Raw genomic sequence first — 57,024 nt, 5'->3', positions numbered from 1 at the left:
TTGGCCGAAGCGAGCAGTTCGGCCGACAGCCCGGCCTGGTGGGCGGCGGTGACCTGCAAGGCGCCGAACAACGCGTTGGCCGAGGTGTCCGAGCCCGAGACGGCGACGCCGAACCAGCCCAGCACGGGGGACAGGAACGCCAGGCCGGCGCCGGCGCCGGCGATGAAGTAGCCGATCGTCGTGGTCTGGCCCGACAGGTTCATCACATAGGCCAGCGCGAGGACACCCATGACGGTCAGGATCGCGAAGCGCAGTTCGTTGATCGTGGCGCCCCATTCCCGCACGGAGTCGCGTGCGGACACGCGGAGCGCGATCATCGTGAGGACACCGGCGACGAGCACGAGGGTGCCGCCGGTGTTGAGGAAGGGCAGCGAGAACGTGTTGCCGGAAACGGGTTTCCCGCTGGACGCGGCCACGTGCAGGCCCGGCCAGTGGAACTTCCAGGTGGCCGAGTCCAGCAGCTTCTTGACCGGCGGCACCTGGCCGAGCGAGAAGATCACGATGATGAGCAGGTAGGGCAGGTACGCGCGGGTGATCTCGCCGCGGTCCTCAGGCCGGTCGAGGGTTTCGGTCGCGACGCCGGTGAGGACGGAGGCGCGCACCTCCTCGCGGGCCGGTTTGCGGGTCATCGGCAGTGCGACCAGTGCCGCGGCGCCCGCGAGCGCGGCGCCGATGTCGGCCAGTTGCGGGGAGACGAAGTTCGAAGCACCGAACTGGACGGCACCGAACGCGAGCCCGCACACGAGCGCGGGCTGCCACGCTTCCCGCAGCCCGCGCCGGCCGTCGACGATGATCACGAGCAGCAGCGGCACGAACACCGCCAGGAGCGGGGTCTGCCTGCCGACGATCGAGGACACGGTGTCCAGCGGGATGCCGGAGACCTGCGCGAGGGTCACCACCGGCGTGCCCATCGCGCCGAACGCGACGGGCGCGGTGTTGGCGACCAGGGAGAGCACGGCGGCGCGGACCGGGGTGAACCCGAGCGCGACGAGCATGACCGAGCTGATCGCGACCGGCGCGCCGAAGCCGGCGAGTGCCTCCATCAGCGCGCCGAAGCAGAACGCGATGAGGAGGCCCTGGATGCGGGGGTCGTCGGAAACCCGGCCGAACGAGCGCCGCAGCACGTCGAAATGGCCCGTGCGGACGGTGATCCGGTAGATCCACAAGGCGTTGACGACGATCCACATGATCGGGAAGAGCCCGAACGCGGCGCCCTGGAACGCGCTGGAGATCGACTGCCCGATGGGCATCCGGTAGACCGCGATCGCGACCACGAGGGCGACCAGGAGACCGAGGAGCGCCGCGTGGTGAGCCCTCATCCGGACGCCGCCGAGCAGGACGAGCACCGTCGCGAGGGGAAGGACCGCGACAAGCGCCGACAGGCCGAGTGACCCGGCGAGCGGGGCGACCTCTTGCACGAACATGCCGACCTCAATTCCACCATGCGGAATCCGTTTTCCGCAGTGCGTGGCAGATCATCAAGAGGCCGTACCGGGGACGTCAAGCGTGGCGTTCCACTGATTGATACCGCGGGGGATTGCTGCTCTGAATGGCGCAGCGTCGTTCAGCGCAAGGTGGCGTGGGTGGGCCGCAGTGCGCCGATCGTGCGCACGCCCAGCAGCTGCATGGTCCGCACGATCTCCGTGCGCAGGATGTCCACGCATCGCTGCACGCCACGTTCGCCGCCGGCCATCAGGCCGTAGAGGTAGGCCCGCGCGACGAGGCAGGTCGTCGCGCCCTGAGCCAGCGCCGCGACGATGTCACCGCCCGACAGGATGCCCGTGTCGAGCCAGACCTCGGCGTCCCCGTTCAGCGCGTCCAGCGTGGGGGCCAGCAGCTCCAGCGGCGTCGGGGCGCGGTCGAGCTGGCGGCCGCCGTGGTTGGACAGCACCACCGCGTCCGCACCGTGCTTCACCACGTCGCGCGCGTCGTCGGCGTTCTGGATCCCTTTCACCACAAGCTTTCCCGGCCAGCTTTCGCGCACCCAGTCCAGATCGTCGAAGCTCAGCTCCGGGTCGAACAAGGTGTTGATCAGCTCGGCGACCGTCCCGCTCCACGACTCGAGCGAGGCGAACCGCAGCGGTTCGGTGGTGAGCAGGTTGAACCACCACGCCGGATGCGTTGCGCCGTCGAGGAAAGTGCGCAAGGTGAGCGTCGGCGGGATGGTCAGGCCGTTGCGCACGTCACGCATCCGCGCCCCGCCCACCGGCGTGTCCACGGTCAGCAGCAGCGTGTCGTAACCCGCTTCGTGCGCCCGCCGCATCAGGTCCTTGCCCGCGCCGTGGTCGCGCCAGACGTAGAGCTGGAACCATTTCCGCGCGTCGGGCGCGGTCGCGGCGACGTCCTCGATCGACGTCGTGCCCATCGTCGACAGCGCCATGGGGATGCCTTCGCGTTGCGCCACATGGGCGACCGCGCGCTCGCCCTCATGGTGCATCATCCGGGTGAACCCGGTGGGCGCGAACGCGAACGGCAGCGCCGAGCGCTGCCCGAGCACCGTCACGCTCGTGTCCACGTCCGCGACCCCGCGCAGCACGTTGGGATGGAACTCGACCCGGCGGAACGCCTGGCGCGCGCGGCGCAGGCTGTCTTCGAGTTCCGCGGCGCCGTCGGTGTAGTCGAACACCGCGCGCGGCGTGCGCAGCCGGGCGATCGTGCGCAGGTCGGCGATCGTGTGCGCGTTGCCGAGCCTGCGTTCGGCCGGGTTCAGCACGACCGGCTTCGGCCGCAGGATCTCGCGTAGCTGCGAGACCCGCGGCACCTGCCTCTTCGTCATGCGTTGCCCGAATCGGACAGCTGTGGCCCGGCGGCGGACACGTCGTCGATCCGGTACCTGCGCGTCGCGTCGGTGACCTTCGACTGGTCGAGCTTGCCCTGGCGGGCGAGCCCGGTCAGCGTCGCGACCACGATCGACTCGGCGTCCACCAGGAAGTGGCGCCGCGCCGCCGGCCTGGTGTCGGAGAAACCGAACCCGTCGGTGCCGAGCGTGATCATGTCGGCCGGCACCCACGGGCGGATCAGGTCCGGTACCGCGCGCATCCAGTCCGACACCGCCACGATCGGCCCCGGCGCGCCCTCGAGGGCCTGCGTCACGTACGGCACGCGCGGCTCGGCCTCCGGGTGCAGCAGGTTCTCCCGGTCGATCTCGACGGCCTCCCGGCGCAGCTCCGACCACGACGTGGCCGACCACACCGCGGCCCGCACGCCCCACTCTTCGGCGAGCAGCCGCTGCGCCTTGAGCGCGTCCGGCATCGTCACGCCGGAGACCAGGATCTGCGCCTGGAGACCGTCCCCGGCGGGCGCTTCGGCGTAGCGGTACAGGCCGCGCAGCAGCCCGTCCACGTCGAGGTTCTCCGGCTCGGCCGGCTGCTGGTAGGGCTCGTTGTAGATCGTCAGGTAGTAGAAGACGTTCTCGCCGTTTCCGTCCGGGCCCGTTTCGCCGTACATCCGGTGCAGGCCCGCCTTGACGATATGCGCGATCTCGAACGACCACGCCGGGTCGTAGGAGACCACCGCCGGGTTCCCGTGCGCCAGCAGCAGCGAATGCCCGTCCGCGTGCTGCAGCCCCTCACCGGTCAGCGTGGTGCGCCCGGCCGTCGCGCCGAGCACGAACCCGCGCGCCATCTGGTCCGCGGCCGCGTACAGGCCGTCGCCGGTGCGCTGGAACCCGAACATCGAGTAGAAGATGTAGATCGGGATCATCGGCTCGCCGTGCGTCGCGTAGGACGTGCCGACCGCGGTGAACGAGGCCGTCGAACCGGCCTCGTTGATGCCCTCGTGCAGCAGCTGGCCGTGCTCGGATTCCTTGTACGCCAGCATCAGGTTGGCGTCCACCGAGGTGTAGGTCTGGCCGTGCGGGTTGTAGATCTTTGCCGTGGGGAACATCGAGTCGAGGCCGAACGTGCGCGCCTCGTCCGGGATGATCGGCACGAGCCGCGAGCCGATCTCCTTGTCCTTGGCCAGTTCCCGGACCAGCCGGACGAACGCCATCGTGGTGGCGACCTCCTGCTTGCCCGAGCCCTTGCGGACGGCCTCGTACACCTTGTCGCCCGGCAGCACGAGCGCCTTCGCCCGGTTCGCCCGCCGCTCCGGCAGGAACCCGCCGAGCGCGCGCCGGCGGCCGATCATGTACTCGATCTCCGGCGAGTTCTTGCCGGGGTGGTAGTACGGCGGGAGCTTCGGGTCGCGCTCCAGGTCCTCGTCGCTGATCGGGATGCGTTGCGAGTCGCGGAAGAGCTTCAGGTCGTCGAGGGTGAGCTTCTTCATCTGGTGCGTGGCGTTGCGGCCCTCGAACGCCGGGCCGAGGCCGTAGCCCTTGATGGTGTGCGCCAGGATCACCGTCGGCTGGCCGTGGTGCTCCATCGCCGCCTTGTACGCCGCGTACACCTTGCGGTAGTCGTGGCCGCCGCGCTTGAGGTTCCAGATCTCGGCGTCGGTCAGGTCCTTGACCAGGTCCTTCGTGCGCGGGTCGCGGCCGAAGAAGTGCTCGCGGACATACGCGCCGTCGTTGGCCTTGTAGGTCTGGTAGTCGCCGTCGGGGGTGACGTTCATCAGGTTGACCAGGGCGCCGTCGCGGTCGGCGGACAGCAGCTTGTCCCACTCGCGGCCCCAGATCACCTTGATCACGTTCCAGCCCGCGCCCCGGAAGTAGGCCTCGAGCTCCTGGATGATCTTCCCGTTGCCGCGGACCGGGCCGTCGAGGCGCTGGAGGTTGCAGTTGACGACGAAGGTCAGGTTGTCCAGGCCCTCCCCGGCGGCCACGTGGATCAGGCCGCGCGACTCCGCCTCGTCCATCTCGCCGTCGCCGAGGAACGCCCATACGTGCTGGTCGTCGGTGTCGCGGAGACCGCGGTCACGCAGGTAGCGGTTGAACCGGGCCTGGTAGATGGCGTTCATCGGGCCGAGGCCCATGGACACCGTCGGGTACTCCCAGAACTCCCGCATCAGCCGCGGGTGCGGGTACGACGGCAGGCCGCCGCCCTCGCCCGCGTGCGAGTACTCCTGGCGGAACCCGTCGAGTTGCCGCTCGGACAGGCGGCCCTCGAGGAAGGCGCGGGCATACATGCCGGGGGAGGCGTGGCCCTGGAAGAAGACCTGGTCACCGCCGCCGGAGTGGTCCTTGCCGCGGAAGAAGTGGTTGAAGCCGACCTCGTAGAGAGCGGCCGACGACGCGTAGGTGGAGATGTGACCGCCGACGCCGACCCCCGGCCGCTGGGCCCGGTGCACCATGATCGCCGCGTTCCACCGGATGTACGCGCGGTAGCGGCGCTCGATCTCCTCGTCGCCGGGGAACCAGGGCTCGTTCTCGGTGGGGATCGTGTTCACGTAGTCCGTCGCGCTCAGCGGCGGCACGCCGACGTTGCGCTCACGGGCACGTTCCAGGATCCGCAACATCAGGTAGCGGGCGCGCTGCTGCCCGCCACGGGCGAGTGCCTCGTCGAAGGAATCCAGCCATTCGGCTGTCTCCTCCGGGTCGATGTCGGGCAGGTGGGCGGCCAATCCGTCGCGGATGACGCGTACGCGCGCCGGCGCCTGCGGGGTGCGGGCGCCACCGGGCGCGGCCTGGTCGTTTCGCGGGGCCAAGGGATCTCCTAGCCAGTCGTCACTTCGCATGTCAGGGCGCGGCCGCCGCCGGCCGTCCCTGCTGCCATCGTCGTCTCTTTCCGGGCCTCCGTCATCGCTACTCGGCGGTAACGTTTGCCTGTCCCGCGGCCGGATTCGCGAATACCGCACGCGCACGCGCGCGCGAGACATCTCCACCCTAGGTCACGCGGATCGACCGCGGCGAAATGCGGTGCGGAAGGGGCGTCCGGCGAGGTCAGCGGCCCCTGGGGCGGGGAACGAGTTGGCACAGATCCGGTGTGGACGGTTGCGCCGCGGGCCGCGGGCGTGTTCGCTAACCCCATCCCGTGTATCCGAGTGACCGGATCGTCCGGTCGCCCGTCGTAGTTGGAGGAGTGAAAGCAGTGGTCGCCGCTGGAGACGCTGACTACAACAGCGTCGCCGAGAGGCTTGGCATCAAGCCGGACATGGTGGTTCAGGAGATCGGATGGGACGAGGACGTCGATGACGACCTCCGCGTGGCGATCGAAGAACATATCGGTGGCGAGCTCCTCGACGAGGACGCCGACGAGGTCATCGACGTCGTGCTGCTGTGGTGGCGGCAGGACGACGGCGACCTGGTCGACGCGATCATGGACGCCCGCGCACCCCTCGACGAGAGCGGCGTCATCTGGGTGCTGACGCCCAAGACGGGACAACCCGGACATGTCGAGCCGAGCGATATCGCGGAGGCGGTGCCGACGGTCGGGCTCGCGCAGACGTCCAACATCAGCGTCGGGCCGAACTGGGCGGGTACGAAACTCGTCTCACCGAAGTCGAAGTCGAAGCGCTGACCGGTAAGGTTGGAGCTCGCAGGCAGGCGACGCGCGACGCGAGAGGTGTCCCAGATGGCGGTCGAGATCGGTTCGAAGGCCCCGGATTTCAGGCTCAACGACTACAACAAGCAATCCGTGACCCTGTCGTCGTTCCAGAACGACAAGCCCGTGCTGCTCGTGTTCTACCCGTTCGCGTTCAGCGGGATCTGCACCGGTGAGCTGTGCCAGCTGCGCGACGAGTTCGCCGAATACGACGGCAATGGCGTGCAGGTACTCGGTGTGTCGGTCGACACACCGTTCTCGCTCAAGGCTTGGGCCGAGCAGCAGGGTTACCAGTTCCCGCTGCTGTCGGACTTCTGGCCGCACGGCGAGGTCGCGAAGCTCTACGGTGTGTTCAACGAGGCCGCGGGGCTTGCCGTCCGCGGTACGTTCCTGATCGACAAGGCCGGGGTCGTCCGGTTCGCCGAGGTCAACCAGCCCGGTGAAGCGCGCGACCAGGAAGCCTGGAAGAAGGCCGTGGCCGAACTGGCCGGCTGAATTTCGCTTGCCCCGGCGGCGCGTGCCGCCGCCGGGACGAGGGGCGCATAGCTCAGCGGAAGAGCACCTCCCTTACAAGGAGGGGGTCGCAGGTTCGAACCCTGCTGCGCCCACAAGTGAATGGCTCGCAACATCGACTACCCCGCCGCGGGCATTCACAACTACCGGCGTGGCATGCCGTTCGGCCGGCTGCTGGTGCCAAGCTATGCCGGCACCGAGGGCGAAAGTGAACCGAGCCCGGCCTCGGCGCACGCGTCATCTTGGTCGGGCGAGGCTCCACTGACTGCAATTGCACCGGCAACGGCATCGCCGCGCCGTATCAGCCGCGAGCCCGCGCCCGCCATGATGGGCGTTCCGGCTATCTGATCTATCTGCGCGAACTGCGCGGGCCACGCCTGCTGGAAACTCATCAACTCCCGGCCGTCGCGGTGGAACAGCGCGACACTGGACGCCTTCACTGGGGCGACGCGCGCCGACAGCGGAGACGCGCCGTCCATGCGATCAAGAACCTGCAGGTGCCCGCCATCGTCAACAATCGCGACGGTGACCTGGGCGCCAATTCTGGCAGCGTGTGCACACACGCGTGCGCTGACGGCTCGCGCTTCGTCCAAAGTCAGCGACATCTGTCCACTCCTTCTTTCTTGGTCGCACCAAGCTTGGTGTGACCAAGAATAACACAAGCTTGGTGTGACCAAGGGATTGGCTAGACTGGGTGCATGGAGCTGGAGGAAACGCCCACCCGCCTGCGCAGCAAACCGAGCTGGCTGATCAACAAGGCGGCCGCGCGGGGGCACCGGCTCATCAACGACGCGATGACCGCTATCGGCGGGCGCGCCTACCACTTCGCGATACTCGCCGCGCTTGACGAGTTCGGCCCCGACAGTCAGGTACGGATCGGCCAGCGGTGCGGAATCGACCAGAGCGACATGCACACCATGCTCAGTGAGCTGACCAGTCAAGGCCACGTCGCGCGCGCTCCGGACCCCAGCGACCGCCGCCGCAACCTGATCACCATGACCCCATCAGGAAAACGACGGCTAACGGAACTGGACGCAACACTCTCCGCCGTTCAGGCTGACCTGCTCCGCGCCTTGCCGTCCACCGAACGCGATCGTCTCGCCGCTTTGCTCGTCCGTGTCCTCGGCTAGAACGTGCTACGTGGTGGGAGTGCGGCGTACGCCACGCTCGCGCAGCAGGGCGTTTCAAACAGGACATCAGAAGGTCCACCGTTTTCGGTGGCTGCCGCGTCAACCAGCTTGTGGTTCGACGATCTGGCCGCCGAATCGTTGCGCTGCCTCGGCGATACCGGTCACTAGCCGCTCCAGGATGGGGCGTGGGGTGGCGAAGTTCAACCGGGCGTAGCCGCGGCCCGGCTCACCGCAGGCCGGCCCGTCGACGAGTACGATGCCGGCCCGTTCGTGAAGGATCTCGCCCGGATTGTCGCCCAGACCGAGGGCGCGCAAGTCGAGCCAGGCGAGGTAGGTGCCTTCGGGAATCCGGTAACCCACCCCGGGTAGGTGCTCGGCCAGCAAGGAGGCCAGTGCGTACCGGTTCTGGTCGAGGTAGCCGATCACATCGTCGAGCCATTGCCCGCCGGAGGTGAACGCGGCGGTGTTGGCCACCACGCCAAGGTTGCTCGCGCCGTGTGTGGCGAACGGGCCGGCGTCCGCGAGAGTCCGCGCGTCGGCCTCGCTGGTGATGATCAGTTGCGCGCATTTCAGCCCGGGCAGGTTCCACGCCTTCGAGGCGGAGGTGGCGGTCACGGTGTGCGCGGCCGTGGTCTCCGACAGGGACGCGTACGGCACGTGGGTGTGCCCGGGATAGGTGAGCGGCGCGTGGATCTCGTCGGAGAACACGCGACCACCGTGCCGGTCGACGACCTCGGCCAGCGCCGTCAGCTCCGCCGCGGTGAACACCCGGCCGAGCGGGTTGTACGGGTTGCACAGGATGAGCAGGTCGCCGCCGGCGCGGTAGGCCGCGTCGATCCCGTCGAGGTCGAACACGTGACGCTGCCCATCCAGCGCCATGGGCACCTGGATGATCTCCCGGCCGAGCAGCCCGGGCACGGTCAGAAACGGCATGTACGCCGGGGTGGTCAGGATGACCGGGCTGCCCGGACGGGAGAAGTGCTCGATCGCGATTTCCAGCGCCTTGATCACGTCGGGGATCGGATGGACGTCCTCGGGCGGGACTCGCCAGCCGTACCGGCGCGATTGCCATTCCGCGCACGCCTGCGACATCGCGTCGGCCATAGCGGGGGGCAGGTACCCGAAGTTCATGGTGTCCACGGCCGCGTGCAGCGCCTGCAGGATCGGCGGTGCGGTCCCGAAATCCATCTCCGCGACGAAGGCGGCCAGCGAGTCCTCGCCGTACCTCGTCCACTTGAGACTGCCCCGGGCCCGGAGCAGGTCCGGGGTCAGCGCGTCGAACGCCGCCGCTTGGTTCACCTCAGCCGTCCTTCCGTCTTGCCGGCTTCCCAGCAGCGCCCCGGTCCGCGGAATCGGGAATCTGGCCGGCGATTTCGTTGAGGTAGTTGTAGATCGTGAACCGGGTGACCGACAATGCCGTCGCGACCATCTCGACGGCGTCCTTGAGCAGGAACATGCCGCGTTCGCGCAGCTGCTCCACCACCCGCATCTTGTGTTCCTTGCGCATCAGTTCGACGGGCAGCCCGACCTCGGCGATCGTCCGTTCGATCAGGATCGCGGCGAGCTCGTCCACGTCGTGCACGAACGCCTCAGTGCTCGCCTTCGGCCCCTGGTACCGCGGGGAAGCCACGCGTGGGGCGTCCGATGTGGACGCCTCGGCGCCGGGGGCCGATGTCGTCTCACCGGCCATGGACTCCGCGATGCGCCGTACCGTTTCCCAGGCCGAGACGTCTGTGTTGATGCACAGCGCGGCGGCCGGGGTGCCAGCCACATCCTTGATGATCATCGTCGAGGAGCGCAGTCGCCTGCCGTCCGGCAGCTTCGTCTCGTAGTCGACCAGATGGCCTTCCGCGCCGCGCATGAGGTGTTCCAGCAACAGGTCCGTCGCGGGATCGCCGACGCTGCGGCCCGTCACGTCGCCGTGCACGGCGACGATCGAGTTGGGCAACATGCTCAGGTCATGGAGCACGACTTCGCTGTTCGGTGGCAACGACCGGCCGATGGGCTCCACCAGGCTCGCGAAGACCGCGAGCAGCCGCTCGCCATCGACGCTCCGCGCGGGGATGCCGCCGGCCGCCTCGCGTCGTCGAGAGGTCGTGCGCCCTGCCGCTGCGCTCACTGATCGTCCTTCCTATCACCCGTCGGGATGGTGCTGAGCGTAGCGCTTGAATTCAACGGCAAGTTGAACCGGGTTCAGCGCGCTGCTTCGAACGGACCCTCGCGCGTACCGTCCGCTCCCAACGCTGACACCGAGATTGGCTTGAAGCAAGGGAAATCGCAATGTTGCGAGATCTTGTAACACTGGGGCCCCAGTATTTCGGCGATGTCAACTGTCTGTTGCAGGCTTCAACCATGCATTGACCATGTCAACGCAGGTTTTTAGCTTGACTCCATCAGGTGACACTGGAAAGGCACCCGGAATGAGACTGAACCCCCACGCCCTCACTCCACTCCGGCGCCGCACCCGCCGATGGCGAACCGCGCTCGCCTGCGGCCTGATCCCGATCATGGCCGCGGCCTGCAGCGGGGCGACCGGCGCGGCAGGCCCGGTCGGTCCACCCAAGCCCGGCGGCAGCCTTACCGTCGCCATCGACACCGGTATCACCGGGCTCGATCCGAACGTGGCCGCCTCGGCGCAGGAAGCACGCGTTCTGCGCCAGCTCTACGACAGCCTTGTGGCCACCACTCCCGACGGCACGAAACAGGTGCCGTGGCTGGCCAGTGCGTGGACGATCAGCCCGGACGGCAAGACCTACACCTTCACCCTGCGCGACGGCGTGACATTCCACGACGGGACGCCGTTCGACGCCGGCGCGGTCTGCTTCAACCTCGACCGGATCGCGGACCCGTCGACGGGCTCGGTGTTCGCGATCGGCGCCATCGGGCCCTACAAGTCGTGCGCCGCCACGGCGCCGAACACCGCGGTCGTCACGCTGTCCGCGCCCTACGCGCCGTTTCTCGCGAACCTGAGCTCGCCGTTCCTCGGCATGGTCTCGCCCACCGCCGTCCGCGCCGAGGGGGCGCAGGCTTTCCGGCTCAAACCCGTCGGCACCGGGCCGTACAAGTTCGTCTCCTACACGACCAATGACCGGATCGTGCTGGCGCGCAACGACTCCTACGCCTGGGGCCCGGCCGGCGCCGGCCACAGTGGACCGGCCTATTTGGACACGCTGACCTTCCAGATCATTCCCGACGCGACCGTGCGGATGGGGTCCCTGCGCAGCGGTGCGGTGCAGATGGTCGGCAACGTGCCGGAGACCCAGGTCTCCGCCGTCCAGAACGACAGCACACTGCACTTCTACAAGCAGAACCAGTCCGGCTCGCCGTTCCAGCTGCATTTCAACACGGCCAAGGCTCCTTGGGGCGATCCGGCGCTGCGGCGGGCGATCAGGTCGGGCTTCGACGTCGCCTCCGCCGTGAAGTCGCTCTACTTCGGGGTTTACGACCGCGCCTGGTCCCCGCTCTCACCGAGTACGTCCGGCTACGACCGGACCGTCGAGAACAGCTGGCAGTTCAACGCGAACGCCGCTCGCTCGGCACTCGACGCGCTCGGCTGGGTACCCGGTGCGGACGGGATACGCCAGCGGGACGGGCAGCGCCTGAGCATCACCTACCTCGAGGCCTCGCCGAACCGCGAGAAACGGCAGGACATCGCGGAGTTCTTCAAGCAGAACATGAAGGACATCGGGGTCGAGGTCACCGTCAAGCTCGTCCAGACGGCGCCGTTGCAGGCGGCGATCCAAGCCGGCGACTACGACATCGTCGGGCTGAGCCTGGTGAACATCGATCCGAACGTGCTCTACTCCGTCTACTCCTCGAAGTTCGTACCCAAGCCGCAGGCGCTGGGCTTCAACATGGCGCGGGTGTCGGATCCGGCGCTGGACGGCGAGCTGCTCGCCGCTCAGCAGGACCTCGACCGGACCTCCCGGATGGCCAAGTACTCGGCCTTGCAGAAGGAGATCACCCAGGATGCCTTCAGCATCCCCGTGTACGTCCCGACCTATACGGCGGCGACGGGCGCCGGCGTAGCGGGCCTTCGGTTCGACGCCGAGGGCTACCCGATCTTCTACGACACCTACCTGGCGAGTTAGCGAGTCTCCACATCGGAGGGACAAAGTGACCTACGCGCTCGTGAAACGGGTCCTGATCGCCATCCCCACCCTGATCGGGGTCACCGTCATCCTGTTCATCACACTGCGGCTGCTTCCTGGCGACCCGGTCTCGGTGCTGCTCGGCTCCTCGCCGAGCACACCGCAGGTCGCGGCGAGCCTGCGCCAGCAGTTCGGCCTCGACCAGCCGTTGTGGCAGCAGTACCTCAGCTTCGTCAAGGACGCGGTGACCTTGGACCTCGGCACCTCGTATTCGACCCGGCAACCCGTGACGCAGGTGATCGGGCAGCAGATCTGGCCCACGTTGCAGCTCGCACTGTGCGCGGCCGCGGTCTCGGCGGTCGCCGGGATCCTGCTCGGCTCGCTGTCCGCGATCTTCCGGAACTCCTGGCTGGACGGCATGATCCGGGTGCTGAGCCTGATCAGCACCGCGATGCCCTCGTTCTGGGTGGGGCTGTTGCTGATCATGCTGTTCTCGTTCACGCTGCACCTGTTCCCCGCGACCGGAAGCGCGGGCGCGGCGTCGCTGGTCCTGCCGAGCGTCACGCTGGGGCTGTCGGCGGCCGGCGTGGTGACCAGGCTGGTCCGCAACAGCATCATCGAAGTACTCGGCGAGAACTTCGTGACCGCCTTGCACGCCAAGGGTTTGCGTACCCGGGTCGTGGTCGGCAAGCACGTCCTGCGCAACGCGGTGATCCCCACCATCACGATCATCGGCTTCCAGCTCGGCGCGCTGCTCGCCGGTGCCGTGATCGTGGAGACCGTGTTCGCGCGGCGCGGCCTCGGCCAGACGCTCGTGCAAGCCATCCAGGGACAGGACTACCCGGTCATTCAGGGCGTCGTCCTGGTGATCGCGGCGATCTACCTGCTCATCAACATCGTCGTCGACGTCTCCTACGCCTATGTCGACCCGCGGGTCCGGGTGGCGATCGGCAAGAGCTGAGGTGCTGCCTCGGTGCCGGAAGGGAATCGATCATGAAGTTCTACACGGCGAACCGGGTGCTGACCGGTGAGCAGGGCGAGGTCCACGCCGGCGCGGGTGTGCTCGTCGACGGTGACACCATCGCCTGGGTCGGTCCGGCCGCCGAGCTGCCACCGGACTACGGGGCGGTCGAGCGGGTGGAGCTCGGTGATCTCACCCTGCTGCCCGGACTGATCGACAGCCACGTGCATCTCGGGTTCGACGGCGGGCCCGCGCCGGTCGAGCGGATGAAGGCCGAAAGCGACCCGCAGCAGCTCGTGCTCATGTTGCGCAGCGCGCGCGAGTTGCTCAGCGTGGGCGTCACGACCGCGCGCGACCTCGGTGCGCGGTCCTTTCTGGACGTGGTGGTGCGTGATGCCATCGACACGGGTATCGCCCGCGGCCCGCGCATGGTGACCGCCGGGCGGCCGCTCACCGTCACCGGCGGGCACTGCTGGTTCATGGGCGGCGAATGTGACACCGACGACGAGGTGCGGCGGATGGTCCGGCTGCACCACAAGATGGGCGTGGACCTGATCAAGGTCATGTCCACCGGCGGATTCATGACGGCCGGTTCGGCGCCGTGGTTCGCGCAGTTCACCGACGGCCAGCTCGCGGCGGCGGTCGGCGAGGCACATCGCCTCGGCAAGCGGGTCGCCGCGCACGCGCACGGGGTGGAAGGCATCCGCCGCGCGCTGGACGCGGGCGTGGACACCCTCGAACACTGCTCGTTCGTACTGCCGGACGGCCGGATGTCGGTCGACGACGAACTCGTGGCACGGATCGTCGCGAGCGGTGCCTACGTCTGCCCGACCGTGAACACGCGGTATGCGGAGTTCCTCGCCACCCGCGGCGAGGATTTCAAACCCTCGCTGCCGGTACTGCACGAACGTGGCGCGAAGATCATCGCGGGCACGGACGCCGGGATCGACAACGTGCCCCACTACGCCTACGTGGCGGGGCTCGAAGCGCTCGCGATGGTCGGCCTGCCGGCGGACCAGGTGCTGTACGCGGCGACCGCGCGGGCCGCCGAGGCGCTCGGGCTCGGCGAGGTCACCGGGCGGCTGCGTCCCGGGCTGTCGGCTGACCTGATCGCCGTCGAGGGTGACCCGCTCGCCGATATCTCGGCCCTGCACTCGCTGCGCCTTGTCGTCGCGCGGGGGACCCCGTTCCAGCCGGATCCGGTCGGCGAGGCCGCCCTCCCCGCACCGCCGGCGCCCACCGGTCTCGCCATGGCGAAGGCGGTCAGCCGATGACCGCCGTCACCGCGACGTTGCCGCGGCGCCGGGTACCGCCGTGGCTGTCGTCGAACCGGATCATGCTCTGCGTCGCCGGGGTGATCGTGCTGCTCACGCTTGCTGCGGCGCTGGTTCCCGGCGTGCTGGCACCGGGGGATCCCGCCGCGCTGCATCCGGACCAGGTGCTGCGGGGTCCCGGGCAGGGGACGCTGCTCGGCACGGACCAGTACGGCCGCAGCGTGCTGGCGCTCCTCGTGCACGGCGCCCGCACCGCCGTGGTGATCGGGTTGTCTTCGGTGGCGCTGGCCGCGACGGCCGGCACCGTACTGGGCCTGCTCGCCGGCTACCTCGGCGGCATCGTGGACTCCGCGCTCGGCAGGCTCGTCGACATTCTCATGTGCTTCCCCGGAGTCCTGCTCGCGCTGGTGATCACCGCCGGGCTCGGGGCGAGCAGGCTCAACCTGGTCCTGGGCGTCGCGGTCGCCACGATGCCGGTGTTCGCCCGTGTCATGCGGGGCCAGGTGATGGCGGTGCGCGGCCGCCTGTTCGTGCAGGCCGCGCGCGCGACCGGGCTGCGGCGCACCCGGGTGCTACTGCGGCATGTGCTGCCCAACGCGATCGCGCCGGTGGTCGTGCTGGCCACCGTGTCGGTGGGCACGTCGATCGTGCTCGCCGCGTCGTTGTCGTTCCTCGGGCTCGGACCGAGCAGCGACGTGCCGGACTGGGGACAGCTGCTGTCCTCGGGACAGCCGTACCTCGCGAACGCCTGGTGGGTCTCGACCTTTCCCGGGCTCGCGCTGACCTTGGTGGTGATCAGCGTCAGCCTGCTCGGCGACTGGCTGCGCGACCGGATGGACCGGGAGTGAACCGATGACGGCATCGACACAGGTGAGCGCCACGGAGCCGGCGCCGGACCGCGCCGGGCCATTGCTGACGCTAGACGGAGTGCGGGTCACCCTGCGCGGGTCCGGTGTCGACCTCGTGCGCGACGCGACCTTGGACGTCGGCGCGGGAGAGACGGTGTGCCTCGTCGGCGAGTCGGGCAGCGGCAAGAGCGTGACGGCGCGGACGATCCTGGGGCTGACCCGGCGCGACCCGGCTTTCGCCGTGCAGGGCCGCATCACCTTGGCAGGGCGGAACCTCGCCGAGGCCGGCGACGGCGAGCTGCGCCGGCTGCGCGGCCGGGAAATGGCGATGGTCTTCCAGGAGCCACTGTCCGCTTTGGATCCCGTGTTCACGGTGGCGGCCCAGCTGTCCGAGGCTCTGCGCCGCGAGGGCCGGAGCAGCAGGCGGGCCGAGCGCGCGCGGATGCGCGAACTGCTGGGCGAGGTCGGTATCTCCGACGCCGGCCGGGTGCTGCGCAGCTACCCGTACCAGCTCTCCGGCGGGATGTGCCAGCGGGTGATGATCGCCATGGCGCTGGCCTGCTCGCCGAAACTGCTGATCGCCGACGAACCGACCACGGCGCTCGACGTGACCGTGCAGGCCCAGATCCTCGACCTGATCGACCGGTTGCGGTCGGACACCGGCATGTCCGTCCTGCTGGTGACGCACGATCTCGGGGTCGCCGCCGAGGTCGCCGACCGAGTCGCGGTCATGTACGCGGGACGCGTCGTCGAGGTCGGCGAGCCCGCGCAGATCTTCGGCGGACCGCGGCATCCCTACACCGCCGGGCTGCTCGCGTGTATCCCGCCGCTGGAAGGTGAACGACCGGGCCGGTTGCCCGATATCCCCGGCGGGGTCCCGGAACCAGGGCGCCTGCCGGCGGGATGTGCGTTCCAGCCGCGTTGCGCCCGCGCACTCGACCGCTGCGGTACCGAGGACCCGCCGCTGGTGACCGCCGGCCCGGTGCCCACCGCCTGCTGGAACCCCCAGGACGGAGACCGGTCATGACCCTGCTGATGCGGCTGGACGGTGTGTCACGGCACTACAAGGTGCGCAGCAGCCCCAACCCGTTCCAGCGCCCCGCCGTGGTCCGCGCCGTCGACGGTGTGTCGCTCGGCCTGACCGCCGGTGAGACGTTCGGACTGGTCGGCGAGTCGGGCTCCGGCAAGTCGACGCTGGGCCGGCTGGCGTTGCGGCTGGAGGATCCGACGGCGGGACGCGTGTACTTCGACGGCCGCGACGTCACGGGCCTGCGCGGCGAACAGCTGCGCCGGCTGCGCGCGCAGATGCAGGCGGTGTTCCAGGATCCGCTCGGCTCGCTCAACGCGAGGATGCGCGTCGGGCAGATCGTGGCCGAGCCGTTGCGGGTCTTCCACCGGATGCGCGGCGACGAGTTGCGCGACCGGGTTGCGGAACTGCTCAGCGCGGTCGGGCTGGATGGCGCGAAGGCCACCGCGTTTCCCCGCTCGCTGTCCGGCGGGCAGCGGCAGCGCGTGGGGATCGCCCGCGCGATCGCGGTGAATCCGCGGCTCGTCCTGGCCGACGAACCCGTGTCCGCACTCGACGTCTCGGTGCAGGCGCAGGTGGTGAACCTGCTGGCCGACCTGCGAGAGCGGCTCGGGCTGACGTACCTGTTCATCGGGCACGGCCTCCCGGTGGTACGCCAGATCTCGCACCGCGTCGGGGTGATGTATCTCGGGCGGCTCGTGGAAGTCGCCGAGACCCGCGCCTTCTTCGAGCGGCCGCGGCACCCCTACTCGCGGGCCCTGCTGGCCGCCGCGCCGGTCCCGGACCCCGCCCGGCGCGGTAACCGGCAGCTGCTGACCGGTGAACCACCGTCACCGACCGATGTGCCGAGCGGATGCCGGTTCCGCAGCCGCTGCCCGGTCGCGAAGGACGTCTGCGCTCGTGTCCCGCCGCCGACGGTCGAGGTCGCGCGCGGACACCTGGTTGAATGTCATTTCCCGCTCGCCGCCTAGAAGGGCCACCCCGACCGTGTCGTCCGAACCCGCCCTCAGCCCGCGGCGCGCCGAAACCGCGGTCGTGCAGCGACGCACCGTCGCCGTGTTGTCCGCCGCCCAGATCCTCGGCGGTCTCGGTGTCGCGGTGGGCGTGGCCGTCGGCGCCCTGATCGCGGCGGATATCGCCGGAACCGACGGCGCCGGCGGGCTCGCGCAGACCTTCAGCGTGCTGGGGGCGGCCGTCGCGGCCGTTCCGCTGGGCCGGCTGTCCCGCCGTCGCGGCAGGCGGGCCGGTTTGGCGACCGGGATGGCGACGGGCGCGGCCGGGGCCGCGGTCGTCGTCCTGGCGTCCGTAGTGCGGTCCCTGCCACTGCTGCTGGGCGGGCTCCTGCTGTTCGGCGCGGCCACCGCGGCCGGACTGCAGGCACGCTACGGCGCGATGGACCTGGCCGCCCCGCGACGGGCGGCCCGCGCGCTGGCGACGGTCGTATGGGCGACCACCGTGGGGTCGGTGCTCGGGCCCAACCTCGCCGAACCCGCCGGCCGGTTCGGCGGTCTGATCGGCCTGCCGCCGCTGGCCGGCCCGTTCTTCATCGCCATGCTGTGCTTCGCGTGCGCGGCAACGGTGCTGGTCATCCTGTTGCGTCCCGATCCCTTGCTGCTGGCGCAGCGGGAGGCGACGCACGATGACCCGGAATCCGCGAAGGCCGGATTCCTCACGACCTTGCGTCTCATCGTGGCGCGTCCGCGGGCCCTGATCGGGTTGGTTGCCGTGGCGTCGTCTCACATGGCGATGGTGTCGGTCATGGTGATGACACCCGTGCACATGCACCACGTGGCGGTGACGCTGACCGTCATCGGGCTGGTGATCAGCGTGCATATCGTTGGGATGTACGGGCTTTCGCCGCTGACCGGATGGCTGGCCGACAGCGTGGGCCGGGTACCGGTCGTCCTCGGCGGAGCGGTGCTGACCGCCGTGGCGGCGGTGGTGAGCGGGGCGGCGCCGGGCGGCAGCGTGGTCCAGTTGGGGATCGGGCTGTTCCTCCTCGGCCTGGGCTGGTCGTGCGGGATCGTCGCGGGCTCCGCGCTGCTGTCGGAATCGATGCCGGCCGCGAGCCGCACGTCCGCGCAGGGGGTGTCGGATCTGGTGATGAACGGCGCCGCCGCGCTCGGTGGATCGGTCGCCGGGGTGGTTGTCGCCCAGGCGTCCTATGCCTCGCTGGGGTTCGGCACGGCGATCCTCATGGCCGCCATCGCGCTGCTGCAAGCCGCCGGGAGCCGAGCCCGTCCCGATCACCGTTGAGGGGTTCGCATCAGCTGGGATCGGCAGGGCACGGGGATACCAGCCGGCGAAGGTACCTGTCACCTCATCGGCACGTAGCCGTTGAACAGGCTCGCGCCGCGCGCGTCGTCCACCTGGACCGAGGTCTCGCCCCTGGCCGGGTCGACGGGTCGGGCCCCCGGCGGGAGCCACATCGCGAACGTTCCATTGAGGACGGTCGGGTACTGGGGCTCTGCCAGGCCGAAGTCGGCCTTCATCGTGGTGGCCGACTGCGGGGTGATGCCCACGAACGGCACCTTCGAACCGACCTGTGGCACCGAAAGTCGCCGCACCGGGATCGACTCGCCGATGTAGGTGTCGACATACAGCACGGTGTGCGGCCGGCCGGGTTCGGTGACGCAGGCGATGGCGTGGCCCGCGTTCCGGCCCAGCACCACCTGGTAGCCGCCGTCTTCGAGCAGCGCGCCGGGCTGGTAGCCATCCGCGCCGGCGAGCGGCGCCGGCAGCGCGGCGAGGCAGGCGCCGAGTGCGTGTCCCTCGCGGGAGCCCCGGTCGCCGGGCCGGTCGACGACGGTGAACAGCGGCGGTGGCGGCGCGGGAAGCTGCACCCGCGGGCCCGGCCGCGTGCGCTGACCCTTGATCGTGTCCCCGGCCCAGAGCATGGTCTTCGCCGGATCGGTCCCGGTGAACAACGCGAACTCCCGGCTTTTCGTCTCGAACAAGGCGGAGGTGATGCCGAGACCGTCCGGCATGGACAGTTCGATGCCGTGCCAGGACGGGTCCGCGATCCCCGCCGCCAGCCCGGTCCCGGTGTAGAGCAGCAGGGCGGTGCGGGTTCCCTTGGCGTAGCTGACTTTCGCGTCCGGGTCCGACAAGGTCACGGTGGTCGCCGTCGTCTCGCAGAACATCGTCTTGCCGCCGGCGGAGAACCCGGTGACGACGTCGTCGCCTTGCGACGCAGTGGAAACCGTCCGCCAGTTCTTACGGTCGGGCAACTGGCCGGCCTTGCCCGCTGCCCGCGCCGCCGCCCAGCACCGGTCGACCGGGCCGCTTGCCGTGCCGAGCGTGCTCGAGTCCGGTCCTGTCCGCAGCAACTGGACGCCCGTCACCCCGCCCGCGACGAGCAGGACGGCGGCTGCCGCCACGAGCCAGCCGCGCCGGGACGGGCGCTCGATCCCGGCGAGGACGTTCTCCCGCAGGCGGGCACGGACCTCGGGCGGCAGTTCGCGGGGTGGGGGCAGGCTGGTCATTTCTCCTCCAGCAGAGCGCGAAGGTGCGCGCGGGCGCGCGACAGGTGGGAGCGGACGGTGACCTCGGCGACCTCGAGCAGCGCGGCCGCGTCGGCCGTCGACAGGTCCCCGAGCAGGCACAGCTCGACGACCTGCCGTTGCGCGCGCGGCAGGTTCCGCACGGCGTCGAGCACGCTGCGCAGCCGGGCCTCCCCGTCGAGTTGTTCGGCGACGCTGTCCGCGTGGTCGGATACCGCACGCGGCTCAGGGAGGCGCCGCAGCAGGCGTAACCGCCGGCTCGCGCCGCGATGTTCGGAGCGCGCAAGGTTGCCCGCGACGGTGTACAGCCATGGCAACGCGCTGTCGTGCACCAAGGTCACGTCGCGGCGTTTCCGCCAGGCGATGAGGAACGTGTTCGACGTCAGGTCCTCGGCCGCGCTCCACGAACCGGTGAGCCGGTAGGCGTGATTCCACACGGCCTGGGCATGGCGCTCGAACAGTTCGGTGAACGCGTGCTGGTCACCGGCCGCCGCGCGGCTCCAGAGCTCACCGTCACCGGCGGCCACCGGCACCCCCAGCCCGGCCTCGTCGATGGTCACACCTGTTAGTGGCCGGCACGCCGCCTAGTGTTGCACCACGCTACTCGCGGGTAGTCTCGGCCGCATGGGTATCGCCGCTGATGAGCGCCAGGCGCTGAGTGCGCTGTTCGACGAGACCGGGCCGGACGCGCCGACGTTGTGCGAGGGCTGGCGGACCCGGGATCTCGCCGCGCACCTGGCGCTGCGCGACCGCCGGCCGGACGCCGCGCCGGGCATCGTAGTCCCGCAACTCGCCTCGTACACGCGCCGGGTGCAGGATCAGTACGCCGCGAAACCGTGGCCCGAGCTGGTCGAGCTGGTGCGCTCCGGGCCGGCCCGGTTCTCCCCGATGCGGATCGGCGCGGTCGGCGAGGCCGCCAACAGCACCGAATTCCTGGTGCATCACGAGGACGTTCGCCGCGGGCAGCCCGGTTGGGAGCCGCGCGACGTGGACTCGGCGCGTGACGCGGCGGCGTGGCGCGGAGCCACCATGGCGGCCAAACTCAACCTGCGCAAATCGCCCGTCGGCGTGGTGCTGCGCACGCCGGACGGCCGGCAGGCGACCGTCAAGACCGGGCCGGACCCGGTGACCGTCGTCGGGGCGGCGGTCGAACTGGTGCTGTTCGTGTTCGGCCGGGACGCCGTCCGTGCTGGGTTCGAGGGCGACGCGGCGGCGATCGGGCGGCTGAAGGCACTCAGCCGGGGGATTTGAGCCGGGCATAGGCCACGATGTTGTCCTCGTAGTTCCTGGTCGCCCGGTCGAACGTGCCACCGCAGGTGATCAGGCGCAGTTCGGGGCCGGCCGTGTCGCCGTAGACCTCGTCGGTCGGGAAGGCCGACTTCGGGTAGTGCGCCACGCGGTAGACCGTGAACACCACGCTGCTGCCATCCGCGCGGCGCACGATGGCCTGATCGCCGGCGCGAAGGTCCTTGAGGCGGTAGAACGTGCCGGGCACGTGGTTGTAGTCGACGTGCGCGGCCAGCACGGCCGGGCCCACGTCACCGGGAGCGGGGCTGCCGGTGTACCAGCCGGTCGTCCGCGCGTCCTTCGGCACCTCCAGCTCCCCGGCCGAGGTCAGGCCGAGGTCGATGATCTGTCCGGTGTGGACTCCGATGGCCGGGATCTCCAGCGTCGCCGGACGGGCGCCCGCCGTGACCGGGGCCGGTTGCGTCAGCACCTGTGTGGTCGTGGGCGGTTCCGGTTGCGGGGTCTGCGGTGCCGGGCCGCAGGCCACGAGCGCGGCGCCGATGGCCAGCAGGGCGGGCCACCGGCGCCGGGGCGGGAAACTCATCGCTGCGCGCGCCGCCGGGCGAGTACGACGGCACCGGCCGCGGTCCCGGCGAGCGCGACACCGCCGACCGCGAACGCGGCGCCGTTACCGGAATCGCCGTCACCGCCGCCGGTCGCCACGCTGCCGGACGGCTTGACCCTGACCTGCCCGGTGGACGTTCTGGTCGGCGTGGTCGTGGGTCTTTGGGAGGTGGTCGCCGGCTTGCTGGACGTGGTGGTCGTCTGCGCCGGTCTGTGGGGAAGCGACTCGCAGGCGATCCCGTCGTTGTCGTTTCCGTCGAGGTTATTCGGATCGGACGGATCCGCGTCGTAGACGGCCTGGGCGTCCTCCTGATATTTGAAGTCGCTGCAGTTCAGATCCCCGCTCTGGCCGAACGCGAGGGGAACGGGGCCGGCCAGCGAAATGGCGCCGGCCGCGGCCAGGGTACCGAGCACACGACTGATCTTGGGCATGAGGAGGTTCCTTTTCCGTCGGAGTGTGGCGATTCCGCCGCTTTGTGCACCCTGTCGTATTCGGAAAAGCGAACGTTACCGGGAAAATAATTGCTGATATGCGGTTGGAAACGGTGATCATTCGCCCGGATTTCGATGGGTATCCCGCGGATTGATATTTTACCGTTTCCGGAATCGTCGAAATAGGCAAAGGAGTGTCCGAAGTGGACAGCCAGTGAGCAAAGTCTTCCATAATACAACGTGGAGCACTATGTGCAACAGAGTGCGCGAAAAGTTGCGGTCGCTGGGTAAAGTTGCGTCATGGGCAACGGTGATGTGCAGCGAGGTGGCAACGGAAACGGCGTCCAGGTTCAGTCGGTGGACCGGGCGCTGGCCATCCTGGACATCCTCGCCAGACGCGGGGAAGCCGGCGTCACCGAGATCGCCGGCGAGCTCGAAGTGCACAAGTCCACCGCGTCGCGCCTCGTCGGTGCCCTCGAAGCGCGCCAGCTCGTCGAGCAGGTCAGTGAACGCGGCAAGTACCGGCTCGGATTCGGGATCGTCCGTCTTGCCGGCGCGACCACGGCGCGGCTGGATTTGCCGCGGGAGAGCCAGCCCGTGTGCGAGCGGCTGGCGGCGGAGTTCGACGAGACCGTGAATGTCGCGATCATGGACGAGGGTCAGGCCACGAACATCACGCAGGTGCACGGCACCGCCGCGGTGACGGCGCGCAACTGGATCGGCCAGCGTACGCCGCTGCATGCCACGTCGAGCGGGAAGGTCTTGCTCGCCTGGGCGTCCGAGGAAGATCTGACCGTGGCGCTCGACACCCTCGAGCGCTTCACGCCGAACACGATCACCAGCCGGTCCAAGCTGCTCACCGACCTCAACGCGGTCCGTAAACGTGGCTGGGCTTGCACGGCCGAGGAGCTGGAGGTCGGGCTCAACGCCGTCGCGGCGCCGATCCGGGGCAGCGACGGCGATGTGGTCGCCGCGGTCAGTGTTTCCGCGCCCGCGTACCGGATGACCAGCGAAGCGTACTCGTCGATCGCCGAGCGCCTGCGTGCGGGCGCGAACGAGATCTCTTTCCGCATCGGTTATTTCGGCTAACAGTCTCGTTGCTAACCGGTTTGAAACATCACTCACCCTTGACGCGGCAAGATCGGCAACACATCCTGTCTCCGGAACAGAACCGGGCGTTGCGTATTGCGCAACAATGAGAAAGGGGGATCGTGGCGGTACCGATCCACGAGCTCAATACCGGGGCAGCGGTCAGTACGGAGCCCGTCATCTCGGTCTCGGGGCTGTGGAAGGTGTTCGGTCCGAAGTCCGATCGCATTCCCGGCTCGGCCGAACTGCACGGGCTTTCCCGCCGCGAGATCATGGACCGGACCGGGTGCGTGACCGCGGTCCGTGACGTCGGATTCGACGTCGCACCGGGCGAAGTCTTCGTGGTGATGGGGCTTTCCGGCTCGGGAAAGTCCACTTTGGTCCGCTGCCTGACCAGGCTCGTGGAGCCGACGGCCGGCGGAATCGTGTTCGAGGGCGAGGACATCCGCGCCGCGGATGCGAAGAGGCTGCGCGAGCTGCGACGGGGCAAGTTCTCGATGGTGTTCCAGCACTTCGGCTTGCTGCCGCACCGGCGCGTCGATGAGAACGTGGCCTACGGGCTGGAGATCCGCGGCGTGAAGAAGTCCGAACGGCTGCGGCGCGCCGGCGAGGTGATCGAACTCGTCGGGCTTTCCGGCTACGAGAAGTCGTACCCGGACCAGCTCTCCGGCGGTATGCAGCAGCGCGTCGGGCTCGCGCGGGCGCTCGCCGTCGACCCGGACGTGATGCTGTTCGACGAGCCGTTTTCCGCACTGGACCCGCTGATCCGCCGCGACATGCAGAACGAGGTCATCCGGCTGCACCGCGAGGTCGGCAAGACCATGGTGTTCATCACCCACGACCTCAACGAGGCGCTCAAACTCGGCGATCGCATCCTCATCATGCGCGACGGCGAGACGGTGCAACTCGGCACCGGCGACGAACTGGTCGGCGCGCCGGCGGACGACTACGTGCGGGACTTCGTCCGCGACGTGCCCCGTGCGGATGTGCTCACGCTGAAATGGATCATGCGCCCGCCGCGGTCCGGGGACGCGCTCGACGGGCCGGAACTGGCGCCCGAAGTGCTCGTCCGCGACGCGACGAGGGCCGTGCTCGCCGCCGAAAAGCCGGTCCGCGTGGTACGGGACGGTGAGCTGATCGGCATCGTGGGTGACGAAGAGATCCTATCCGTCATCGCCGGCGAAGAGCGCGACGCGTGATGGCCGCCGTCTCACTCGCGCGGCCTTCCGCGCGCAGGCCGGGAAAAGGTGTGCTCGTCGCGGGGATTCTCGTGGCGTGGCTGGTGCTCTGGTTCGTCCTGCGTGGCCTGCAAACGCTTTCTCTCGGTGCGGCCCAGCTCACCGGGCTGCACCGGTGGCTCAACGAAGTCAACGACACGATCGGCGCGAACCGCGACTCCAACCCGGTTTTCCTGTACTTCTTCAACGAGATCCGGCTCGTCGTGAGCGAGTTCGCGACCTTCGTCCAGTCCCTCATCGCGCAGCCCGCCTTTGACCGGCCGGTGCCGCTGCTGGGCTGGCTCGGCGTGGTCGCGGTGATCACCTGGATCGCGGTCGCGGCCGGCCACTGGCGAGCCGGGCTGCTCGCCGCGGCCGGGTTCTTCTTCCTCGGCCTGCAGGGGCTCTGGCAGGAGAGCATGGACACGCTCGCGCTGACGCTGAGCGCCGTGATCATCGCGCTGCTGTTCGGTATTCCGCTGGGCATCTGGGCCGGGCTGTCGGACCGGTTCCAGCGGTTCATCACGCCGGTGCTGGACTTCATGCAGACCATGCCGACGTTCGTCTACCTCGCGCCGCTGACGCTGTTCTTCCTGATCGGACCGGCTTCGGCGACCATCGCGACGCTGATCTACGCCGCACCGCCGGCGATCCGGCTCACCGCGCACGGCATCCGGTCGGTGCAGCGTGAAACCGTCGAGGCCAGCGATTCCCTGGGCTCGACGGCCTGGCAGACGCTGACGAAAGTGCTGCTGCCCTCGGCGAAGCGCACCATCGTGCTCGGGATCAACCAGACGATGATGGCCGCGTTGTCGATGGTCACGATCGCCGCGCTGATCGACGCGCCCGGCCTCGGCAAGACGGTGGTCCAGGCGCTGCAGACGCTCGATGTCGGCACGGCTTTCAACGCCGGGCTCGCGATCGTGGTGATGGCGATCGTGCTCGACCGCATCACCACCGCCGCGGCGAGTGCGAAGAAGCGCCACACGCCACGATGGTTGCTCGCGGCCGGTGGCGCCGGGGCGCTCGTGTGCGCGTACCTGTCCTACACCTACGTCTGGGCCGCCGAGTTCCCCGACGTCGAAATCGGCTCCGCCATCGCGAAAGCGGTGAGCGACGCGACCGACTGGATCCAGCTCAACCTCGCGCCCGTCACCAACGCGATCAAGGACGGGGTGACGCTGGTGCTGATCGATCCGTTGCAGTCGCTGCTGTCCGAGTCGCCGTGGTGGCTCATCGGCGCGGTGGTCGTGGCGCTTTCGGTGGTGCTCGGGGGTTTGCGGGCGGCGATCGTCTCGGCGGTCTGCCTCGGCCTGATCATCGGGACCGGGCTGTGGCAGGACAGCATGATCACGCTCGCGTCCACTTTGGTCGCCACCGTGATCGTGATGCTGCTCGGGGTCGTGATCGGCGTGTGGATGGGGCGCAGCGAGCGGGTGGACCGCGTGCTGCGGCCACTGCTCGACGCCGGTCAGGTCATGCCCCCGTTCGTCTACCTGGTGCCGTTCCTGGCGTTGTTCTCGGCGACCCGGTTCACGGCCATCGTCGCCGCGATCGTCTATGCCGCCCCGCCGGCGATCAAGATCACCGCGGACGGGGTGCGCGGCGTTTCGGCGACGACGGTCGAGGCGTCGCTCGCGTCGGGTTCGAGCGCGTGGCAGACGATCACGAAGGTCCAGTTGCCGATGGCGAAGCGCGCGCTCACGCTCGCCACCAACCAGGGCCTCATCTACGTCCTGTCGATGGTCGTGGTCGGCGGGCTGGTCGGCGCCGGCGCGCTCGGTTACGACGTGGTCGCCGGTTTCTCGCAGGGACAACTCTACGGAAAGGGGCTCGCGGCGGGGCTGGCCATCGTCCTGCTCGGCGTCCTGCTCGACCGTCTGACACAGGCGGCGGCACGGCGTTCCGCCTGACAACAAGGAGGATTTTTACCAGTGGCACGAACGAAATGGCTGGGTGGTGCGGCGCTCGCGTGTGCGGCGCTCCTGCTGACCGCCTGCGGTGGCGCGAAGGTCGGGGATTCGAATGCGAGCGGCTCCGGTGGCGGGAAATGCGGTGATTTCAACATCGCGGTCAACCCGTGGGTGGGCTACGAGGCGAACGCGGCCGTCGTCGCGTATGTCGCCGAGCACGATCTCGGCTGCCACGTGACCAAAAAGGACCTGAAGGAAGAGGTTTCCTGGCAGGGATTCGGTACTGGCGAGGTCGACGTGATCCTGGAGAACTGGGGGCACGACGATCTCAAGAAGAAGTACATCACCGAGCAGAAGACGGCTGTGGAGGCCGGTTCCACCGGCGTGAAGGGGCAGATCGGCTGGTACGTCCCGCCGTGGCTCGCGAAGGCGCATCCGGACGTGCTGGACTGGCACAACCTCAACAAGTACGCGGACATGTTCAAGACCTCGGAGTCGGAAGGCAAGGGGCAACTGCTCGATGGCGACCCGTCCTTCGTGACGAACGACGAGGCGCTGGTGAAGAACCTGAACCTGAACTACAAGGTCGTCTACGCGGGCAGTGAAACGGCGCTGATCCAGGCTTTCAAGCAGGCCGAACAGCAGAAGACGCCGTTGATCGGGTACTTCTACTCACCGCAGTGGCTGCTGTCGGAAGTGCCGCTGGTGAAGGTGAACCTGCCCCCGAACACGCCAGGTTGCGATTCGGATCCGCAGAAGGTCGCCTGCGACTACCCGAACTACGACCTGGACAAGATCGCGAGCAAGAAGTTCGCGGACGCCGACGGGCCGGCGTACCAGCTCGTGCAGAAGTTCCAGTGGACCAACGAGGACCAGAACACGGTCGCCCGCTGGATCGCCGAGGAAAAGATGAGCCCGGACGCGGCCGCGAAGAAGTGGGTCGACGCCAACCAGGCGAAGGTGACCGCCTGGCTGGGCAAGTAAGGCGAATCTCGCGCACCCGCGTTGGGCGTTCTGGGACCGGAACGCCCGACGCGGGTACCGCTACTGAACCGTGATCAACGGGGATTGAGATGGGCGTGAATCGCGGTAGCCTGGCCATGTTCCGGTCATCGTCGACCTGAGGAGCCGCCATGGAGAGGGTACTGTCGCCCGCGCCCACGCCCATGACCGCAGCCGGACGACTTCTCGCCGTGCTCGATGCGTTCGCGCCCGGCCGCAGCAGCCTCACCCTGAGCGAGATCAGCCGCCGCGCCGGGCTTTCGCTGACCACCGCGCACCGGCTGACCGGGGAACTGATGAACTGGGGCGCGCTGGAGCGTGACACCGACGGCCGGTACCGGATCGGCCTGCACCTGCTCGAACTGGCCGCGCTCGCCCCGCGCGGTCTGGAGCTGCGCGAACTCGCGCAGCCCTATCTCGAGGACCTCTTCCACTCCACCCGCGCACACGTTCACCTCGCGGTGCGCGACGGCTCCGAAGTCGTGTACGTCGAAACCCTGCGCGCCCGGGGGGCGGTGACGGTGTTGAGCAGGCTGGGGCAGCGCTGGCCGCTCCAGGTGGCCGGTACCGGTCTCGTCCTGCTGGCCTACGCGTCGCCGGAGGTGCAGGAGAGCGTGCTGCACGGCCCGCTCAAGCGGTACACGCCGAAGACCGTGACCGATCCGAACGAGCTGCGCCGCACGCTGGCGGACGTGCGCCACACCGGCATAGCCGTCGCGGAGGAGCAGATCACCCTGGAAGGGGTGGCGATCGCGGCGCCGATCCGGGGCCCCGGCGACGAGGTGGTCGCCGCGCTGGGCCTGGTCGTGCACATCGACGAATGCGAACCGCGGGCGCTGTTCCCGGTGATCAAGGCGACCGCGCGGGCGATTTCCCGGGCGCTCGGCGCACCGTCGGCGAAGGGGCATGCGCTCTCCGTCCACTGATCTTCCATCTCGCGGAATCGGCCTCGCCGGGCCGAGGGCACTCACGGGATTCCTGCCAGGCGTGCTGGCGCAGTTTCGTGGCCGATGAGGGCGCGGTGCGCCTTCGTGTTTCCCTTCACCACCACGCAGATGCTGCGCGAGAGCCAAGCGGCCGGTCAGCGGACGCCGTAGAGGTGTTCGAGGGCGAGTTGGTCGAGGTGCTCGAACGCCATACCTCGCTTCGCGGCGGCCTCCGGGTCGAACTCCTCCGCACGGAACGCTTCCAGGCTCTCACCCGCGGTGAGCGTCGGCTGCGAGAGCTCGTCCACCCGGGCCGCCGACAGCGCCGCCCGCACCTCCGGGTCCGCCCGGAACGCGCGCACCTTCTCCCGCAGGATCAGGTAGTTGCGCATACAGCCGGCGGCCGAGACCCAGACGCCGTCGAAGTCCTCGGTGCGCGGCGGTTTGAAGTCGAAGTGCCGCGGCCCGTCGTACCCGCCGTTCTCCACGATGTCCACGGTCCAGAACGCGCCACGCGCGTTCCCGGCGCCGAAACGCAGGTCCTGGTCGAACCGCGGACCGTGCTGGCCGTTGAGGTCGATGTGGAACAGCTTGCCGTGCCACAGCGCCTGCGCGAGCCCGTGCGCGTAGTTGAGACCGGCCATCTCCTCGTGCCCGACCTCGGGGTTGAGCCCGACCATTTCGGGCCGGTCCAGCTCGTTGATGAACGCGAGCGCGTGCCCGATCGTGGGCAGCAGGATGTCACCGCGCGGCTCGTTCGGCTTCGGTTCGATCGCGACGCGCAGTTCGTGGCCGGAGTCGACGATGTACTGCGTCATCGTGTCGACGGCTTCCTTGTACCGGTCCAGCGCGGCCTTGACGTCCTTCGCGGCACCCGACTCGGCGCCCTCGCGGCCGCCCCAGCACACGAACGTCCGCGCGCCCAGTTCGGCGGCCAGGTCCAGGTTGTCCAGCACCTTGCGCAGCGCGAACCGGCGCACGTCGCGGTCGTTGTTGGTGAAGCCGCCGTCGCGGAACACCGCGTGCGAGAACAGGTTCGTGGTGAGCATCGGCACCTGGATGCCGGTGGTCGCGAGCGCCTCCCGCAGCGGCTTGAGCGCCGCCTCCTTCTCGGCGGCCGACGAACCGAACGGGATCACGTCGTTGTCGTGGAAGGTGATGCCGTACGCACCCAGGTCCGACAGCCGGTGTACGGCTTCGGCCGGCTCCATCGCCGGTCGTGCCGCACCGCCGAAGACGTCCACCCCCTGCCAGCCGACGGTCCACAACCCGAACGAGAACCTGTCCTCACGGGTAGGGGTGAAATCCGGCATTTCGTCTCCTAACTCACTTACCGAAACCCGCGGTCAGCCCGGTCACGAGCTGGCGGCGGCCGAGGATGTACAGCGCCAGGACCGGCAGCGTCGACAGCAGCACGGCGGCGAGCACCGCCGGGATGTTGACCCGGAACTGACCCTGGAATGCCCACAATGCCATGGGCAGCACACGCTGGTCCGAGCTCTGCGTGAGGATCAGCGGGAAGAGGAACCCGTTCCACACGTTGAGCCCGTCGTAGACAGCCACCGTCACGATGGCCGGCTTGACCAGTGGCAGCACCAGGCTCACCAGCATCCGCCAGTGCCCGGCACCGTCCATCCGCATCGACTCGAACAGCTCGTTCGGCACGTCGCGCAGGAAGTTGGCGAGGATGATCACCGACAGCGGGATCGCGAACGCCACCGACGGCAGGATCACCGCGAGCAGCGTGTCGTACATACGCGCCCGGGTGATCAGGTAATAGATCGGGATGATCGTGGCCTGCAACGGGATCGCCAGGCCCAGCAGGAACGCCTTGTAGGTCAGCCCGGCGAACCGGGTCCGGCCGCGCACCACGAAATAGGCGGCCATCAGCGAGACCGCGACGGTGATCGCGACGGTGCCGAGCGTGACGATCGCGCTGTTGAGGAAGTAACGGAGGAAGTCGTTTTCCAGCACCAGCTGGTAATTCCCGAGCGTCGGGGGCGACGGGATGCCGAGCGGGTTGGCGTCGTAGAACCCCTGCTGGTTTCGCAGGCTCGTGACGACGATGTAGTACACCGGCACCAGCACGACGACCAGCCAGACGAACCCGGCGATCCCGGCCGGCACATTGGGACGGGCGCGCATCAGGCTCCCTCCAACTGGCTACCGCGGCCGAACCCGGCGAGCCGGGCCAGCCCCAGTGAGAGCGCGAGACCGGCGACCACGAGCAGCACCGCGAGAGTGCTCGCGCGGCCCATGTCGTTGGCCGAGAAGCCCTTGAGGTACATGTCCAGCGGCAGGAACCTGGTCGCGTCGCCCGGCCCGCCGCCGGTGAGCACGAACACGAGGTCGAAGTAGGTCAGCGAGCCGACCAGCATCAGCGTCGAGGATGTGACGATCGTGTACCGCAACTGCGGCAACGTGATCGAGAAGAACTGCCGTACCCGGCCGGCGCCGTCGATCTCCGAGGCCTCGTACAGCTGACGCGGGATCTGCCGCACACCGGCCTGGTACAGCAACGTGTGGAACGGGACGAACTGCCAGCCGATCACGAAGATCACCATGTACAGCGCGAGTTTCGGGTCGCCGAGCCAATCCTGCGAAAGCGCGTTGATCCCGAACGCGCGGCTCAGCCCGAAGTTGGGATCCAGCAAGGCTTTGAAGGCGATCGCGATCGCCGCCGCGGACAGCAGCAGCGGCAGGAAGTACAGCACCCCCAGTACCGCCCGGTACCGGCCGCGCCCGGCGATGAACACGCCGAGCAGCAACGAAACCGGTGTCTGGAAGAGCCAGCTGAACACCATCACCTGCACGCTCAGCCAGATCGCGTGGTAGGTCGCCGGGTCGCCCAGCGCACTCGCCCAGTTGGTGAGCCCGATCCAGCTGGGGTCGCCGATGCTGTCCCAGCGCATGAGGCTCAGCACCACGACCCCGCCGAGCGGCAGCAGGGCGAACACCGCGAAGAACACCAGCGCGGGGACGGCCATCAGCGGGCTGGGCCCGGTGCGGGGGTTTCCCGCACCGGGCTTCCGCACGGCCTCCGACCGGAGATCGGCCCGCTCGGAGGCGATCGTGGGAGCTTCCATCACTTGCCGATCGTCGCGTTCATGGTGGCGGAGAACTGCTCCGGCGTGATCTGCTTGAGGAACAGCTGACCGAGGTTGTTCAGCAGCGTGTCGGCCTGCCCCGGCGAGAGGGCCTGGTCCCAGGAGAGCTGGAAGTTCGGCGCCTTGCTCGCCATGTTGTACACATAGGACAGATACTGCGGGTCCTGCGCCTTGGCGAGTTTCGCCTCGATCCCGTTGACCGGCGGCACGGAACCGTTGGCCAGCAGGCTGTCCACATAGGAGTCGTTCATGACCCCGGTGCGCAGGTACTGCACCGCGGCCTGCTTCTGCTGGTCGCCGGCCGTGGCCGAGATCGACCAGTAGTTGGCCGGGTTGCCCACGATGTCCGCCGGTGCGCCCTTTCCGCCCGCGACGGTGGGGAAGGTCGTGTAGCCGAGCTTGCCGCCGGAGATGAACTGCGCGTCGGCCTGCTTGATGGTGGGGAACGCCCACGAGCCCATCAGGTACATCGCGGCCTTGCCGGTGAACAGCAGCGCGGTGTCGGCGTTCGAGTCGGTGGCGATCGAGTTGAAGCCCTTGACGAACCCGTCGGCGTCGACGAGTTGCTGGATCATGGTGTTCGCCTGGATCACCGCGGGATCCGACCAAGCGTTCGGCCTGTTGGCCGCGATCGCGTTGAACACCCCGGGCCCGCCGATGCGGTCGACCAGGTATTCCTCCCACATCAGCTGCGGCCATTTGCTCTGCCCGCCCATCGCGAACGGGGCGATGCCGGCCTGGTTGAACTTCGGCACGAGGGCCATCAGATCGTCCCAGGTCTTCGGCGGCTGCGCGCCGATCTTGTTGAACAGGTCCTTGTTGTAGAACAGCACGACCGGTTGCATACCGTTGTTCGGCACCGCGTAGGTCTTGCCGTCGATCACGCCGGTCCGCGCGACCGAGGGCAGGTACCGGCTGGTCAGCGTCGGGTCCTTCTGCACCTCCGGGGTGAGGTCCATGACCTTCCCGGCGTCCACCCAGGATTTGAGCATGCCGCCGTTGCCCCAGCTGAACAGCAATGAAGGCGCCTGGCCGGCGCCGACGGCTGAGCGGATCTTCTGCTTGTAGGCGTCGTTGCCGAAGAACTGCCCGTCGACCTTGTCGTCCTGGAAGGAGGTGCGGAAGGTCTGCTCGTCACCGCCGGTCAGCGCCCATGCGGTGACACCGCCGCCGGCACTCGACGGACCGCTGCTGCCGCAGGCCGCCGTGAAGCTCAGGAGTGCGGCCACCCCGGCCGCCATCAGCGCCGTTCTGCGCTTGCCCAGTGTCATCGTCGTGCCTTCCCCATCGAAGGTTCCGAAAAGTTTCGGAAACACTATGGTGTGGCACGGAACTTAGGACGCTCCGTGCTCCCCGTCAAGGGGCTGGCGTAATGGAAACTCCGGCGTTAGAGTGAGCCGAAATTTTCCGATAGGAGGTAAGCGTGGCGGTCCGTTCGAGCAAGCGGGCGACGCTGGCGATGGTGGCCGACGCCGCGGGGGTGTCGCTGCCGACGGCCTCCAAGGTGCTCAACGGGCGCGGCGACGTGTCCGACGCGACCAGGGCCCGCGTCGAAGAGGCCCTGCGCGAGTTCGGGTACATCCCGCAGACCGGCCGCCGCACGGTGGCGCCCTCGCGTGTCGTGGACCTCGTGTTCGACGATCTGCGCAGCACGTACTCGCTCGAAATCTTGCGTGGCGTAACGGAAGCCGGCGCGGAGATCGGGGTGGACGTGGTGGTCGGCCGGGTGCCCGAGCCGGCCGGAACCGGGCCGTTCACACCGGAGGACAGCTGGGCGCAGCGGCTCAAGAGCAGTGGCCGCGAGGGCCTCATCGTCGTCACGTCCGAGCTGAGTCTCGCCCAGGTGGAGGGCTTCGGGCGGGCCGGGTTGTCGCTCGTCGTGATCGACCCGCTCAACCTGCCGCGCGTCGAGGTGACCAGCGTCGGCGCGACGAACTGGTCCGGTGGTCTGACCGCGGCCGAACATCTGCTGAGCCTCGGCCACCGGCGGATCGCGTACGCGGGCGGCCCCCCGGGCGCGTCGTGCAGCCAGGCCCGGCTTCACGGTTATCGCGCCGCGCTGGAGAACGCCGGCTGCGTCGCGGATCCGGATCTGGTGCTGCACGGCGGTTTCGAGTACGGCGACGGCCTCGAGATGGGCACCCGCCTGCTCGCCGCGGACAACCCGCCGACCGCGATCTTCGCCGGCAACGACGCCGCCGCGCTCGGCGTGATGGAGGCGGCACGCCGCCGCGGCCTGCGCGTGCCCGAGGACCTGAGCGTGATCGGCTTCGACGACACCGTGCTCGCGGAGCGGGCCACCCCGGCGCTGACCACCGTCCGCCAGCCGTTGCAGGACATGGGCCGCGTCGCGTTGCGCACGCTGCTGCGGCTCGCCGACGGCGAATCCCTGGACTCCCACCATGTCGAGCTCGCGACGAACCTCGTGGTGCGCGGCTCGACGGCCCCGATTTCCGAACAAGGAGCACGATGACCCGCTGGCAGGACACCTCGCTTTCCCCTGACGAGCGCGCCAATGCGTTGCGCGCCGAGATGACCATCGAGGAGAAGGTGGCGCAACTCGGCAGCGCGTGGCCGGGCAACGAGCAGCTCAACGCCAACGTCGCGCCGATGCAGGACGTCTTCGCGCGTGGCGGGGTGCCGTTCGAGCAGGTTCGGGCGGCCGGGATCGGGCATCTGACCAGGGTTTTCGGCACCGCGCCGGTCACCGCGGCCGAGGGCGCCGAACGCGTTGCCGCCCTGCAGCGGGAAATCATCGACGAGACGCGGCTCGGGGTGCCCGCGATCGTGCACGAGGAATGCCTGACCGGGTTCACCACGCTCGGCGCGACGGTGTACCCGTCCCCGCTGGCGTGGGCGGCGACCTTCGAACCCGCGCTGGTGGAACGGATGTCCACCGCGATCGCGGAGGACATCCGCGCGGTCGGGGTACACCAGGGGCTTTCGCCGGTGCTCGATGTGGTGCGCGACTACCGGTGGGGCCGCGTGGAGGAGACCCTCGGCGAGGATCCTTACCTGGTCGGCATGATGGGCTCGGCCTACGTCCGCGGCCTGGAGACGACCGGGATCGTGGCGACGCTGAAACATTTCGCCGGGTATTCCGCGTCGCGCGCCGCGCGTAACCACGCGCCGGTGTCGATCGGGCCGCGCGAGTTCCGCGACGTGATCCTGCCGCCGTTCGAAATGTCCATTCGCGACGGTGGGGCCCGCTCGGTGATGAACGCGTACGTCGACCTCGACGGCGTCCCGGTCGCGGCGAACACTCCGCTGCTGACGGGAGTCCTGCGCGACGAGTGGGGTTTCGACGGCGTCGTTGTCTCGGACTACTGGGCCATCGCCTTCCTCAAGAGCATGCACCGCGTCACCGACAGCGTGGGCGGTGCGGGCGCGCTGGCGCTGGCCGCCGGGATCGATGTGGAGCTGCCCGACACCCTGTGCTACGGCAAGGAACTCATCGAGCTGGTGCGTTCCGGCGAGGTGCCGGAGTCCCTTGTGGACCGGTCGGTGCATCGGCTGCTGCGGCAGAAGGCGGAGCTCGGCCTGCTCGATCCTGGCTGGGCACCGAAGGTGGAGGCGGTCGATCTGGACTCGCCGCGCAACCGCGCGATCGCCCGTGAGATCGCGGAGAAGTCGGTAGTGCTGCTGGCCAATGACCGCGTGCTTCCGTTGCGGGGCGGGAAGATCGCGGTCGTCGGGCCGTGTGCCGACGATCCGCTGGCGTTCATGGGCTGCTACTCGTACCCGAACCACGTGCTGCCGCGCTTCCCCGAGTTCGGCATCGGCGTCGAGGCACCGTCCCTTGTGGACTCGCTACGCGCCGAGCTGCCCGGCGCGTCGATCTCGCTGGAGGCGGGCTGCCCGATCCGCGACGAGGATCGCTCCGGTTTCGCGGAAGCTGTTGCGGCGGCCGACGAAGCGGACGTGTGCATCGTGGTGGTCGGTGACCGGGCCGGGTTGTTCGGCGAGGGCACCTCGGGTGAGGGCTGCGACGCCGAAGACCTGAGCCTGCCCGGGGTGCAGGACGAGTTGGTGGCCGCCGTGCTGGCGACCTCGACCCCGGTGATCGTGGTCGTCGTCTCCGGGCGGCCGTACGCGCTCGGGCGGCATGCCGGTGCGGCGGCGCTGGTCCAGGCGTTCATGCCGGGCGAGGAAGGCGGCCCGGCGCTCGCGGGCATCCTGTCCGGCCGGGTCGCGCCTTCGGGCCGGCTGCCGGTGCAGGTGCCGCGGGTGCCGGGCGGTTCGCCCGGGACCTACCTGCACCCGCCGCTCGGCGGGAACAGCGAGGGAATCTCCAATCTGGACCCGACGCCGCTGTTCCCGTTCGGCCACGGGATCTCGTACACGACGTACGAGTATTCGGACTTGTCTTTGAGCGCCACGGAAATCCCGTCGGACGGTTCGGTGTCCATTTCGGTCACCGTGCGGAACGCCGGAGACCGGGCGGGTGCGGAGGTGGTGCAGTTGTACCTGCACGACGTGCAGGCGCAGGTGACCCGCCCGGTGCTCGCGCTCGCCGGGTTCGCGCGGGTCGCGCTCGAGGCGGGGGAGAGCAAGCGGGTCACGTTCGGGCTGCACGCCGACCGCACCGGCTTCACCGGCCTCGACCTGCGGCGCATCGTCGAACCCGGCCGCTTCAAGGTCCACGTCGGCCGCTCCGCCACGGACCTCCCGTGCTCGGCCACCTTCGACATCGTGGGCCCCCTCCGCGACCTTGGCCCTGACCGCGTCCTAACCACCCCAGCCACCACCACCTGACCCCTCCGCCCACCCCTCCCCCGGCGTGGGGGTCAGGGGTGGAGGCGGGTGAGGGTGGTGGTGAGGTGGTGGATCTCGGACTCGGTGTTGTAGTAGTGGACCGAGGCGCGGACCAATGAGGGCAGGGCGCGGGCGGTGAAGTCGTACTGGGCCGACCCGGCGCCGCTGACCGAGGTGTTGATCTTCGCCTCGGCGAGCCGCGCCTTGATCTCCGCCGCCGGTAGGCGGTCGGACGAGAAAGTGACGATCCCGCACTGCTTCACGCCCTGGTCCCGCACCGTCACGCCCTTGATCTCGCGCAGTTCCGACCGCAACAGCGCGGCGAGCGCGCTCACGCGTTCCTCGATCGCGGGCAGTCCGATGGCCAGCGCGTAATCCACGGCCGCACCCAGCCCGAGCGTGAGCGCGTAGCTGCGTTCCCACACCTCGAAGCGCTTGGCCGTCGGCACCACCTCGTACGTCTCCGGCGAGGTCCACGCCGCCGAGTGCAGGTCGAGCATCGCGGGCTCGAGCCGCTCGCGCAGGCGCGGGCGGACGTACAGGAAGCCGGTGCCCCGCGGGCCGCGCAGGTACTTGCGGCCGGTGCCGCTCAGCGCGTCGCACCGCAGGCGCCGGACGTCGAGGTCGAGTTGTCCCGCCGACTGGCACGCGTCGAGCAGGAACGGGATCCCGGCTTCCTCGGCGACCGCGCCGACCTGCTCGGCCGGGTTGACCAGCCCACCCTGCGTCGGCACGTGGGTCATCGAGATGAGCTTGACCCGCCCGTCGATCCGGCGTGCGAGATCGGCGACGTCCACCTGGCCGGACTCGTCGTCGTCGACCACCTCGACGACCGCCCCCGTGCGCCGCGCGACCTGCAGGTACGCGATCGCGTTGCTGGCGTACTCCGAACGGCAGGTCAGGATTCGGTCCCCAGGCTCGAACCGCATCGCGTAGAACACCGCCTGCCAGGAGCGCGTGGCGTTGTCGGTGACCGCGATGTCCTCGACGCCGGCGCCCAGCAGCCGCGCGAGGGAGCCGTACACGGCGTCGACCCGGTCAGCCGCCGCGGCCGCGGCCTCGTACCCACCGGTCAGCGCTTCTTCACGCAGATACTCGGTCATGGTGTCGACCACGACGGCGGGCGGCAGTGCCGAACCCGCGTTGTTGAAGTGAGCCACGCCGGCTGCCCCCGGCGTCTCGTCCCGGTACCGGAGCACGTCCTCGTCTCGCATGATCACCGACTGTACTAGTGCCCGCTAGCGGATATCTCGTCCTTTTTGTGCCCCGACCAAAGTAGGGTCTCCCGGTCGGATTCTTGCCGAGAGCGCGTTCAGCTGGTTAGGAATTCCTTTCGGAAGTACCTCCCCGCTCCATCCCGTGAGGAGAGTCAGAATGGTTCCCCGCCTTACCGCTCTCGTTTCCGGTGCCGCGCTCGCGGTGTCGGCCCTCCCCGCCGGCGCCGCGTCGGTGAACGCGGCCGACCACTTCATCTCGCACCAGGGAAACGTGTCCTATTCGTCGAACTGGTCCGGTTACGCCGAAACCGGCGGCAGCTACACCTCCGCGACCGCCACCTGGACGGTTCCCTCGGTGTCCGCGACCAGTTCGTCGACCTATTCCTCGGCGTGGGTCGGTATCGACGGCGACGGGAATTCGGACCTCATCCAGACCGGTACGGAATCGGATTACGTCAATGGGCACGCGGAATATTCCGCCTGGTGGGAAATCCTGCCCAACTATTCCGTGACGATTCCGGGGGTGACGGTCAAGGCAGGCGATTCCGTCACCGCTTCCGTCGCGAAATCGAGTGGATCCTCCTGGGTTATTTCGCTCGCGGACGACACCACCGGCAAAAGCTGGTCGGCCACCAAGACCTACACCGGCCCCGGCCAGTCCGCGGAGTTCGTCCAGGAGGCCCCCACCGTCGGCGGCTCGCAGTCGGCCGTGGCGCACTTCTCCACCTTCGGCTTCCGTAACCTGAAGGTCGACAGCGCCGGCCCGGGCCTGGTGAGCTCGGAGAAGATCATCCTGCGGCAGAACGGCGTCGACTACGCGACCCCGTCGAACCCGAACTCCTCCGGCGACGGGTTCACCGTGTCCTACACCGGCTGACCCTGGCGTGCCGGACGTCGCTCCCCGGGCGTCCGGCACGTCTCCGCGAAACTGTCGGTGCCGCGAGCTAGGCTGGCCGTCCAGGGTCGCGCAGTACCGTTCACGGGGAGGTTTTCGCCGGTGTCGAACGATTCTTTCGTTCACCTGCATGTGCACACCGAGTACTCGATGCTCGACGGTGCGGCGAAGATCGCTCCGCTGTTCGCCGAGGCCAAGCGGCTGGAGATGCCGGCCGTGGGGATGACCGACCACGGCAACATGTACGGGGCCGACCAGTTCTACCAGGAAGCGCGCAAGGCCGGCCTCAAGCCCATCATCGGGATCGAGGCGTACATCGCGCCGGAGTCGCGGTTCACGAAGAAGCCGGTGTTCTGGGGGCAGGCGAGCCAGCGCGGTTCGGACGAGTTCGGTGAGGGCGGCGACGTCTCCGGTGGCGGCGCGTACACGCATATGACGATGCTCGCCGAGAACGCGACCGGTCTGCGGAACCTGTTCAAGCTCTCGTCGCTGGCGAGTATCCAGGGCTACTACCGCAAGCCCCGGATGGACCGCGAGCTGATCGCGGAGAACGCGGCCGGCATCGTCGCGACCACCGGCTGCCCCTCGGGCGAGGTGCAGACCCGGCTGCGGCTGGGGCAGAAGGCCGAGGCGATCCAGGCGGCGTCGGACTACAAGGACATCTTCGGCGCCGACAACTTCTTCCTCGAGCTGATGGACCACGGGCTGCCGATCGAACGGTCGGTCCGGGAGGGCCTGCTGGAGATCGGCAGGCAACTGGACCTCAAGCCGCTGGCCACCAATGACTCGCACTACGTCACCAGAGACCAGGCCGATTCGCATTCGGCGTTGCTGTGCGTGCAGTCGGGCAAGACGCTCAATGACCCGAACCGGTTCAAGTTCGACGGTAACGGCTACTACCTGAAGTCGGCCGCCGATATGCGCGAGTACTGGGACACCGAGGTGCCCGGCGCGGCGGACACCACGCTGATGATCGCCGAGCGTGTCCAGTCCTACGAAGAGGTGTACACGCACAAGGACCGGATGCCGGTCTTCGAAGTCCCCGAAGGGCACACCGAGGAGTCCTGGCTGCACCAGCAGGTCATCGACGGCCTCAAGTGGCGCTTCCCGGACGGGATCCCCGAGGGCTACGTCGAGCGGGCGGAGATGGAACTCGGCGTCATCGCCCAGAAGGGCTTCCCGGCGTACTTCCTCGTCGTGGCCGACCTGTGCAACTACGCCCGCAGCGTGGGCATCCGGGTCGGCCCCGGCCGTGGCTCGGCGGCGGGCGCACTCGTGGCGTACGCGCTGGGCATCACCAACCTCGACCCGATCCCGCTCGGCCTGCTGTTCGAGCGGTTCCTCAACCCCGAGCGCATGTCGATGCCCGATATCGACATCGACTTCGACGACCGCCGCCGCGGCGAGATGATCCGCTACGCCACCGAGAAGTACGGCGCGGACAAGGTCGCCCAGGTGATCACCTTCGGCACCATTAAAACCAAGGCCGCGATCAAGGATTCCGCGCGCGTCCACTTCGGCCAGCCGGGCTACTCGATCGCCGACCGGATCTCGAAGGCGCTGCCGCCGCCGATCATGGCGAAGGACATCCCGCTTTCGGGCATCGTCGACCCGCAGCACGAACGGTTCGGCGAGGCGGCGGAGGTGCGCACGCTCGTCGAGACCGACGAAGAGGTCAAGACGATCTTCGACACCGCGCGCGGTCTCGAAGGCCTGATCCGCAACGCCGGTGTGCACGCCTGCGCGGTCATCATGTCCAGCGAACCGCTGATGGACGCCATCCCGTTGTGGCAGCGCGACGACGGGGCGATCATCACCGGCTGGGACTACCCGTCGTGCGAGGCCATCGGCCTGTTGAAGATGGACTTCCTCGGCCTGCGTAACCTCACCGTCATCGGTGACGCGATCGACAACATCAAGGCCAACCGCGGCGTCGACATCGACCTCGACACGCTCGGCGTCGAAGATCCGGACACGTACAAGCTGCTCGGCCGCGGTGACACGCTGGGCGTGTTCCAGCTCGATGGTGGCGCCATGCGAGACCTGCTGCGCCGCATGCAGCCGACCGAGTTCGCCGACATCGCCGCCGTCAACGCCCTGTACCGGCCGGGCCCGATGGCGATGAACACGCACAACAACTACGCCGACCGCAAGAACGGCCGGCAAGAGGTCACCCCGATCCATCCGGAGCTCGAAGAGCCGCTGCAGGAAATCCTGTCCGAGACCTATGGCCTGATCGTGTATCAGGAACAGATCATGCAGATCGCGCAGAAGGTCGCCGGCTATTCGATGGGCCGAGCGGACGTGCTGCGCCGGGCGATGGGCAAGAAGAAGAAGGAAGTCCTTGAGAAGGAGTACGAGGGCTTCGAAGCCGGTATGCAGGAGAAGGGCTTCTCGAAGGCCGCGATCAAGGCGCTGTGGGACACGATCCTCCCGTTCGCCGGGTACGCGTTCAACAAGTCGCACGCGGCGGGCTACGCGCTGGTCGGGTACTGGACCGCTTACCTGAAGGCGAACTACACCGCGGAGTACATGGCCGCGCTGCTGACCTCGGTGGGCGACAACAAGGACAAGTCCGCCGTCTACCTGTCCGAATGCCGCCGGCTCGGCGTGAAGGTGCTGCCGCCGGACGTGAACGAGTCGGGCCCGCGCTTCGCCGCGGTCGGGGACGCCATCCGCTTCGGGATGGGTGCCGTCCGCAACGTCGGCGCCAACGTCGTCGATTCGATCATCAAGACCCGCGAGGAGAAGGGCAAGTACTCCTCGTTCACCGACTTCCTGGACAAGGCCGAGCTGGTGGCCTGCAACAAGCGGGTGCTGGAATCGCTGATCAAGGCGGGCGGGTTCGACTCGCTGGGCAACACGCGGCTGTCGATGATCCAGGTACACGAGGACGCGGTCGAAGCGGTGGTGCCGCTCAAGCGGCAGGAGGCGATGGGCCAGTTCGACCTGTTCGGCGCGGGTGATGAGGACGAGGGCGCGTCGAGTTCCTCGTCGCCGCTGGCGCACCTGAAGTTCGGTGAGGAGGAGTGGCCGCGTAAGCAGCTGCTGTCCTACGAGCGGGAGATGCTGGGCCTGTACGTGTCGGCGCATCCGCTCGACGGGGCCGAGCGCATCCTGCGCAAGCACGCGCCCAAGCCGATCGCGGCGATCCTGGACAACCCGCCGAAGGAAGGCGAGCTGGTCGTCTCGGGCCTGATCACCTCGCTCGAGCGCCGGGTCAACAAGAAGGGCGAGCCCTGGGCGATCTGCACGGTCGAGGACATGGACGCCTCGCTCGAGGTGCTGTTCTTCCCGAAGTCGTACGCGATGTTCTCGGCGGATCTGGTCGAGGACAATGCCGTCCTGGTCAAGGGCCGGGTGAACTGGCGCGAAGACAAGATGTCCGTCTTCGGCGGCGGCCTGGTCCCGCTCGACCTGTCGGAGATCGGCAACGGCGAGGACGAGCCGCCGCTGATGTTGCACTGCTCGGCCGAGAAGCTCGACAAGAGCGTGGTGGGCGAGCTGAAGCAGACCCTGCTGGCGCACAAGGGCGACACCCCGGTCCGGCTCAAGCTGATCGGCCGCCAGCAGGAGACGGTCTTCGCGCTCTACGACTACCCGGTCAAGGTGACGAGCATGCTCATGGGCGAACTGAAAGGCATCCCGGGTATCACCGCGAGCACCTGACGAGCCCGCCGGTCGGCTGCCCCGTAGGTCACGAGGCGAACACGCCCAGCACACGGTGCCGGGCGGGGGCGAGTTCCGCCGTGGCCACGAGGACGCCGCGCAGCGTGATCTGCGGCAGTTCTGGCTGAACCGACCGCAATAGCCCACTGCTCGGATGCACCGAGGCTGTTCATCGCGATTCTCCGTCTGAGGGCTGGTTGTCGCGCGTTCTTCCAGCAAGGAAACGATTACTCTCCGTCGCGATCTGGGCTGTCCGTGACGCCGTTCGCGCCCGGCTTAGCGGTCTTGGCCGCGCTTGCGGGACGGCTCGTTTCCCATCGGGCCGGAAGCGCACTGTGACCGGACCGGGCGCGAGGTTGTGGCTAATCCCGGCGGAGAACGCGAGCCTCGCGGTCACGACCTCGCCCGGTGCGGTGAGTACGGCGGTCGGCCAACCAACTACAGCACGTAGTATTCACTGCTCCATACGAGTGATGGTTTCCCTAATGAGGTGGCGCTACTGAGAGCAACCGGGTAAACCTGGTCGAGCCTTCACTTCGAGGGATTCGCTACGGAAAGTGGCGGTCCGGTTGGCGGTCCGGGGATGGGGCCACCAGCCGAACGAGCCGTAGTCGTCCGATGGGGACACGCACGCTCATTTCTCGGCGCCATTGCCGGCGTCCGCGGGGGACCGTTCGGTGATCGCGCGAAGGCACCCGCTCGGGTGGGCTCGCAGGAGGGGGAGCTGAGCCCACCCGAGCCCAGCGCGTTTTCATGATGGGATATCGGCCGTCTGCCCCTGACCGGAGGAGCCGAGATGCCCGACGAGCGCGCACCGCGCCCGGCCCACGTGTGGTACCGGCCGATGACGGCCCGAGACCGTTCGGAGCGGCATCGCGCCGCGACACCGCTGGAGCTGCTGTTCGACCTGTGTTTCGTGGTCGCGGTGAGCATGGCGGGCGGGCAACTGCACCATTCCCTCGCCGAGCACCAGATCGGGCACGGCGTCCTGTCCTACCTCCTGGTGTTCTTCGCGATCTGGTGGGGCTGGGTGAACTTCAGCTGGTTCGCGTCGGCCTTCGACACCGACGACGTGCCGTACCGCGTCGCGACGTTCGTGCAGATCGTCGGCGCCCTCGTGGTCGCCGCCGGGGTGCCGGACGCCTGGCACGAGGACTTCACCACGGTCACCGCCGGGTACGTGATCATGCGGTTCGCGATGGTCGGCCAGTGGTTGCGCGCGGCGCGCCAGGACGAGGGCAACCGGCCGACCGCGCTGCGCTACGCGCTCGGGGTCACCGTCGTCCAGCTGGGCTGGTTGCTGCGGCTCGCGGTGCCGGAATCGTGGTTCCTGCCGAGCTTCCTCGTGCTCGTCGTGGCCGAACTGCTGGTCCCGGTCTGGGCCGAGCAGGCGGCCCCGACGAACTGGCACCCGCACCACATCGGTGAGCGGTACGGGCTGTTCACCCTGATCGTGCTCGGCGAATCGGTGCTCGCGGCGAGCAACGCGCTGCAGGAGGCACTCGGCAGCGGGCATCCCGCCGGCGGGCTGATCTCGGTCGCGATCGCGGGGGTGGCGATCGTGTTCGCGATGTGGTGGCTCTACTTCGACCAGCCCGCGCACCGGCGGCTGGCGCAGTTCCGGCGGGGCTACGTGTGGGGCTACGGGCACTACGTGATCTTCGGCTCGGCGGCGGCCGTCGGGACCGGGCTCGAGCTGGTGATCGACTACGACACCCACACCGGCCATCTCGGCGGGCTGGGCACCGCGCTCGCACTGAACGTGCCGATCGCGCTGTACCTGCTGAGTGTGTGGCTGCTGCATGTCGGGCCGCGCAACGAATGCCGCCCGATCGCCGTGGGGTTCCCGCTCGCGGCCGCGCTGGTGCTCGCGGTGTCGTTCACTCCGCTGCCGGTGCACCTCGCCGCGGTCGTCGTGGTGGGTCTCGTCGTGACGAGCGTCGTCGCGACCCACGGCCACCCGGTCGGGGAATAGCGAGAGGCCGGGATCCCCCGCGGAGATCCCGGCCTCTCGAAGCGAGGTCAGCTGAGTGCACTGCCCTTCTGCCACTGGCTCCACGACAAGGCCCAGTCGCCGTAGAGGTCCCACACGGGCAGCTGCGGGCCGCCGGAATTGGCCACCTCGACGACATCGCCGAGCCCCAAGGTGTTGAAGAACCACTGGGCGTTGGCCGCGTTGAGGTTGATGCAGCCGTGTGACACGTTCGTACTGCCCTGCGCGCCCACGCTGTTCGGGTTCTCGTGCACGAACTCGCCGTCGTTGGAAATGCGTTCCGACCACTGCTCGTTCGACCGGTACGCATTCGGGTCGGGCGGGCACACGCCGTACGTGCACGAGTCCATGATGTAGTTCGCCGACTTGAACGAGATCACGTGCGCGCCCAGATGCGTCGGGGTCGCGTCCTTGCCCATCGAGATCGGCATCGACTTGACCATCTGCCCGTTGTGGAAGATCTGCATCTGTTCGGTGTTGCCGTCGGCCTTCGCGATCCACGAGTCGTGCACGTGGTAGGTCTCCGTGCGGTCTTCCGCGCCGTACACGCCGTTGCCGAAGTCGACCCCGTAGATCTTCGCGGACACCGTCAGCGTGGTGCCCGGCTGCCAGTAGTCCTTCGGCCGGTAGTGCACGTTCTTGCTGTCGACCCAGTACCAGCCGCCCTCCTGCGGCGGGTTCGACTTGACCGACAGTTGCTTCTCCACCGCCGCCTTGTTCTTCACGTCGTAGGAGAACTGGAACACGATCGGCTGGCCGACGCCGACGCCGGTCTGCGCCACCGAGGACGGCGCCGGGATCAGGTTCGCGTTGGCCTGCTTCGCGGGCTTGATCGTGCTCACGGTGCTCTGCTGGTCCACGGATTTGCCCGAGGGGTCGGTCGCGTGCGCGTCGATCTGGTACTTCGCCCCGTAGCCGAGCGCATCGCTCGACGTCCACGTCGTCTTGTCCGCCGACAGGCTGCCGTTGACCTTGGTGCCCTTGGCCGCGTTGGTGACCGTGACGTCGGTGATGGTGCCGCCCGCGGCCTTCACGACGATCGGCGTGGTGGGGCTGACGTTGGTCGAGTCGGCGGCGGGCTGGATCGAGAGCGACACCGCGGGAGCCGCCGGCGACGTGGCAGCACCGCCGTTGTTTCCGTTAGGGGAGGTCGTGCCCGAATTGCCGGAACTGCACGCCGAAACGGCAAGCGCGGTCAGTAACAGGCCGATGAGCACGCCGGAACGAGATCTGCCAGGAAGACGTAAAGGCTTGGTCAAAAACATCAGGTCTCTTTTGTGGAGGTCGAAGGAGCGGGCTGTGCATCAAAGTACCGCGCTGGTATGGACGGCCCACCACGTGGTTTGTTGCGGCGAAGTGGCGTGTGTCACGCTGGGCTTTCCGCGGCTGACACGACTTTCACACCGGGTCCTCCGTAAAGTCCGGGACCGGCGACGAGCAGGTCGTCGAGATATGCCAGGGCGGCCCCATAGGCACTTTTGTCCAATTCCGCGGTATGGCTGAAATCGAGCGGGCTCATCCGCACCGGCACCGGTCCCGGCAGGTACACGACCGGCACCTCGGCGGCCGCGAGCGGCGCCTCGAGCACGGCCTGGTTCCGCATGCTGATCATCGCCGTGTACATCAGGACCTCGGCGAACGTGTGCGGCGGCGACGGGATCTGGCCGGGGAAGGCGCAGTCGAGCACGACGAGCGAGCGCGCACCCATGTGCAGCGCCTGCCTCATCGGCACGTTCGCGACGAGGCCGCCGTCGTAGAGCAGGCGGCCCTCGTGCTCGACCGGCGGGTAGATCCCGGGGATCGCGGAACTCGCGAGCAGGGTGGGCAGCAGTTCGCCGGAGCGGACCAGCACGGGTTCGGCGGTGTCGACGTCGGTGGTCACCACGCCGAGGGGAACTTCGAGGTCGTCGAACGTCGCACCCCCACCGAGATGTTGCCGGATGATCATCGCGAGTCCGGTGTTGGGGAACAGGTGGGTTTTCGCGTGGTGGAGCGTGCGGACCCGGCTGAACACGCCGCCGGGGAACGCCTCGGCGCGCGTCAGGTGCGTCCAGATCTCCGGCAGGCGGCGCGTCGCGTCCTCCGGGGCGGCGGCGAGGACCGCGCCGTTGAGCGAGCCGACGGACGTGCCGGCCACGAGGTCCGGGCGGATGCCGTGCTCGTCGAGCGCCCGCAGCATGCCGACCTGCATGGCGCCAAGGCTGCCGCCACCCCCGAGCACGAACCCGACCGGACGGGGCAGTGTCATCTCGGACATGTCGATCCCCTCCCCTTACCGCCCATGGTGCCCCGCGCGCACTGGCACGGCCATTTCTGGTGACGGCCGGAACACGCTCCGGCGATTGGGGGTTTTCCTGTCGCTACTCGTGGGTAACACTCGTCACAAAGCTCTTGACGCCGAGGAGGTGGCTGCGATGACACGAGCCAAGGTGACCGAACGGGAGGCCCGTGCGCTGGCGGAGGAGTCCCGCGAGACCGGCTGGGTCAAGCCGTCGTTCGCGAAGGAGCTCTATCTCGGCCGGTTCCGGCTCAATCTGGTGCATCCCCACCCGCGTCCCGCCGCCGAAGCCGCGGCGCCGGCCGAGGAGTTCCTCGGCCGGCTCCGCGAGTACTGCGCGACGATCGACGGCGGCGTCATCGAGCGCGAGGCGCGGATTCCCGACGAGTACGTGAAGGGGCTCGCGGGGCTCGGCTGTTTCGGGATCAAGATTCCCGAGGAGTACGGCGGGCTCGGCCTGACCCAGGTCGCCTACAACCGCGCGCTCATGCTCGTCGCTTCGGTGAACCCGACGCTCGGCGTGCTGCTTTCTGCACACCAGTCGATCGGCGTGCCCGAACCGCTCAAACTCGCGGGCACGCCCGAGCAGAAGGCGAAGTTCCTGCCCCGCTGCGCGAGGGGCGCGATCACGGCGTTCCTGCTCACCGAACCGGACGTCGGCTCCGACCCGGCGCGGCTCGCGTCCTCGGCGGTGCCCACCGAGGACGGCGAGGCCTACGAGCTGGACGGCGTGAAGCTGTGGACCACCAACGGGGTCGTGGCCGAACTCGTCGTGGTAATGGCGCGGGTGCCGGCTTCCGACGGGCATCCGGGCGGGGTGACGGCGTTCATCGTCGAGATGGACAGCCCCGGTATCACCGTCGAGCGGCGCAACGCGTTCATGGGCCTGCGCGGGATCGAGAACGGGCTGACGCGGTTCCACCGCGTCCGCGTGCCCAAGGAGAACGTGGTCGGTGGCGAGGGCAGGGGACTCAAGATCGCGCTGGCCACGCTGAACACCGGCCGCCTGTCGATCCCGTCGATGTGCGCGGGGGCGGGCAAATGGTGCCTGAAGATCGCGCGCGAGTGGTCGGCCGAGCGGGTGCAGTGGGGCGGGCCGATCGCCGGGCACGGTGCGGTGGCGAACAAGATCTCGTTCATCGCCGCGACGACGTTCGCGATGGAGAGCGTGCAGGAGCTGTCCGGGTATATGAGCGACGAGGGGCGCAACGACATCCGCATCGAGGCGGCGCTGGCGAAGCTGTGGGCGAGTGAGATGTCGTGCCAGGTCGCCGATGAGCTGCTGCAGATCCGCGGCGGGCGCGGGTACGAGACCGCGGCCTCGCTCGCGGCGCGTGGCGAGCGGGCGGTCGGAGCCGAGCAGCTGGTGCGGGATCTGCGGATCAACCGGATCTTCGAGGGTTCCACGGAGATCATGCACCTGTTCATCGCGCGTGAGGCCGTCGATGCGCATCTGGCGGCCGCGGGCGCGCTCGCCGACGTCGAGGCGTCACCGCGTGACAAGGCGAAGGCGGCGGCGAAGGCGAGCGGGTTCTACGCGAAGTGGCTGGCACAGCTGGTCAGCGGCAAGGGAAACGTGCCGACCTCGTTCCACGAGTTCGGCATGCTCGCGCCGCACCTGCGGTATGTCGACCGGACGGCACGCAAGCTGGCGCGCTCGACGTTCTACGGGATGGCGCGCTGGCAGGCCGGGCTCGAGAAGCGGCAGGGCTTCCTCGGGCGGATCGTCGACATCGGTGCCGAACTGTTCGCGATGGCCGCCAGTTGCGTGCGAGCCGAACGGGAGGACACCGAGAGCGCGCGGGAACTGGCGGACGTGTTCTGCCGCCAGGCGCGGCTGCGCATCGAGGTCCTGTTCGACGCGCTCTGGGACAACACCGACGACGAGGCGCGCGAGCTGACCGCCGGTGTCCTCGATGGGCGGTACAGGTGGCTGGAGGAGGGCGTTTTCGACCCGAGCGAGGGCACGGGCCCGTGGATCGCCGACTGGCGCGCCGGTGCGTCTGCCGAAGCGTCGGTCCACCGCCCGATTCCCCCCGGATGACACCACCGCCTGCCCACCGCCGCGGAGATCTACGTTCGGGACGCCGAGATCACACGCTCGAGTCGGTCTCTTGCTCTTGTCTGACCGGCGCGGCGCGCTTCTTGCGCCATCGGAGGGCGAAGAACACCCCGGCCGCCGCGAGTAGCGCCAGCACGATGAACCCGCCGGTGCTCATCAGGCTCTCGACGCGCTTCGCCGCCTCGCCCAGCGCCACGCCGATGCTGATGTGCAGCGCCGACCAGCACAGTGCACCCGCGAAGGCCGCGGGCAGGAACTTGCGGAACGGCAGGCCCGAGGTGCCGGCCGCGGCCGGGGTCAGGGTGCGGATCACCGGCAGGAACCGTGCGAAGAACACGGCCCATGCGCCCCGCCTGTGCAGGATCCCGGTCGCCCGGTCCCACGCGTCCACGCCGTGTTTCTGGATCAGCTTCGTCTCGCGCAGGCGCGGCCCCCACCGCCGCCCGATGGCGTACCCGATCGAGTCACCCATCGTGGCGCACGCCGTCACCACGCCCCACAGGATCAGGAACCGTGGCACGGTGTGCGCTGTCGTCGCCGCCACGAGCAGGCCCGACTCGCCGGGCGCCAGGAAGCCCAGCCCGATCGTGCATTCCAGGAACACGAGCAGACCGGTGGCGCCGACCAGCGCCGGCTGCGGAAGGTTCTGCAGCCAGTTCAGGATATCGGTGACCACGGCACGCCCCCCTGCCCGATTTGTCGGTGTCGAGGTCCAACCTAGCGCGGCCGGTGGGGAGCGGCCTCAGGGACGAACCCTGAAAGTCAGCGGGTCAGCAGGCTCGCGGCCTCCTGCGCGGCGGGCCCGGCTTCGGCCAGGTGGGCGAGGTTCTCGGGCAGCGGCTCGCCGCGGTGGCGCTTGGTCTGTGCGTAGAGCCGGCCCGCGCGGTACGAGGACCGCACCAGCGGGCCCGCCATGACCCCGGCGAAGCCCAGCGACTCGGCCACGGCCGAGTGCTCGACGAACTCCTCCGGTCTGACCCAGCGGTCCACCGGGTGATGCCGCACCGAGGGGCGCAGGTACTGGGTGATGGTGAGGATCTCGCACCCGGCCTCGACCAGGTCGCGCATCGCGGGCTCGACCTCGTCCGGGGTCTCACCCATGCCGAGGATGAGGTTGGACTTGGTCACCAGCCCGGCTTCACGGGCCCTCGTGAGGACCTCCAGCGAGCGCGCGTACCGGAACCCGGGACGGATCCGCTTGAAGATCCGCGGCACGGTCTCGATGTTGTGCGCGAGCACCTCCGGCGCGGAGGAGAACACCTCGGCCAGCTGGGCCGGGTCGGCGTTGAAGTCGGGGATCAGCAGCTCAACGCCGGTACCGGGGTTGAGCGCGTGGATCTGGCGCACGGTCTCGGCATACAGCCACGCACCACCGTCGGGCAGGTCGTCGCGGGCGACCCCGGTGACCGTCGAGTAGCGCAGGCCCATCGCCTGCACGCTCTCGGCGACCTTGCGCGGTTCGGACGTGTCCAGCGCGGCGGGCCGACCGGTGTCGATCTGGCAGAAGTCACAGCGCCGGGTGCACTGGTCGCCGCCGATCAGGAAGGTGGCTTCGCGGTCTTCCCAGCACTCGTAGATGTTGGGACAGCCCGCCTCCTCACACACCGTGTGCAGACCCTCCCGCCGGACCAGGCCCTTGAGCTCCGTGAACTCCGGCCCCATCCTCGCCCGCGTCTTGATCCAGGACGGCTTCTTCTCGATCGGGGTCTCCGCGTTACGGACCTCGAGCCGCAGCAGCTTCCGACCTTCAGGCGCAGCAGTCACGCCTGCCAGCGTACGCGTGCGGTCCGGGCGGCGTCCCGTGCTGCGATCTATCGCACTGCCCCGCATCAACGCACGTCACGCATGGCGTGCAGGTCGATCTGCGCGCCCGACGAAGCCAGCAGCGGCGCGGCGGCCGCGCGCCGCGGATCGGCGCGGTAGGCGGCGAAGTCCTCGTCACCGTCGAACGTGACGATATGAGCCTCGAGGCGGCCGTCCGGCGTCCGCAGCCGCCGTTCGAGTCGCCCGCCGTGCTCGGCGAGGAGTGGGAGGACCGCGTTCTCGTAGGCTTCGAACGCCGCCAGCTGCCCGTCCGGGAGTCGAGCGAGCAGCAGGTAGGTGACCGCCATGGTTATGCCGGGTCCGGCGTGACGCCCGTCAACTTCGCCGTCAGCTCCCACAGCCCGGCGCCCGTCGCGCGATCGAGGGCCGCGGCCAGCGGCTTGACGATGCGCGGGTACCCGCGCAGTTGGAGGCCGCCAGGGGCGAGGTAGTCGCCACCGTTGACCCCGGCCGCCGTCGCCGCGTAGAGCTGCGGCAACGCGCCCATCCGGACGTCCTGCGCGATCAGCAGGTCGCCTAGTTTCGACGTCCCCGCGATGAGCGGGCCGAGCAGCCCGGGGTACGTCTTCGCCATGTTCGCTTCGAGGTTGGTGACCGTATAGCCGGGCGCGGCCGCGACGCTGACGACGTCCTCGCCCGCGGCCCGCAGCCGCCTGTCCAGCTCCAGCGCGAACACCTGGTTCGCGAGCTTCGACTGTCCGTACGCGGTGGCGGGGTTGTAGCGCCGGTGCTCGTAGTTCGGGTCGGCCAGATCGATCTTGGCGCCGGTCGCCGCGAAGCTGGTCAGGGTGACGACGCGAGCGTTCGTGCCGCGGCGCAGGGCCGGCATCAGCTGCCAGGTGAGCGCCGCGTGCCCGAGGTGGTTGGTGCCGAACTGCAGCTCGAACCCGTCGGCGGTGCGGCGCTTGGGCGTGGCCATGATCCCGCCGTTGTTCATCAGGACGTCGAGTGCGTCGCCGCTATGATCCCGTGCCTCGGCGGCCGCCCGGTGGACGGAGCCGAGGTCGGCGAGATCGAGCAGGATGAGCTCGGGCGCGGTGTGCGCGACCGTCTGGACGGTGCGCAGAGCCTGCTCACCACGTTCGGCGGACCGGCAGGCGAGCAGGACGCGCGCGCCTTTGGCCGCGAAGACCTTCGCGCTTCGCAGCCCGAGCCCGGAGTTCGCGCCCGTGATGAGCACCGTGCGCCCGGTCTGGTCCGGGATATCGGTTTCCGTCCACTTCGCCATGCACGGATGTTAGATCGTCAGGCGCTCGGGGCGAGCATCTTCAGCAGGTGCCCGAGCGGGTTGCGTCGCGGGGCCTCCAGTTCCGGCCCGTGCCGCAGCAGTGCGAAGAACGCCGTGCCCACCTTCGTGATCTCGTCGGCGGGCTCGCCGGGATCGGCCAGGCCGGCGGCCACCGCCAGCATCCGCACTTCGGCCTCGTGCATCTGGCGCACGGCCGGGTAGCGCTCGACCTGGGCGTCGAGCACCGCGCGCAGCGTACGGTTCGCGCGCACGGCGCGGTGCCACGCGCGCGTCACCGCCTCGACGTGATCGTCGGTCCCGTCTTCGAACTCGGTGCGCAGATGCCCGCTGAGCAGGCGGCTCCAGCGGTACTGCAGGGCGAGCAGCAGTTGCTCCTCGCTTCCGAAGACCTCTTTCGCGCCGGGGATCTCGGCGAGGGGCAGGTGCGCCCGCGGATCACGGGAGGCGCGCCGCAACACCGCGTCGGCTATGTCTCGTCGTTGGTAGAAATCCGTCCAGCCCATGGGTCGTCCCCTTCTGTGACCCGGTGCATACTCTCGGTCTGCTCCATACTGTTGGTATGATGCCGGCACCGCGAACATACCACGGGTATGTGAACCTGGGGGCTGGCGTAAACTGTGTCGGTGGCGACAATGCGGTCCAGGCGGCTCGACTATTCGGAGTCCACGCGATCCGCGCTGGTGGACAGTGCGGTCGCGCTGTTCACGAAACGGGGGTATGCGGGCACTTCGCTGGACGAGATCGCCAAGCGGGCACGAGTGACCAAAGGCGCGCTGTACCACCATTTCAGCGGCAAACAGGCGCTGTTCGAAGCGGCGTTCAGTCAGGTGGAAAGCGGTGTCTTCGGCCGGCTCGAAGAAATCATGAGCGGGCCCGAGACGGCGTGGGAGCGCGCGCTGCGCGGGTTGCGCGCGTTCATTTCGGCCTGTCTCGATCCCGCGTACCAGCGCATCGCGATTCACGAGGCGCCGGTGGTGATGGGCTGGGAACGCTGGCGTGAGGCGGAGGACAGGGCGAGCTTCGGGCTGATCCGCTCGAGCCTGGAGGACCTGATCGAAGCCGGCGAAGTGGAGAGCGTGCCGGTGGAGATCACCGCGCGCCTGCTGTTCGGCGCTTTGTCCGCCGCCGCAACGGAAATCGCGAGCTCACCGGATCCGGAGAAGGTCGGCGGGCAGGTCGAAGAGGTGATCACGCAGTTGCTCACGCGGCTCCGCCGCATCGACCAGCCGTGAGCGGCGCGGCTCACGGAAGTACGTCCGCGCCACCTGGGCGAGAACCTGCTTGGCGAGTTCGGCCTTGGCCGGGTCGACCGGCGCCGAGGTGGGACGAGCCGAACTGGTGTCGCCACGCGGGGGTGCGGCGTCCACCTCGATGTGCACTCCTGCCGCCGCTGAAGAGCACCACGGCGCCGACGACGTGGCCCGGCGCCGAACGGATCACGCCGCGAGCGAGCAAGGCCACCCGTTAGTGTGGAGTTGTGGACTTGAGGATCTTCACCGAACCCCAGCAAGGCGCCAGCTACGACGACCTGTCTCGGATCGCGAAAAAGACCGAAGAAACCGGTTTCGACGCGTTCTTCCGGTCCGACCATTTCCTGAAGATGGGCGGGGTTTCCGGGCTGCCAGGGCCGACCGACTCGTGGGTGACGCTCGGCGCGCTCGCCCGCGAGACCTCGCGGATCCGGCTCGGCACGCTGGTCACATCGGCCACCTTCCGGCACCCGTCGGTGCTCGCGATCTCGGTCGCGCAGGTGGACCAGATGTCCGGTGGGCGAGTCGAACTGGGCCTCGGCGCCGGCTGGTTCGACGGTGAGCACACCGCCTACGGCATCGAGCTGCCGCCGCTGAAGGAGCGGTTCGACCGGTACGAAGAGCAACTCGCGATCATCACCGGACTGTGGGAAACCCGCGAGGGCGAGACGTTCGACTTCGCCGGTGAGCACTTCCAGCTCAAGGATTCGCCCGCGCTGCCGAAGCCGGTGCAGACCCCGCGCCCGCCGGTGATCATCGGCGGTGGCGGCAAGAAGCGCACGCCCGCGCTCGCGGCCCGCTACGCCGACGAGTTCAACCTGCCGTTCACCGACGCGGCGACGGCCGCCGCCCAGTTCGAGCGGGTCGAGGCGGCCGCACGCGAGATCGGCCGCGACCCCAAGGAGATCACCCGTTCCGTCGCGCTGACGGTCGCCGTGGGCGCGGACGACGCCGAGGTGGCGCGCCGCGCCGAAGCGATCGGCCGGGAAACCGGCGAACTCAGGCGGAACGGGCTTGCCGGAACACCGGCGGAGGTGGTCGAGAAGATCGGCCGGTTCCGCGAGGAGGCCGGGATCACCCGGCTGTACCTGCAGGTGCTGGACCTGTCGGACCTCGACCACCTGGAGCTGATCGCGTCCGCGATCGCACCCCAGCTGGACTGAGTGCCTCAGGGCTGCAACGCGAAGGTGACGCCGGGGGCGAGGGGCGCGGCGGGGCGGGAAAGCCAGCGGTCCTCGCTCACCGGCAGTTCACCGTCGAGGGCGGCCAGCACGGCGTCGCGGGCCAGTGGAAGCGCCTCGGCGACGGTCACGTCGCGCTCCAGCTCATAGGAAAGCGAGGTCACGCCCGCGTCCCGGATACCGCACGGGACGATCTTGTCGAACGCGGACAGATCGGCGTCGCAGTTCAGCTCGAACCCGTGCATCGTGACCCCGCGCTGGACCCGGATGCCGATCGCGGCGATCTTGCGCTCGAGGCCGCGCTCGTCGGCTGGCACCCACACCCCGCTGCGGCCCTCGACGCGGCCGGTGTGCACGCCGAACTGGTCGCACACCTTGATCAGCGCCTCTTCCAGCCGCCGCACGTAGTGCACGACGTCGATCGGGTCACCGAGCTTGATGATGGGGTAACCGACCAGCTGACCCGGCCCGTGCCAGGTGATCTTGCCGCCGCGGTCGACGTCGATGACCGGGGTGCCGTCGGCCGGCCGGTCGCCCGGCTCGGTCCGCTTGCCGGCCGTGTACACCGACGGATGTTCCAGCAGCAGCATCGTGTCCGGCCCGGTGCCGTCGGCGCGGGCGTTGACGTACGTCCGCTGCAGCTCCCATGCCTCGAGGTAGTCGATCGTGCCGATGGGACGGACGTCGACCGGTTCGGTGCCGGCGCGGCAAGAGGAAACGCTCACAGAACGCCAGGTTACGCCGCATGGGCCGGTCCAGATATAGGTCCGGGTAGGAGCCGCACCACACTCGCGGCGAGCAGTCCGGTGCCGAGCACGCCGAGTACCGCGCCGACGGTGTCGGTGAGCCAGTGTACCCCCAGGAGCAGCCGGGTCAGCGCGACCACCGCGGTCACCAGGCTCGAGGCGAGCGCGGCCCAGCGGGTCATCGCGGGGGCGAGCCACCGGCACAGCAGCACGAGAGCCAGCGCGCTGCTCGCGATCGCCACCACATGCCCGCTGGGATAGCTGAACTCGGCGTACTCCCGTGGTCGTTGGCGCAGGAAGAGCGGTTTGGCCAGCCAGCTGGTGAGCCGCGCCGCCCCGTAGACGACCAGCGCCCGCGCGACCAGCCACGCTTCCCGCCGCGAACCCCGGTACCAGGCGAGGATCGCGCCGGTGAGCAGCCCGATCGCGACCACGGCGGGGACGGCGATCCCGAGCAGATCGCTCACCAGACTCGTGACCTGGCCGAGGGTGCCGCGCCACAGCCCGTAGAACGCACCGGTCACCGCGAGATCGAGCGCGAGGGGGTGCTTCGCGACCACGACGCCGAGCACGATGAACAGGCACAGGAACCCGGCCCCGGTGAGCGGCCAGCGGATCAACGAACGGCCGCCAGTGCAGCGTCCACAGTGGAGTGTGCGAACGAGTATCCGGCCTCGCGCAGCGCGGCCGGCACCGCCCGCTGCGAGACGAGCACCAATTCGTCCGCGGCCTCGCCGAGCACCGCCTCGAGCGCGAAACCGGGCACCCGCCACGGCGCCGGCCGGTTCAGCGCCCGCCCGAGCGCCTTGGTGAACTGGCTGTTCGTGACGGGTTCGGGGCCGGACAGGTTGACCGGTCCGGCGAGCGTTTCGTGCTCGATCAGGAACCGGATCCCGGCGGCCTCGTCGTGCTCGCTGATCCACGGCAGGTACTGCCTGCCGTCGCCGAGCCGCCCGCCAAGGCCGAGCCGGAACAGCGGCTTGAGCAGGCCGAGCAGGCCACGGCGGCGGCTGAGCACGAGCCCGGTCCGCACGTGCACCACGCGGGCTCCGGCACGCTTGGCGGGTGCGGTGGCCGCCTCCCATGCCTCGCACAGATGCGCCAGGAAACCCTCGCCGCGGGATGCGGTCTCGTCGAGAACCTCGTCGCCGCGGTCGCCGTAGTAGCCCACGGCGGAGGCGTTGACCAGGACCGGGATCTCGTGCTCCGCGACCGCTTCGGCGAGCACCTCGGTCGGCTCGATCCGGCTGTCGGCGATCATCTGCTTCCGGGCCGCGCTCCATCGGGTGACCATCGACGAGCCGCACAGGTTCACGACCGCGCCGACGTCGTTGAACGCCTTGCCGTCGATCCGGCCGGACGGCGGGTCCCAGGTGTAGTCGCCGGTGCCTCGCACGAGCCGCCGCACTTGGTGGCCGGCATCGGTGAGAGCGGCGACGAGGGCTGTGCCGATGAGCCCGCGGGAGCCCGCGACCAGGACGCGCATGGGCTCACCCTATTCCGGGTATGCGAAGGGGCGCCCCGCGGAGGACCACCGGGCGCCCCTTCCGAAGCCGCCTACAGGCCCAGTTCGTCCTCGAAGTGGCCCTCTTCGAGGCGGTTCTTGATCGTGGTCAGGAACCGGCCCGCGTCGGCGCCGTCGATCAGGCGGTGGTCGTAGGTCAGCGCCAGGTACGCCATCGACCGGATGGCGATGGTGTCCTGCCCGTCGGCGTCGGTCGCCACGACCGGCCGCTTCACCACCGCGCCGACGCCCAGGATCCCGGACTGCGGCTGGTTGATGATCGGCGTGTCGAACAGGGCGCCGTTGCTGCCCAGGTTCGTGATGGTGAAGGTGCCGCCCGACAGCTCGTCCGGCGTGACCTTGTTCGCCCGCGTGCGGGCCGCCAGGTCCGCGATACCCCGGGCGAGACCCGCCAGGTTCAGCCCGCCGGCGTCGTGGATGACCGGGGAGATCAGGCCCTTCTCGGTGTCCACCGCGACCGCGAGGTGCTCCTCGCCGAAGTAGGTGATCTCCTTCGTGTCCTCGTTGAGGTAGGCGTTGACGTTCGGATGCGCCTTGAGCGCCTCGACCGTCGCCTTCGCGAAGAACGGCAGGAAGGTCAGCTTGACGCCCTCACGCTCGGCGAAACCCGCCTTGGCCTGCTGGCGCAGCCGGGCGACCTTGGTGACGTCGACCTCGAACACCTGGGTCAGCTGCGCGGAGGTCTGCAGCGACTCGCGGGTGCGCTGCGCGATGACCTGGCGGATCCGGCTCGCCTTCTGCACGGTGCCGCGCAGGGCCGCCAGCTCCGGCGAAGCCGCCGGGGCCGGGGCGCTGGGCCGCTGCACGGCGGGCGCCGCGGCCGGGGCGGGCGTGGCCTGCTGCTGCTTGGCATCGGCCGCCGCGAGCACGTCCTGCTTGCGGATCCGGCCGCCGACCCCGCTGCCGGTCAGGGTCGACAGGTCGATGCCGTGCTCGGTGGCGAGCTTGCGCACCAGTGGCGTGACGTACGGGCCGCTGCCGTCGGATTCGGGCGCCGGGGCCTGCGGCGCCGGGGTCTGCGGCGCCGGGGCCTGCGCGGCGGGCGGCGTCGGCGCGGGCGGGGGAGCCGAAGCGGGC

50 protein-coding genes and 1 tRNA gene (1 of these 51 only partly in view) are annotated in these 57,024 nt (G+C 69.0%); 25 read left to right on the top strand and 26 right to left on the bottom strand.

Features of this window, described 5'->3' with window-relative positions; translation table 11 throughout:
- The 3 genes from FG385_RS25575 to aceE all read right to left on the bottom strand — a co-directional run.
- On the bottom strand, window positions 1-1,424 hold the 5' portion of the coding sequence (locus FG385_RS25575) for an L-lactate permease (protein ID WP_139099339.1). The gene continues 190 nt to the left of window position 1, outside the view; 1,424 of the gene's 1,614 nt are visible here — the first part of the coding sequence; its start codon is at window positions 1,422-1,424; the stop codon falls past the left edge of the window.
- A gap of 140 nt (window positions 1,425-1,564) precedes the next feature.
- Window positions 1,565-2,776: an alpha-hydroxy acid oxidase gene (locus tag FG385_RS25570; RefSeq protein ID WP_139099338.1), complete on the bottom strand. Its 1,212-nt coding sequence runs from the start codon at window positions 2,774-2,776 to the stop codon at window positions 1,565-1,567.
- Window positions 2,773-5,583, bottom strand: a complete 2,811-nt coding sequence (gene aceE / locus FG385_RS25565; protein WP_139099337.1) for a pyruvate dehydrogenase (acetyl-transferring), homodimeric type — start codon at window positions 5,581-5,583, stop codon at window positions 2,773-2,775. Before aceE ends, FG385_RS25570 begins: the two co-directional genes overlap by 4 nt.
- 383 nt (window positions 5,584-5,966) lie before the next feature.
- Here aceE and FG385_RS25560 point away from each other — a divergent pair, with 383 nt between their 5' ends.
- The 3 genes from FG385_RS25560 (at window position 5,967) to FG385_RS25550 (ending at window position 7,027) form a co-directional block, all read left to right on the top strand.
- Entirely contained in the window at window positions 5,967-6,395 is a 429-nt protein-coding gene (locus FG385_RS25560; protein WP_139099336.1) for a DUF3052 domain-containing protein, read from the top strand.
- A gap of 54 nt (window positions 6,396-6,449) precedes the next feature.
- The gene (locus tag FG385_RS25555; RefSeq protein WP_139099335.1) at window positions 6,450-6,914 is read left to right on the top strand and encodes a peroxiredoxin; all 465 of its coding nucleotides are present in this window, start codon (window positions 6,450-6,452) and stop codon (window positions 6,912-6,914) included.
- A gap of 41 nt (window positions 6,915-6,955) precedes the next feature.
- Window positions 6,956-7,027, top strand: a tRNA-Val gene (locus tag FG385_RS25550).
- 90 nt (window positions 7,028-7,117) lie between these two features.
- On the opposite strand, the gene FG385_RS25545 is transcribed toward FG385_RS25550, so the two are convergent.
- The gene (locus FG385_RS25545) at window positions 7,118-7,537 is read right to left on the bottom strand and encodes a GlcG/HbpS family heme-binding protein (RefSeq protein WP_139099334.1); all 420 of its coding nucleotides are present in this window, start codon (window positions 7,535-7,537) and stop codon (window positions 7,118-7,120) included.
- Between the two features lie 93 nt (window positions 7,538-7,630).
- Between FG385_RS25545 and FG385_RS25540 the strand changes: the two genes are divergently transcribed.
- Entirely contained in the window at window positions 7,631-8,062 is a 432-nt protein-coding gene (locus FG385_RS25540) for a MarR family winged helix-turn-helix transcriptional regulator (RefSeq protein WP_235022789.1), read from the top strand.
- A gap of 99 nt (window positions 8,063-8,161) precedes the next feature.
- Here FG385_RS25540 and FG385_RS25535 read toward each other — a convergent pair whose 3' ends face one another.
- On the bottom strand, window positions 8,162-9,361 hold the full coding sequence (locus FG385_RS25535; RefSeq protein WP_139099333.1) for a MalY/PatB family protein: 1,200 nt from the start codon (window positions 9,359-9,361) through the stop codon (window positions 8,162-8,164).
- Between the two features lies 1 nt (window position 9,362).
- A complete protein-coding gene (locus tag FG385_RS25530) occupies window positions 9,363-10,181 on the bottom strand; it encodes a helix-turn-helix transcriptional regulator (RefSeq protein WP_200834644.1) in 819 nt (272 codons plus the stop codon).
- A 301-nt stretch (window positions 10,182-10,482) separates the two neighbouring features.
- Here FG385_RS25530 and FG385_RS25525 point away from each other — a divergent pair, with 301 nt between their 5' ends.
- The 7 genes from FG385_RS25525 to FG385_RS25495 are packed head-to-tail and all read left to right on the top strand — an operon-like array spanning window position 10,483 to window position 18,519.
- Window positions 10,483-12,153 (top strand): ABC transporter substrate-binding protein, encoded by a 1,671-nt coding sequence (locus tag FG385_RS25525; RefSeq protein ID WP_160148879.1) that lies wholly within the window; start codon window positions 10,483-10,485, stop codon window positions 12,151-12,153.
- A gap of 25 nt (window positions 12,154-12,178) precedes the next feature.
- On the top strand, window positions 12,179-13,114 hold the full coding sequence (locus FG385_RS25520) for an ABC transporter permease (RefSeq protein WP_139099331.1): 936 nt from the start codon (window positions 12,179-12,181) through the stop codon (window positions 13,112-13,114).
- Between the two features lie 32 nt (window positions 13,115-13,146).
- Entirely contained in the window at window positions 13,147-14,388 is a 1,242-nt protein-coding gene (locus FG385_RS25515; protein WP_200834643.1) for a metal-dependent hydrolase family protein, read from the top strand.
- Entirely contained in the window at window positions 14,385-15,236 is an 852-nt protein-coding gene (locus tag FG385_RS25510; protein ID WP_139099330.1) for an ABC transporter permease, read from the top strand. Before FG385_RS25515 ends, FG385_RS25510 begins: the two co-directional genes overlap by 4 nt.
- 4 nt (window positions 15,237-15,240) lie before the next feature.
- Window positions 15,241-16,263, top strand: a complete 1,023-nt coding sequence (locus tag FG385_RS25505) for an ABC transporter ATP-binding protein (protein WP_139099329.1) — start codon at window positions 15,241-15,243, stop codon at window positions 16,261-16,263.
- The gene (locus FG385_RS25500) at window positions 16,260-17,234 is read left to right on the top strand and encodes an ABC transporter ATP-binding protein (RefSeq protein ID WP_139099328.1); all 975 of its coding nucleotides are present in this window, start codon (window positions 16,260-16,262) and stop codon (window positions 17,232-17,234) included. The genes FG385_RS25505 and FG385_RS25500 overlap by 4 nt, the downstream gene beginning before the upstream one ends.
- Before the next feature lie 16 nt (window positions 17,235-17,250).
- Complete coding sequence (locus tag FG385_RS25495) at window positions 17,251-18,519, top strand: MFS transporter (RefSeq protein ID WP_200834648.1); 1,269 nt, start codon at window positions 17,251-17,253, stop codon at window positions 18,517-18,519.
- A 59-nt stretch (window positions 18,520-18,578) separates the two neighbouring features.
- Here the strand turns inward: FG385_RS25495 and FG385_RS25490 are convergent, their stop codons facing one another.
- Window positions 18,579-19,748 (bottom strand): hypothetical protein, encoded by a 1,170-nt coding sequence (locus tag FG385_RS25490; RefSeq protein WP_139099326.1) that lies wholly within the window; start codon window positions 19,746-19,748, stop codon window positions 18,579-18,581.
- Complete coding sequence (locus FG385_RS25485) at window positions 19,745-20,320, bottom strand: RNA polymerase sigma factor (RefSeq protein WP_139099378.1); 576 nt, start codon at window positions 20,318-20,320, stop codon at window positions 19,745-19,747. The genes FG385_RS25490 and FG385_RS25485 overlap by 4 nt, the downstream gene beginning before the upstream one ends.
- A gap of 70 nt (window positions 20,321-20,390) precedes the next feature.
- On the opposite strand from FG385_RS25485, the gene FG385_RS25480 reads away from it, so the two are divergent.
- On the top strand, window positions 20,391-21,017 hold the full coding sequence (locus FG385_RS25480) for a TIGR03085 family metal-binding protein (protein WP_139099325.1): 627 nt from the start codon (window positions 20,391-20,393) through the stop codon (window positions 21,015-21,017).
- Here the strand turns inward: FG385_RS25480 and FG385_RS25475 are convergent.
- On the bottom strand, window positions 21,001-21,597 hold the full coding sequence (locus tag FG385_RS25475; RefSeq protein ID WP_139099324.1) for a class F sortase: 597 nt from the start codon (window positions 21,595-21,597) through the stop codon (window positions 21,001-21,003). The two genes, FG385_RS25480 and FG385_RS25475, sit on opposite strands and share 17 nt — an antisense overlap.
- A complete protein-coding gene (locus tag FG385_RS25470) occupies window positions 21,594-22,049 on the bottom strand; it encodes an excalibur calcium-binding domain-containing protein (protein WP_139099323.1) in 456 nt (151 codons plus the stop codon). Before FG385_RS25470 ends, FG385_RS25475 begins: the two co-directional genes overlap by 4 nt.
- Before the next feature lie 300 nt (window positions 22,050-22,349).
- Here FG385_RS25470 and FG385_RS25465 point away from each other — a divergent pair, with 300 nt between their 5' ends.
- The 5 genes from FG385_RS25465 to FG385_RS25445 all read left to right on the top strand — a co-directional run bounded on the left by FG385_RS25465 (window position 22,350) and on the right by FG385_RS25445 (window position 28,196).
- Window positions 22,350-23,138 carry an IclR family transcriptional regulator gene (locus FG385_RS25465; protein WP_139099322.1) on the top strand — a complete coding sequence of 263 codons (789 nt, stop codon included), beginning with the start codon at window positions 22,350-22,352 and terminating at the stop codon, window positions 23,136-23,138.
- 122 nt (window positions 23,139-23,260) lie between these two features.
- Window positions 23,261-24,337: a quaternary amine ABC transporter ATP-binding protein gene (locus tag FG385_RS25460; RefSeq protein WP_235022787.1), complete on the top strand. Its 1,077-nt coding sequence runs from the start codon at window positions 23,261-23,263 to the stop codon at window positions 24,335-24,337.
- Window positions 24,337-26,268, top strand: a complete 1,932-nt coding sequence (locus FG385_RS25455; protein WP_139099320.1) for an ABC transporter permease — start codon at window positions 24,337-24,339, stop codon at window positions 26,266-26,268. The genes FG385_RS25460 and FG385_RS25455 overlap by 1 nt, the downstream gene beginning before the upstream one ends.
- A gap of 21 nt (window positions 26,269-26,289) precedes the next feature.
- A complete protein-coding gene (locus tag FG385_RS25450; RefSeq protein ID WP_139099319.1) occupies window positions 26,290-27,252 on the top strand; it encodes an ABC transporter substrate-binding protein in 963 nt (320 codons plus the stop codon).
- 182 nt (window positions 27,253-27,434) lie between these two features.
- Window positions 27,435-28,196, top strand: a complete 762-nt coding sequence (locus FG385_RS25445; protein ID WP_139099377.1) for an IclR family transcriptional regulator — start codon at window positions 27,435-27,437, stop codon at window positions 28,194-28,196.
- Window positions 28,197-28,351: 155 nt separating this feature from the next.
- Here the strand turns inward: FG385_RS25445 and xylA are convergent, their stop codons facing one another.
- Genes xylA through FG385_RS25425 form a run of 4 tightly spaced genes read right to left on the bottom strand, consistent with a single transcriptional unit; the run spans window position 28,352 to window position 32,574 of the window.
- Window positions 28,352-29,509 (bottom strand): xylose isomerase, encoded by a 1,158-nt coding sequence (gene xylA, locus FG385_RS25440; protein WP_139099318.1) that lies wholly within the window; start codon window positions 29,507-29,509, stop codon window positions 28,352-28,354.
- Between the two features lie 13 nt (window positions 29,510-29,522).
- Entirely contained in the window at window positions 29,523-30,341 is an 819-nt protein-coding gene (locus tag FG385_RS25435) for a carbohydrate ABC transporter permease (protein WP_139099317.1), read from the bottom strand.
- Window positions 30,341-31,282 carry a carbohydrate ABC transporter permease gene (locus tag FG385_RS25430; protein ID WP_139099376.1) on the bottom strand — a complete coding sequence of 314 codons (942 nt, stop codon included), beginning with the start codon at window positions 31,280-31,282 and terminating at the stop codon, window positions 30,341-30,343. The genes FG385_RS25435 and FG385_RS25430 overlap by 1 nt, the downstream gene beginning before the upstream one ends.
- Entirely contained in the window at window positions 31,282-32,574 is a 1,293-nt protein-coding gene (locus FG385_RS25425) for an extracellular solute-binding protein (protein WP_139099316.1), read from the bottom strand. The genes FG385_RS25430 and FG385_RS25425 overlap by 1 nt, the downstream gene beginning before the upstream one ends.
- Window positions 32,575-32,762: 188 nt before the next feature.
- On the opposite strand from FG385_RS25425, the gene FG385_RS25420 reads away from it, so the two are divergent.
- Window positions 32,763-33,776 carry a LacI family DNA-binding transcriptional regulator gene (locus FG385_RS25420; RefSeq protein ID WP_139099375.1) on the top strand — a complete coding sequence of 338 codons (1,014 nt, stop codon included), beginning with the start codon at window positions 32,763-32,765 and terminating at the stop codon, window positions 33,774-33,776.
- Window positions 33,773-36,058, top strand: coding sequence for a beta-xylosidase/alpha-l-arabinosidase (locus FG385_RS25415; RefSeq protein ID WP_139099315.1), 2,286 nt, complete (start codon window positions 33,773-33,775; stop codon window positions 36,056-36,058). Before FG385_RS25420 ends, FG385_RS25415 begins: the two co-directional genes overlap by 4 nt.
- A gap of 32 nt (window positions 36,059-36,090) precedes the next feature.
- Here FG385_RS25415 and FG385_RS25410 read toward each other — a convergent pair whose 3' ends face one another.
- Complete coding sequence (locus FG385_RS25410) at window positions 36,091-37,272, bottom strand: aminotransferase class V-fold PLP-dependent enzyme (RefSeq protein WP_139099314.1); 1,182 nt, start codon at window positions 37,270-37,272, stop codon at window positions 36,091-36,093.
- 160 nt (window positions 37,273-37,432) lie between these two features.
- On the opposite strand from FG385_RS25410, the gene FG385_RS25405 reads away from it, so the two are divergent.
- From FG385_RS25405 to FG385_RS25395, 3 genes are all read left to right on the top strand, one after another.
- On the top strand, window positions 37,433-38,152 hold the full coding sequence (locus FG385_RS25405; RefSeq protein WP_139099313.1) for a G1 family glutamic endopeptidase: 720 nt from the start codon (window positions 37,433-37,435) through the stop codon (window positions 38,150-38,152).
- Window positions 38,153-38,272: 120 nt separating this feature from the next.
- Window positions 38,273-41,839, top strand: a complete 3,567-nt coding sequence (gene dnaE / locus FG385_RS25400; protein WP_139099312.1) for a DNA polymerase III subunit alpha — start codon at window positions 38,273-38,275, stop codon at window positions 41,837-41,839.
- Window positions 41,840-42,635: 796 nt separating this feature from the next.
- Window positions 42,636-43,814, top strand: a complete 1,179-nt coding sequence (locus tag FG385_RS25395) for a low temperature requirement protein A (RefSeq protein WP_139099311.1) — start codon at window positions 42,636-42,638, stop codon at window positions 43,812-43,814.
- Between the two features lie 47 nt (window positions 43,815-43,861).
- Here the strand turns inward: FG385_RS25395 and FG385_RS25390 are convergent, their stop codons facing one another.
- Both FG385_RS25390 and FG385_RS25385 read right to left on the bottom strand, forming a co-directional pair.
- Window positions 43,862-45,097, bottom strand: a complete 1,236-nt coding sequence (locus tag FG385_RS25390) for a L,D-transpeptidase (protein WP_139099310.1) — start codon at window positions 45,095-45,097, stop codon at window positions 43,862-43,864.
- Window positions 45,098-45,198: 101 nt separating this feature from the next.
- Entirely contained in the window at window positions 45,199-46,089 is an 891-nt protein-coding gene (locus FG385_RS25385) for a patatin-like phospholipase family protein (RefSeq protein ID WP_139099309.1), read from the bottom strand.
- A gap of 157 nt (window positions 46,090-46,246) precedes the next feature.
- Here FG385_RS25385 and FG385_RS25380 point away from each other — a divergent pair, with 157 nt between their 5' ends.
- On the top strand, window positions 46,247-48,154 hold the full coding sequence (locus tag FG385_RS25380) for an acyl-CoA dehydrogenase family protein (RefSeq protein ID WP_139099308.1): 1,908 nt from the start codon (window positions 46,247-46,249) through the stop codon (window positions 48,152-48,154).
- A gap of 49 nt (window positions 48,155-48,203) precedes the next feature.
- Here the strand turns inward: FG385_RS25380 and FG385_RS25375 are convergent, their stop codons facing one another.
- The 5 genes from FG385_RS25375 to FG385_RS25355 form a co-directional block, all read right to left on the bottom strand.
- Entirely contained in the window at window positions 48,204-48,848 is a 645-nt protein-coding gene (locus FG385_RS25375) for a DedA family protein (RefSeq protein WP_139099307.1), read from the bottom strand.
- Window positions 48,849-48,934: 86 nt separating this feature from the next.
- Window positions 48,935-49,936, bottom strand: coding sequence for a lipoyl synthase (gene lipA, locus FG385_RS25370; RefSeq protein WP_139099306.1), 1,002 nt, complete (start codon window positions 49,934-49,936; stop codon window positions 48,935-48,937).
- A 65-nt stretch (window positions 49,937-50,001) separates the two neighbouring features.
- A complete protein-coding gene (locus FG385_RS25365; RefSeq protein WP_139099305.1) occupies window positions 50,002-50,283 on the bottom strand; it encodes a hypothetical protein in 282 nt (93 codons plus the stop codon).
- A gap of 2 nt (window positions 50,284-50,285) precedes the next feature.
- Window positions 50,286-51,224 (bottom strand): oxidoreductase, encoded by a 939-nt coding sequence (locus FG385_RS25360; RefSeq protein WP_139099304.1) that lies wholly within the window; start codon window positions 51,222-51,224, stop codon window positions 50,286-50,288.
- A gap of 17 nt (window positions 51,225-51,241) precedes the next feature.
- Entirely contained in the window at window positions 51,242-51,748 is a 507-nt protein-coding gene (locus FG385_RS25355; RefSeq protein WP_139099303.1) for a hypothetical protein, read from the bottom strand.
- A 129-nt stretch (window positions 51,749-51,877) separates the two neighbouring features.
- On the opposite strand from FG385_RS25355, the gene FG385_RS25350 reads away from it, so the two are divergent.
- Both FG385_RS25350 and FG385_RS25345 read left to right on the top strand, forming a co-directional pair.
- Entirely contained in the window at window positions 51,878-52,477 is a 600-nt protein-coding gene (locus FG385_RS25350) for a TetR/AcrR family transcriptional regulator (protein ID WP_139099374.1), read from the top strand.
- 245 nt (window positions 52,478-52,722) lie between these two features.
- A complete protein-coding gene (locus FG385_RS25345) occupies window positions 52,723-53,658 on the top strand; it encodes an LLM class F420-dependent oxidoreductase (RefSeq protein ID WP_139099302.1) in 936 nt (311 codons plus the stop codon).
- Between the two features lie 5 nt (window positions 53,659-53,663).
- On the opposite strand, the gene lipB is transcribed toward FG385_RS25345, so the two are convergent.
- From lipB to sucB, 4 genes are all read right to left on the bottom strand, one after another.
- On the bottom strand, window positions 53,664-54,401 hold the full coding sequence (gene lipB, locus FG385_RS25340; RefSeq protein ID WP_139099301.1) for a lipoyl(octanoyl) transferase LipB: 738 nt from the start codon (window positions 54,399-54,401) through the stop codon (window positions 53,664-53,666).
- Window positions 54,402-54,412: 11 nt separating this feature from the next.
- Entirely contained in the window at window positions 54,413-55,042 is a 630-nt protein-coding gene (locus FG385_RS25335) for a phosphatase PAP2 family protein (RefSeq protein WP_139099300.1), read from the bottom strand.
- Window positions 55,039-55,908 (bottom strand): TIGR01777 family oxidoreductase, encoded by an 870-nt coding sequence (locus FG385_RS25330; protein WP_139099299.1) that lies wholly within the window; start codon window positions 55,906-55,908, stop codon window positions 55,039-55,041. The genes FG385_RS25335 and FG385_RS25330 overlap by 4 nt, the downstream gene beginning before the upstream one ends.
- Before the next feature lie 71 nt (window positions 55,909-55,979).
- On the bottom strand, window positions 55,980-57,024 hold a 1,045-nt coding region (gene sucB / locus FG385_RS25325; protein ID WP_139099298.1), incomplete at its 5' end, for a 2-oxoglutarate dehydrogenase, E2 component, dihydrolipoamide succinyltransferase.

This window comes from Amycolatopsis alkalitolerans, assembly GCF_006152065.1.
In the GTDB taxonomy this organism is placed as follows: domain Bacteria; phylum Actinomycetota; class Actinomycetes; order Mycobacteriales; family Pseudonocardiaceae; genus Amycolatopsis_E; species Amycolatopsis_E alkalitolerans.
Note: the sequence above shows the minus strand (reverse complement) of the source record. Positions and strands in the feature narration are given on the sequence as shown.

Bases quoted from the DNA above. Each gene is read 5' to 3' on its own strand.
- FG385_RS25455 (WP_139099320.1), top strand. From the start codon at position 24,337: ATGGCCGCCGTCTCACTCGCGCGGCCTTCCGCGCGCAGGCCGGGAAAA.
- FG385_RS25540 (WP_235022789.1), top strand. From the start codon at position 7,631: ATGGAGCTGGAGGAAACGCCCACCCGCCTGCGCAGCAAACCGAGCTGG.
- FG385_RS25405 (WP_139099313.1), top strand. From the start codon at position 37,433: ATGGTTCCCCGCCTTACCGCTCTCGTTTCCGGTGCCGCGCTCGCGGTG.
- FG385_RS25360 (WP_139099304.1), bottom strand. From the start codon at position 51,224: ATGGCGAAGTGGACGGAAACCGATATCCCGGACCAGACCGGGCGCACG.
- FG385_RS25385 (WP_139099309.1), bottom strand. From the start codon at position 46,089: ATGTCCGAGATGACACTGCCCCGTCCGGTCGGGTTCGTGCTCGGGGGT.
- FG385_RS25425 (WP_139099316.1), bottom strand. From the start codon at position 32,574: ATGACACTGGGCAAGCGCAGAACGGCGCTGATGGCGGCCGGGGTGGCC.
- FG385_RS25395 (WP_139099311.1), top strand. From the start codon at position 42,636: ATGCCCGACGAGCGCGCACCGCGCCCGGCCCACGTGTGGTACCGGCCG.
- FG385_RS25525 (WP_160148879.1), top strand. From the start codon at position 10,483: ATGAGACTGAACCCCCACGCCCTCACTCCACTCCGGCGCCGCACCCGC.
- FG385_RS25330 (WP_139099299.1), bottom strand. From the start codon at position 55,908: ATGCGCGTCCTGGTCGCGGGCTCCCGCGGGCTCATCGGCACAGCCCTC.
- FG385_RS25365 (WP_139099305.1), bottom strand. From the start codon at position 50,283: ATGGCGGTCACCTACCTGCTGCTCGCTCGACTCCCGGACGGGCAGCTG.
- FG385_RS25555 (WP_139099335.1), top strand. From the start codon at position 6,450: ATGGCGGTCGAGATCGGTTCGAAGGCCCCGGATTTCAGGCTCAACGAC.
- FG385_RS25545 (WP_139099334.1), bottom strand. From the start codon at position 7,537: ATGTCGCTGACTTTGGACGAAGCGCGAGCCGTCAGCGCACGCGTGTGT.
- FG385_RS25475 (WP_139099324.1), bottom strand. From the start codon at position 21,597: ATGAGTTTCCCGCCCCGGCGCCGGTGGCCCGCCCTGCTGGCCATCGGC.
- FG385_RS25500 (WP_139099328.1), top strand. From the start codon at position 16,260: ATGACCCTGCTGATGCGGCTGGACGGTGTGTCACGGCACTACAAGGTG.
- FG385_RS25480 (WP_139099325.1), top strand. From the start codon at position 20,391: ATGGGTATCGCCGCTGATGAGCGCCAGGCGCTGAGTGCGCTGTTCGAC.
- FG385_RS25465 (WP_139099322.1), top strand. From the start codon at position 22,350: ATGGGCAACGGTGATGTGCAGCGAGGTGGCAACGGAAACGGCGTCCAG.
- FG385_RS25445 (WP_139099377.1), top strand. From the start codon at position 27,435: ATGACCGCAGCCGGACGACTTCTCGCCGTGCTCGATGCGTTCGCGCCC.
- FG385_RS25355 (WP_139099303.1), bottom strand. From the start codon at position 51,748: ATGGGCTGGACGGATTTCTACCAACGACGAGACATAGCCGACGCGGTG.
- FG385_RS25490 (WP_139099326.1), bottom strand. From the start codon at position 19,748: ATGACCAGCCTGCCCCCACCCCGCGAACTGCCGCCCGAGGTCCGTGCC.
- FG385_RS25505 (WP_139099329.1), top strand. From the start codon at position 15,241: ATGACGGCATCGACACAGGTGAGCGCCACGGAGCCGGCGCCGGACCGC.
- FG385_RS25420 (WP_139099375.1), top strand. From the start codon at position 32,763: ATGGTGGCCGACGCCGCGGGGGTGTCGCTGCCGACGGCCTCCAAGGTG.
- FG385_RS25570 (WP_139099338.1), bottom strand. From the start codon at position 2,776: ATGACGAAGAGGCAGGTGCCGCGGGTCTCGCAGCTACGCGAGATCCTG.
- FG385_RS25515 (WP_200834643.1), top strand. From the start codon at position 13,147: ATGAAGTTCTACACGGCGAACCGGGTGCTGACCGGTGAGCAGGGCGAG.
- FG385_RS25430 (WP_139099376.1), bottom strand. From the start codon at position 31,282: ATGGAAGCTCCCACGATCGCCTCCGAGCGGGCCGATCTCCGGTCGGAG.
- FG385_RS25390 (WP_139099310.1), bottom strand. From the start codon at position 45,097: ATGTTTTTGACCAAGCCTTTACGTCTTCCTGGCAGATCTCGTTCCGGC.
- FG385_RS25380 (WP_139099308.1), top strand. From the start codon at position 46,247: ATGACACGAGCCAAGGTGACCGAACGGGAGGCCCGTGCGCTGGCGGAG.
- FG385_RS25415 (WP_139099315.1), top strand. From the start codon at position 33,773: ATGACCCGCTGGCAGGACACCTCGCTTTCCCCTGACGAGCGCGCCAAT.
- FG385_RS25470 (WP_139099323.1), bottom strand. From the start codon at position 22,049: ATGCCCAAGATCAGTCGTGTGCTCGGTACCCTGGCCGCGGCCGGCGCC.
- FG385_RS25350 (WP_139099374.1), top strand. From the start codon at position 51,878: ATGCGGTCCAGGCGGCTCGACTATTCGGAGTCCACGCGATCCGCGCTG.
- xylA (WP_139099318.1), bottom strand. From the start codon at position 29,509: ATGCCGGATTTCACCCCTACCCGTGAGGACAGGTTCTCGTTCGGGTTG.
- FG385_RS25510 (WP_139099330.1), top strand. From the start codon at position 14,385: ATGACCGCCGTCACCGCGACGTTGCCGCGGCGCCGGGTACCGCCGTGG.
- FG385_RS25410 (WP_139099314.1), bottom strand. From the start codon at position 37,272: ATGCGAGACGAGGACGTGCTCCGGTACCGGGACGAGACGCCGGGGGCA.
- FG385_RS25435 (WP_139099317.1), bottom strand. From the start codon at position 30,341: ATGCGCGCCCGTCCCAATGTGCCGGCCGGGATCGCCGGGTTCGTCTGG.